This is a genomic window from Endozoicomonas sp. ALD040 (assembly GCF_049275945.1).
Taxonomy (GTDB): domain Bacteria; phylum Pseudomonadota; class Gammaproteobacteria; order Pseudomonadales; family Endozoicomonadaceae; genus Endozoicomonas_A.
Map to the genome: position 1 here is coordinate 7,004,936 of NZ_CP184829.1, position 57,671 is coordinate 7,062,606.

Genomic DNA, 57,671 nt, shown 5'->3' on the forward strand with positions numbered 1-57,671 from the left:
GCTGCCCATGGCAGAGCTGGAAACCTTGGCGCAAGCGATAACTATGTTTCCCTTGCCACCATTGAAGTAAAAAAAGTTGCAGTGAACGGGCGCACCTTCATGCGTCTTATTGCTTCGGGCGATCAGCCCCCTGAACTCCAGCGTCTGGGGCAATCGCTGTTTGTCAATGATGAGGCGCTTTTGGCAGCAGCCACTTCTGCTTATGCTCAGGTTCATATTCTGGGGGAAGATTTACAACATAAAGCTCTCAACAAACTGTTGTCGTACCATAAACCCGTCGGCTATATCGTACACGTTGAGGATGACAGGCAGGTTTACCCGGTGCCTATCGGTTATCCAAAACTGGAAGTGACTGAAGCTTCGGGGGAGAAGATTGTTTTCCGTGGTCAGAAGGAGAATCCGACCGAGATCGCCGTTGTAAGAGGACTCTATGAGCACTGGTATGAACCTGTTTTTTATGCCGACCCTCCCCCTGATGTATCAACACAGGTAAAAAAAGACAAGGTCAAAAGCTACCTGTACGTCACTCGAAACAGGCAGATGGAATTGCTCGAGGCCATGGCTGCAAATCCCGGTGCTGAATTTAACGAAATAGTGCTGGAGCTTCAACTGTGTATGCTTGCATACTATGAATCTCTCCAGCAGGCATTGATCAGTGCCAGTCCGGATAATGGCGATGAATTTGAATTAACGTTAGGACACATCAGAGTCGCTTCGTCGCTCATCACGCCATTCTGGATCTATGATCATCTCCTGAAAAACTTCGGCTTCAACCCCATACTCAGAAATATTCTGAGTAACCCGCACTTAGTTAAGAATATTCAGAAAGAGATCCCCGATATCAGCGATAACTACCGGGCGCAGGTCGCTAATCCCGGTGAAGACGAACAGTTTGCCTCAAAAGTCATCAACGACATGTCACTCAGGCAGCGGGTTGAATTTGACTGCGCACTGGCAGAAAAACAGGCAAAAGAGGCACAACTCGCCGAGCTAAACGAAAAATTAAAAATTCATGACACCCACCAGGCGGAGGCCGTAACAGAACAGTTTGACGAAGTGGCTGAAAAAGAAGTTGCAGGCAAAGCCCGATTTGCAAACATTGAGAATTTTGATAGCAATGAGGATATTGACGTTCCGCAAGAGCTTCTGCTTCTGAAATACAAGGCATTGAATGAGCAAGAAGGACAACTGATTCGCAGTCTTCAGGCAGCGAAGGCTCAGATCAATTTAGTAGATTCTCAAATCAGTGCCAGAAAAGTTGCTCTGAAAAAAGAACTGGATGACATCAGAACACCAGACTATCCCAGGATCAGGTCTGAAGTCATTGAGACACTGAGTGCCGTGCACAAAGCTCTGAAAATGCCTGATTTTGATCAAAACGACGATGTCTATCTTCATCGTCAGTACATTTCTGAAGACATCCAGAAATATATCAAAGACGCCAGACAGAGGGCAGAGGAAGAGGCCCGGGACATGCTGGATGTGGTTGAAAAAGAACTCAACATCAAAGCCAATGAAGAGGATTACAGTAAAACAAGACTCACCAGGATTGTTAAAGTACTTAACAAGGGTGATCTCTCAAACAGGATACTGGACAGAATTTTGTTTGGGATAGAAACCATTATCTTGTACCGTGAACGCAGAATGCTGGACATGAAGGATCTCAAACTCATCAAGCTTCATGCGAACCTTCACTATAAAGCCGAAAACCCCGACCCGAATAAGCCTGCCAGAAAACAACGGGCCGACCTGCTGGAAGCCGCAGAAAAAGCACTCAACCTAAAAAGCTATGAAGAGGACGGCCAGATAGCAAGACTTGCCCGGGTTCATGCAATACTTGACAGCGAAGATCTTCCTGAACACTTGCTGGATCAGATAGATCAGGCCCTGTGGCAAGAAGAAAGCACAGCCCTGAACAAGAAGGATCTCAGAATCAGGAAGCTTTGTGCAATTCTTAACTATAAAGTCGAAGATTCGTACCTTGATAAGCAAGTCAAAAAACGACAGACAGGTCTGCTTCAAGCTGTAGAGAAAAAGCTGTACATCCATCCTCGTGAAAATCTTGCTGCCTGGGAAAGAGGCAAGGCTTTCACTGCTAAACTGGCCCGAGATCTGAATGTAGCATTTGCAGAGGATGACAGCCTTGCTGAACAGAGTGAGGCACTAAGAGAAAAAATTGAGGCATTAATAGAAGAGCTATACCAGACCGGCGACGACGAAGGTGTCAGAAGAGCCAGAAACAATGACATGGCTTATCAACTCAACATTGAGGATTATGAAGAAGATGCCATTATCGACGACCAGAACAGTCTGATTGAAAAAAAACTCGGACAGCTGGATGAAGCAGTTATGAATGCAGGTCTGCCTGACGTTAACGAGCGCATTGCAGCCATTGAGAATGAGCTTGACTGGCAAATGGCTCAAATGGGTCCTAAACCCAGATACGTTCTTGATCGAGAGGTAGCCACTGCCAAACGGGAGATAGAAGACGCTATAGCTGAGCTAGAGACAGTTTATCGCAGGCTGGCTGCTCATGGTCACAATGAAGTCGATAACGCATCGGGTGAACTGCCGTTAGCCAGAAAAAAATACGTTCAGATCTCAGAATTCCTGCGTGAGCACGACAGGGAAGGTATGGATGAAACCGATGCAATACCTGGAGGGGCTGCTGCACCAGCAAATCAGGAATCAACCCGTCTGAAAGGTGAGATTGAAACCAGAAAAGCAAACATTGAGAGAATGAGGGAAGTCCTCAGGGCTGCAGAGAAAGCCGTCGAAAATGACGGCGGTTCCTTCCAGTACACGCCGGAACAGGCAGAAGTTCGGGCCGCTATGGAAGCCTTCATACAGCAGCACCCTTTCATGCAACAAGCTCTGGAAGCCGGAATAGCTCTGGCAGAGTCAGCGGCAAAAAGCGGTAAGGTAATACGCGACATTACAACTTTCGATTTTGGCGATGAATTTGCACCGATTCGCTTGCAGGCAATGGCCGGAGACAATCTGATGTTTAATCAGGCCAGTCGGATTGTGGCAATCTTCAAGAGCCTGAGGACGAAAGTCGATTGGCATCAGGGTGCCCTGATAGAAATCCAGAGACTGGTGTACAAGGCCAGAAATGAGATCGGCAAAGGCGCTCAACAATACGACGACGAAATTCGTGGTATGGGAAAAAGAGCCATTCACTTCATTGATCATGAACCGGAGGACCTCAAAAGCTTCTCTGAATACTTCGCTACCCGTTCTGCCAGTGGTAACAAAATCATGGTTTTGCTTCGTGAAGGCCTGATCAGCAAGGTTGAACTTGAAAACTATATGAAGACCGTCAGAGGTGTCGGCGGTTATCAGACAGTGGCTGAATTTGAGCACTTCCTTGGTAATAAACACGGCGTCAAGGTGCCTGAATTCAGGAAGGTTGTCCAGATGCTGTCCGATGAGAGTGCCGAGGCATTCATGCAAAGTGTCTTTGCTCCTGTGACCGTAACGGCAACAGGCCCGGCGGGTATGAAAGAGTCGATTGTCGGCATGAAGGAGTACGCAGCCGCAGTCGTCGCCAACTACGTGCTTGACGATATTGCCTTTGAAAATGGCCGCAGGACGGCAGCCTTCCTGACTAATATTCAGGACACCCTCACACCTTATGCCAGTGCTGCCGGCCTGTCTGAATCAGACCTGATCAAGGCTATCCATGACACCCTGATGCAGGCTCATGCCGCAACAGTTGAGTGGCAGCTAAAGGAATACTGGGTCAAACCTTCAGCCTTCCTGGTACAGGCTGTCACCTGGTACTTTTCCAGCTACAAACCGCTACTGGCGACTCACACTGTCTCGCAGGCTAACGCGCTGTCCCTCTCGAACATGTCGTACCTCTATCTGCTGGACCTTACCAACAGGGGGGATTATCTGCACAGAATGCTGACACCTTTCCAGCACTGGCTGGAACGCTATAGTGTTGATCTTGACCGAACCGGGCAATATGCCTACCACAGGGGTATTGAACAAATCTCTGAAGTGGGCGGACTGGCCATGCCATTGGGCAAAGCCGCGTCCTCAGTCATTCTGCTGAAAACCGGCTCTATGCTGTTTGCCAGACAGGTCAACGCCAACCCACACAGGTATCGCAGCATTGTCCGTCTGGTGCCCGAAATAGTGAAGTCCATGGGGTCCGGACAAGGGATTCAGGTAGCGCTGCTGCACAGGGCGACGCCACAAAAAGTGAAAACTCTGGCTTCTGCCACCGCCGGACTCGTGCTGGGTCCGGTAGCTACTGTTGGAGCATACGCTCATAGTCTTATATCTGGATTCACCTACGCTCAAACCTTCGGATTCGCACTGGCGTCGAGTCTCGCTTTCGACTTTTTTATGAACGACAACAAGATGCTCACTCAATGGCTGGGTGGACCTCTTGGACGTAGTCTTGACAAAATTAATCGCTGGCGGGGCGTGGGTGAAACGGACGATGAGTATTTGCAACGTACCGCTATTGCTTTGCCACAAGGCTTTAGTGAAACGGATGAAGAATACGCTAGTCGTGTTAAAGCAAACAACAGTATGTATGGCTGGACTCGACACGAAAATTATCTGCAGTTTCGTGAACGCCGTGATCGCACCATGAAACTGTTTGACAATGGTTGGGAAAAATACTTCAGGGAAAATGTACCTAAATGGTCGTTCTCCCATGCAGAAAGCGTCACTTACTCCTACACTCTGGGTGCCTTCTATGAGTGGCAAAAAGGCGATATTCAGAAAGTTCATGATCATTAAGAGAAATATTTCTACCTGCAATCGTGGCCCTCTGACGGCCACGAGCGATTAAAAGTCGCTTCTTCGCCTGCAATGGCAATCACAGCTCACCGTTATAAAAATTCTCAGCTCTGAGGTAGTAGAATGAGTAAGTTTTGTCCCAATGCATTAAGCCTTGCAGTGGCTGTTGCGATCAGTTCTTTCATCATTAGTACCCAGACACTGGCCGATCGCAGGCTGCAGACAAAAGCTGTCGATATTAAAGACAATGAACATGTGGAGTTTACCCAGAGTGAGATCATTGTTCGGCCAACGTTAGGTGATGACCAGCAGCCAATACCCGGATCTTTTACGACCACCTACTCTTATTACACTGATGTCAGTGCAGGCTATGCCATGCCGGCTAAAAGTTTTATAGGTTTTGCTTCTCATTTCTGTGGGGGTGTTTCCAGTGTTGATCTGTTTGAAACAGGCGAAAATGACGTTGCTCAGAAATACACCAAAGTCCTGAAGCTGGGTGATGAGGAAATCTTCAGGTTTACCCATAATCTTGAAGAAAAAGAACTGGTCATTGAAGTCAGAAGCGGAATGACCGATCCGGATTCAGTTGCGGCTGTCCGTTTTCAATTGACTGGCATGGAATCATTGGAACCGTTAACGAAAATCGCCAGATCCGCGCAACTGCTCTGGCTGCTGGAAGGTGCTGAGAAGAGAGCGGGAAACCTGGGCAAAAGTGATCACTATGTTACCCTGGCCAGCATTGAAGTAGACAAGGTTTTAGTGGGTGGGCGTACCTTCATGCGTCTTGTCTCAGGGGGTGATCGGCCACCTGAACTGAAGCGTCTGGGCCATTCACTCTTTGTCAATGATGATGCTCTCCTGGCAGCAGCGACTTCTGCCTATATCCAGGTTCATGTCCTGGGAGAAGCGTTACAACAGCAAGCTCTTAATGAACTGCTGGCACACAACAAACCCGTTGGCTACGTTGTACACGTCAAGGATGGCTCACGGGCTTATCCTGTGCCTGTGGGTTATCCGAAGCTGGAAGTAGCAGAAGCTCCGGGGGAGGTGATTGTTTTCCATGGTCAGAGGCTGAATCCGGATGATGTCGTTTTTGTAGAAAAGCTCTATGACCTATGGCAGGAAGCTGAGGGTCCCCTACCCTCCCCTGCAGTATTAACAAAAGTTAAAACCCATCAGGTCAGAGCCTACCAGTACGTCATTCGAAGCAGGCAGATGACAGTGCTGGAGGAGTTTGCTGCGCGGCAGAATGCTGTATTCAATCAGGATCAACCGACGACACTTTCAAACAATGATAAACGGGCGATGCGTGCGCTTGCATTCTATGAATCTCTCGATCAGGCATTGGTCAGTGCCACTCCAGATAAAAAACATAGAATAAGGGAGTTTGAAGTCACACTGGAAGACCTCAGAGTCGCTTCGTCGTTCATTACACCCATCTGGATGCACAATCAACTTGAAAAACATTTCGGCTTCAAACCCGTACTCAGAGATCTTCTGACTAATCAGAATTTTGTTCAGAAGATTGTCGATCATATACCCGTTGTCGTCAAATTAAAGACTGACGGTTTATACGACGACGAACAGTTTGTTTCCAAAGTTCTGGGTGAAAGGGCCAGACAGATGGCTGAGATGTTCAGCAAGCTGGATGAACTATATAGTGCAGAAGCCGAGCTCCTCGTGCTCAAATATAAATTAGAGATTGAATCGGATAGAGCCGATGCCAGTGATGAGAAAAAACTGGAATGGCAACAAATTTATCAGAAAGTTAAGGCTAAACATGCATGGACTCTTGCTAAGCTGCAAGATCAGAAAACTCTGGTAAAGACACTTATGCAGGAGGTCAGGCAATTCCCTCTGCTGGAACAACAAGTTTCTAATGCCAATTTAAAAGCCATAAATGCTCGCCATTCTAAAATAGCAAAAAAACTTGGCATGGATGACTGGGATGACACCCAACCAGAAGTTGAACAAGTCGAAAACCTCTTGAAGAAAATTGATGATATCTGCGATCCGGCTTCCATTAAAAGTCAGCTCGCCCCAATCAACAAAGCTGATCTGCAAGCCCGCCACCAGACCCAACACCTTCAGCAACAGAGCACCAGAAAAGAGGCTGACAGCGAAGCTGAAATAAAAGCCCGTTATGCAACCCTCGCTATTCATTTAAACATTAAGGATTTTGATAACAACGCAGACATTGACGTTCAGGAAGACCATCTGCTTCAGAGAATTGAGTCACTGACTGCTGAAATACAGCATGCTTATAGACTGAATGACGAACAAAAACACCTGCTTAACAAACTGCAGTCAACGAATGCTCAACTCAACCCCATTCAAGAAAGTTTGCTTCAGAAAATCCAGACACTGAATGATGATGGCGATATGAAAAAACCTGACGTCAAATTCATGCAAGACGGTATCGCAGCGATTTTGCGTATCGTAATGAGTAAAGACGACTCATTGGCAAAACACATTCCACAGATAGAAGCAATGCATCAGAGTCTTGCAGATTTGAAACAGGAACTGGAAGACATCAGAACACCAGGCCACCCCAGAGCCATGCCGTTAGTCCTTGAGAAACTGGCTGCCGTGGAAAAAGCCCTGGAGATGGATGACCTCAATAGCAAGGGCGATGTCTATTACCGTCGTGGCGCCATTTCCGAGGCAATTCAGACATCTATCACAAAGGCCAGGCAGGCGGCAGAGAAAGAGGCCCTGGAGATACTGGAAGAATTAGAAGAAGCAGTCAACATAAAAGCCAATGAAGGTGATGACAACACAGAAAGAGTTGACAGGATTCGTGCCAGGCTTAAGGACGATGAAATCACTGAAAAAACGCTGAAAGGTAATTCCATCTGGGAAGATGCTATGTACCAAATAAGAGGAGTAAAAGTCGAGGGAATTGATGGGACTCTCGCCTTTTTTGTCGAAGAAGTGGATGAGCGAGCCATAGAAGAACAGAAAGAGATACTTAGAGCTGTAGAGAACAAGCTGAACATCGACATCAGGGAAAACACTGCTGCTATAGAAAGAGGCAAGCATTTCGTTGCTAAACTGGCCGATGATCTGAAACTGGAATTAAAAAAAGATACCAGCCTGGATGACCAGAAGAATGCCGTGAGAGAAAAAATCCGGGCATTAAGGGACATAGTAGAAGGCTTCTGTGACAATAGAGGTTCCAGAAAAGATACAAACAATGAAATTGCTCGTCCACTCAACATCGAGGGTTATGAAGAAGATGAAGATCTCATCTACCAGCAAAGTCTGATTGGACTAAAACTCCGAGAGCTGAATGATGAAGTTTACCTTGCCGGTCAGCCTACCGTTAATGAGCGTATCGCAGCCATAGAAGATGAGCTTGACAAGCACATGGCTCACCTGGGACCTAAACACCGATTCGTTCTTGATCGTGAGCTAGCCAGAGCCAGTCGGGTAATAGAAGAAGCTGAAAGTGAGCTGGAAACTGCTCATCAAAAACTGGAGGCTATGTTACAACCGGACGGTGATGACAGTACTGGCAGCAAGACCCGGGAACAGGCCCGTCTGGAAGCTGAGATTGAAGTCAGGAAAGCAGACATTGAGAGAATGAAAGATGCCCTTGAGGCAGCCGGGAGAGCCGTCGAAAATGATGACGGCCCCTTCCAGTACACGCCGGAGCAGGCAGAAGTTCTGGACGCCATCCACACCTTCACGCAGCAGCACTCACTCAAGAAACAGGCCCTGGAAGCCGCCATGGGTCTGGCAGAATTAGCCCTGCAAAGCGGTGAGGCCATACCCGACTTTACGACTTTCGATTTTGGCGAAGAATTTGCACCGGTTCACCTGCGGGCATTGGTCGGAGACGCTCTGACCTTTGATCAGGCCAATCGGATTGTGAAAATTTTCAAGAGTCTGAAGAAGACCTTCCCGGCCCCCCTTTTTGAGCCTTTGGAAAATCAGCCTTCGAATGTCCTGAAAATAATCCAGCAGCTGGTAAACAGTGCCAGGCATGAGCTGCAAAGCGGAGCTAAACAATACGACGACGAAATTCACAACATGGCCAAAACAGCCATTCACCACGTCGACTATGAACCGGGAGACCTGAACAGCTTCCCGGACTACCTGGCTGCCCGCTATGCCAGTGCTAACAGGATCATCGCTCTGCTGCGTGAAGGTCTGATCAGCAAGGTTGAACTCGAGAACTACATGAAGGCCGTCAGAGGTGTCGATGGTTATCAGACAGTGGATGAATTTGAACATTTCCTGGGCTACAAACACTGCGTCAATTTGCCTCACTTCAATAGCATTATCCAGATGCTGTCCGACAGAGGTGCTGAGGAATTCATGCAGATGGCCTTTAACCCTGTGCCCCTCACTGCCACTGGACCGGCGGGTATGAAAGAATCTGTTGCCGACATGAAAGAGTATGCAGCTGCAGTCATCGCCAACTATGTTCTTGATGATATTGCTTTTGACAATGGCCGCAGAACGGCAGCATTTCTGGGCAATATTCAGGAAACCCTGACACCTTACGCCAATGCCGCTGGCCTGTCTGAGTCAGACCTGATCAAAGCTATCCACAACACATTAATACAGGCTCACACCACAGCAGTTGAACGGCAGCTGTCGGATTACTGGGTCAAACCGTCCGCCTTCCTGGTACAGGCTGTGACCTGGTATTACTCCAGCTACAAACCGCTACTGGCGACCCATACAACCTTGCAGGCTGCCGAGCAGTCTCTTTCAAACATGTCGTTCCTCTATCTTCTGGATCTGACCAACAGGGGTGATTACCTGCACCGGATGCTGACACCTTTCCGGCAGTGGCTAGAACACTTCAGTGTTGATCCTGACCGAACCGGGCAATATGCCTGCCACAATGGCATTGAACAAATCGCTGAAGTGGGCGGGCTGGCCATGCCATTGGGTAAAGCCGCGTCCTCAGTCATTCTATTGAAAACCGGCTCTATGTTATTTGCCCGACAGCACAATGCCAATCCTCATAGTTATCGCAGCATTTCCCGGCTGGTGCCGGAAATAGTGAAATCCATGGGTTCAGGACAGGGAGTTCAGATACCGCTGCTGCACAGGATGACTCCACAAAAAGTGAAAACCCTGGCTTCAGCCACCACCGGCCTGGTACTGGGTCCGGTCGCCACTGTCGGAGCATACGTCCACGGACTTATATCTGGGTTCACCTATGCACAAACCTTCGGATTCGCCCTGGCGTCTAGTCTCACTTTCGACTTTTTTATGAACGACAACAAAATGCTCACTCAATGGCTGGGCGGGCCTCTGGGCCGGAGTCTTGACAAGATTAATCGCTGGACAGGCCTGGGGGAGACGCAAGATAGATATTTGCAACGTACGGCTATTGCTTCACCTCAAGGCTTCAGTGAAACCGATGAAGCCTATGCAAACCGTGTAAAGACCAACAACACGATACCTGGCTGGACTCGACAGGAAAATTATCTGCAGTTCCGCGAACGCCGTGATCGCACCATGAAACTGTTTGACAATGGCTGGGAGCAATACTTCATGGAAAATGTCCCCAGATGGTCATTCTCCCATGCAGAAAGTATTCCTTACTTCTACACTCTTGGAGCTTTTTACGGTTTGCAAAAGGGCGATGATCAGAGAGTTCACGGTCATAATTAGAGAAGTGCCTCTCAATTAAGCCTTCCACCTGCAACCCTGGCAGACCAACATGACAGGTCTGGTGAACGTTTCATGCCGGAACAGGAATGAGCGATTTTAAAAATTACTTCCTCGCCTGCCAGCAATCTCTTTTCACGGTGATAAAAATACTCAGCTCTGAGGTAGAAGAATGACAACTGCTCGCCCCGATGCATTGAGCCTTGCAGCGGCCATTGCAATCAGTTCTTCGATCATTGCTACACAGGCACTGGCCGATCGCAGGCTACAGACAAAATCTGTCGATTTTCCGGACAATGGACATGTGAAGTTTATCCAGAGCGAGGTTATGGTTCGGCCAACTTTAGGTGATGACCAGCAGCCAATACCCAAGTCCTTTACAACCACTTACCCCGATCAGGATCAGGCCAGGGCTGGCTACGACGTTCCTTCCAGGGGCTTCACAGACGTTCTTTCCGGCATCGAAGGCAGCGTTTCCAGTGTTGATCAATTTGAAACAGACGAGAATAGCGTTGCTCAGAAATACACCAAAGTTCTGAAGGTCGCTAATGAGGAAGTCTTCAGGTTCACTCATTGCCTTGAAAGCAACCTACTGCTCATTGAAGTCAGAATCGGGATGATCGATCCTGACTCAGTTGCAACTGTTCGTGCTCAATCAGGTAACGACCTGCATTTAGAACCTTTGACAAAAATCGCCCGTCCCGAACACCTGGCCGGAGTGCTGAAAGGCGCCAATGAAAGAGCGGGAAACCTTGGCGCAAGTAATGACTTCGTTCATCTTGCCAGTATTGAAGTCGAGCAAGTGAAAGTGGACGGGCGCACCTTTATGCGTCTTGTCGCTGCAGGCGACCAATCTCCTGAACTGCAGCACCTGGGTCAATCGCTCTTTGTCAATGATGAGGCGCTTTTCGCAGCAGCCACCACTGCCTATACCCAGGTTCATGTTCTGGGGGAAGAATTACAGTATGAAGCTCTGAATGAACTATTGTCATACCATAAACCTGTCGGCTATGTTGTCCACGTCGAGGATGACACAAAGGCTTATCCTGTGCCTGCTGATTATCCAAAGCTGGAAGTGGAACAGGCTTCGGAGGAGATCATTATTTTCCGTGGTCAGAAACAGAATCCGACCGATATCGCTTTTGTCGAAAGCCACTATGAATTATGGGATGTATATAGTGTTCAAGAACTCACTGCAGAAGTTAAAAAAGCCAGAATCAAAAACTACCAGTACGTGATCAGAAGCAGGCAGATGGCGCTGCTGGAAGAGCTTGCTGCCGGGTTGGCCACACAGCAAGATGCCGGACTTGACCTGGATAAACTGTCGAAGCTTACCTACTACGAATCTCTTCAGCAGGCATTAACCAGTGCTACTCCAGATGAAACCGATGAATTTGAATTCGCAACAGGGCACATCAGGGAGGCTTCATCAGTCATCACGCCCACCTGGGTGCAGTTTCAACTCATAAAAAACTTCAGCTTCAAACCCGTCCTTAAAAATCTTCTGACTCACCATAATTTTATTCAGAATATTCAGAGCCTGATGCCCTATGTCACCGAAATGATAAACGCGGTTGCGCTTGGCAAAGGCACAAAATTTTCCCAAAAAGTTGTGGGCGACATTGCCACACAGATGCTTGAGACGGTAAGAACGCTGGAAAAGCTGCGGGCAAAAGAGGCCGAACTGACCGCAGAACAAGTCACTGATTCTTCAGCAGATGTCACAAAAGCTCGCCACGCTCATATAGCTGCAGCACTGGGTGTTGATGACTGGGATGATACCTGGTCATCAGAAGAACAAGCCAGACTCCTCAGCAAGAAAATTGATGAAATAAACCAGTCGGTGGCGGCAACATTTATCGGCACAGAATTGACTCCGGAGCAAGCTGCAAAAAAAACACTGGCAGCGATTGAAGGCCAGCTCGGCATTGTTTCAGACAATGAAGACGATCTGGGTGGTCGCACTGATCTCATTCTGAAGCATCTGCAACAACATCCAGACCAGACTGGTGAGTTATTCGGGGATAAACTGACGATAATCGAAGGTCAGCTCGGTCTGGCTCCAACTAAGAAAGATGACCCGGCGGCCCGTCAAAAGATCATTCGAATGCACCTTCTGCTAAGACTGGCCAAGGTGGGTCAACAGCCACATTTTCAGCGTCAATATCAACAAAAACTGGAAGCAAAGAAAAGTCATCTACAGCAACTTCAGCACCTGGTCAATCTACTTCCAACGATTGACAAAAACCTTCGTGATGCCGCAGCAAAAGCAAGAGTAGATATCAACACTCAACTGGCAGCAGAGCTGGGTACTGATCACTGGGACGATACCCGGCCACTGGAGGAACAAGAAAGAATCATCAGGGAGAAAATTCTTGAAATCAAAACATCTCCTGACGAAAGAAATGCCGCAACAGGACAGCCATGGGAAGAAGCTGTAAAAGCAAGACTGGCGCCCATTAAAAGCAGGTTAGACATTACTTTGAACAATGAAGATGATCTGGATACCTACTATCAGTCCATTCAACAACAGCTGCAACAAAAGGAAAAACTGAACAATGTGGCCATTCAGAAATCACTGACTGACTTGGAAAGTAAGCTCGGTCTGGCCTCAGACAACGAAAAGGACCCCGAAGTCCGTCGACAGATCATTAAGCAACAGCTCGGGCAACAGCAAGCATTGGTCGCTCAACACCTTCGTCAGCAGCAGGGCACCAGAACAGATGCTGAAATCAAAGCCCGTTATAGAACTATTGCCGCACATTTAAACATTCAGGATTTTGACAGCGATACAAATGTTGACGCTCAACAGGAACAACTGCTTAAAAAACTTACGACAATGAAAGCCCGGGATGAACGTCAGCGTCAACAAATTAAGACAATGTATGCTCAATATGAGCTCCTGCTTCAGAAAGTTCCGTCAACGAGTGAGCAACCAGACCCAGAGGATGTTTACAATCGGGCCAAAAAAGGTGTTCTGGCAGCGATGCCCGGTGTTGAGCTGAGTGATGACATCACACCAGAAGGTCTCAAAGCCCTGGAATTGGCAGTACATTCCAGGCTGCTCAGGCTTGCTGACCTGGAAGAAGAAATAGGTCAGCCCCCGGGCCACCCCGGAGTCAAGCCTGAAGTACTTGCTAAACTGGCTGCCCTGGAAAAAGCCCTGAAGATGGATGACCTCAATGGCGAGGACGATGTGTATAAACGTCGTAACGCCATTCCTATGGAAATGGAGTTATACATGGCAAAATTCAGGCAGAAGGCAGAGAAAGAGGCTCTGGCAATACTGGAAAAAGTAGAAGAAATATTCAAAATCGATGTCAACAAAGATGATCACACAGCAGCAAGGCTTGAGAGGATTTTTACAAAACTGGACACAGGTGATTTCTCAGAATCCATGGTGGATGAGATAGAAGATACCCTCTGGCAAGAAGACATCCCACCTGTGAGGGAAAAATGGGAAAGAAAACTCGAGAAACTTAAAGGGCGTCTTTCCTTTTATATCGAAATCCCGGATCTGGATGAACGCACCATAAGAGAAGAGAGAAAGATGCTTGAAGCCATAGAGGAAGAGCTGAACATTGACACAAGTGAAAATCCTGCTGCCAGAAGAAGAGACATGGATTTTATTGCTGAACTGGCTTCGGATCTAAAAGTGGAATTTGAAGAAGGAGCCAGCCTGAATGACCAGAAGGATGCCCTGAGAGGCAAAATTCTGGCATTAAAGGAAGAACTAAACAACCTCTTCGACAATGAGGATCTCACAAGAGAGACACACAATGAAATTGCTCGTCTTCTGTGCATCGAGGACTATAAAGATGATGCCTCTGAGGATGAACAGGCTTGCCTCATTGAAGACAGACTTCGGGAGCTGGATGAAGAAATTTGCATGATGAGTTGGCCTAATATTTATGATCGTACAGAAGCCATTGAAAATGAGCTTGACAGGCAAATAGCTCGCCTGGGACCTAAACCAAGATACGTTCTTGATCGTGAGCTTGCAGTAGCCAGACAAGCAGTACAAGACGCTGAAAGTGAGCAGGAAGCTGCTCGTCAAAAACTGGATGCTATTCGTAGCACAAATTGGGTATTCGCCCAGAGCCATACTGACCTCCAAACTGTTCCGGATGAAGGCGACACATCCCTCAATCAGGCAATGAAGGATATTCAGACTGAGTTGGGACTGGCTACAGATAATGAGCAAACCTTCAAAGAGCGAGTAGACGACATCAAATACTTCCTGAGTGGATGCAGTGCAGAAAAACGCGATGAAGTCATTGAGAAAACCACAAAAGCCATGAACCTGCGAATAAAAGGTGAGCTCGGTTTACCGGAAGAAGCTGATTACTTTAGTGCCAATACAGCCTCTGAAAAAACCTGTGGTCGTGATGAAAACCATGCAGTTGAGGGTGAACTGCCTTTGACCAGGAAAAACTACAATCGGGTCACAAAATTCCTCCATGAACACGACAGGAAAAGTGCAGAAGTGGCTCTTGCACTGCTTGAAGAAGCTGTTGCACAGGAGAATCTGGATCGAAAAAAAAAGCTGTTTAGCAACCCTGAAAACACCGCTAAGCAGGCTAAAACCGTCCATAAGAACGAAATAGCTATGCTGGATTCAGTTCTGGATCAGAAAAGTGAAGATGTATCCGTTGCGAAAAAGGCTCTGGCGAATCAGGAAGCACTTCTTGGCGCTGCTGAAAAAGCCGTGGGTCTTACACCAGATCCTGCTGACACCAATGAACAACGGATTAATGCCCTGAGAAACAAACAGATACAACTGGGTGGACATGATGGCACCGGCGGAAAAATCGAGCAACTGACCAAGGAACAGGTTCGTCTGGAAAGGGAGATTAAAAACAGACAAGCAGACCTTGAGAGAATGAAGGAAACCCTGAAGGCTGCACAGGAAGCTGTCGAAAATGATGGTGGCCCCTTCCAGTTCTCACCGGGACAGGTCAATGTTCTGGCCGCTATAAACACCTTCACGCAGCAGCAGTCTCTCCGGCAACAAGCGCTGGATGCTGCAATCGGCCTGACAGAATCAGCAGTAAACAGCGGTAAGCTGATACCAGACCTTGCAACTTTCGATTTTGACGATGAATTTGCACCGATGCGCTTGCAGGCAAAGGTCGGAGACGATCTGACGTTTAACCAGGCCAGCCGGATTGTGGAAGTCTTCAAAAACCTGAAGGCGAGCTTACCGCCCTCCCCTGTTGAGCCTTTAGAAAGTCAGCCTCAGAATCTCATTGAACAAGTCCAGACTCTGGCAGCCAGGGCCAGGAATGAGATGAAAACCGGGGCTCAACAATACGACGACGAAATACGCGGCATGGGCGAAAGAGCCATTCACTTTGTCGGGCATGAACCAGGGGATTTGAAAGGCTTCTCGGAATACTTCGCCGCCCGTTCTGCCAGTGGCAACAAGATCATGGCTCTGCTGCGTGAAGGACTGATCAGCAAGATTGAACTTGGAAACTACATAAAGGCCGTCAGAGGAATTGATGGTTATCAGACAGTGGACGAATTTGAACATTTCCTTGGCTACAAACAGGGCGTCAATGTCCCTCACTTCAAGGCTGTTGTCCGGATGCTGTCCGACAAAGGTGCTGAGGAATTCATGCACAGTGCCTTTACACCAGTGTCCGTGACTGCGATTGGCCCGGCAGCAATGAAAGAGTCGGTTGCCGGTATGAAAGAGTACGCAGCTGCCGTTATCGCCAACTATGTTCTTGACGATATTGCCTTTGATAATGGCCGCAGGACGGCAGCGTTTCTGGCCAATGTTCAGGATACCCTGACACCTTATGCCAATGCGGCCGGACTTTCTGAATCAGAACTGATCAAGGCTATCCATGGCACGTTGATACAGGCTCACGCCGCAGCGGTTGAGCAGCAGCTCAATGATGACTGGGTCAAACCTTCAGCTTTTCTGGTACAGGCTGTCACCTGGTACTTCTCCAGCTACAAACCGCTACTGGTAAGCCATACTGCCTGGCAGGCCAGAGCGCTCTCCCTCTCAAACATGTCGTTCCTGTATCTTCTGGACCTGACCAACAGGGGGGATTACCTGCACCGGATGCTGACACCTTTTCAGCACTGGTTGGAACGCTATGGTGTTGATCTTGACCGAACCAGCCAATATGCCTATCACAGTGGCATTGAACAAATCTCTGAAGTGGGCGGACTGGCCATGCCATTGGGTAAAACCGCGTCCTCAGTCATTCTGTTGAAAACCGGCTCTGCGCTGTTTACCAGACAGCACAACGCCAACCCGCAGATGTATCGCAGCATTCTCCGCCTGGCGCCCGAAATAGTGAAGTCCATGGGGTCCGGACAAGGGATTCAGGTACCGCTGCTGCACAGGGCGACGCCACAGAAAGTGAAAACTCTGGCTTCTGCCACCACTGGTCTTGTGCTGGGACCGGTAGCCACTATCGGAGCATACGCTCATAGTCTTATATCCGGATTCACCTATGCACAAACCTTCGGGTTTGCTCTGGCATCGAGTCTCACTTTCGACTTTTTTATGAACGACAACAAGATGCTTACTCAATGGCTGGGCGGACCTCTTGGACGTAGTCTTGACAAAATTAATCGCTGGTGGGGCGAAGGTGAAACGGACGATGAGTATTTGAAACGTACGGCTATTGCCTCGCCTCAGGGTTTTAGTGAGACCGATGAAGCCTATGCAAATCAGATCAAAGCAAATAGCACGATGTATGGCTGGACTCGACAGGAAAATTATCTGCAGTTCCGTGAGCGCCGTGATCGCACCATGAAACTGTTTGAGAATGGCTGGGAAAAATACTTCAGGGAAAATGTACCTAAATGGTCGTTTTCCCATGCAGAAAGTGTTCCTTACTTCTATACCCTCGGAACTTTCTACGAATGGCGACGAGGCGATGATAAAAAAGTCCACGGTCATACAACTCGTTCCCACGCTCTGCGTGGGAATGCATACCCCCAGGTGAAAAACTGATTTTACACGCGAGATAAGGTATGGGTTGCCAGCCATGGTCTATTCTAAGTTGCTTCTTTGCCTGCTGTGAAAATCACTTTTCACGGTAATCAATCTACCAGCCCTGAGGTAGTCGAATGACAAATGCTTGCCCCAATGCATTAAGCCTTGCTGTAATCGCTGTAATAAGCTCTTCCATCATTGGCACACAGGCACTGGCCGATCGGAAGCTGCAGACCAAATCTATCGATATTCTGGTCAATGGGCATAAGGAGTTTACCAATAGTGAAATCATGGTTCGGCCGACTTTAGGTCATGACAAGCAGCCAATACCCAAGTCCGTTACGACCACCTACCCTGCTGTAGACAGAATAAGCATAAACCCTGACCGTCCTTCGTTAACATTTACACAAATTCTTTCTGGTCTAAATGGCGACGCTTCCATTGTTGATCTGTTTGAAACTGACGAGAATAACGTTGCTCAGAAATACACCAAAATCCTGAAGGTAGGTAATGAGGGAGTCTTCAGGTTCACCCATAACCTTGAAGAAACGGAACTGGTCATTGAAGTCAGGGCCGGAATGACCGATCAGGATTCAGTTGATGCTGTTAGTGCATATCATTGGGTAGATGATGCTGAAGCATTAGAACCCTTGACGAAAAGCGCCGCCCCCTTAGGACTGGTTGGATTACTGGAAGCTGTCTATGAGAGAACAGGAAACCTGGGCGCAAGCAATCACTATGTTGCCCTTGCAACCATTGAGGTAGAAAAAGTTGCAGTGAACGGACGTACCTTCATGCGTCTTATCGCTTCGGGCGATCACCCCCCTGAATTACAGCGGCTGGATCAATCACTCTTTATCAACGACGATGCCCTCCTGGCAGCAGCCACCTCAGCCTATTACCAGGTTCATGTTGCGGGAAAGGATTTACAACAGCAGGCGCTTAATGAACTCTTGGCACACAGCAAACCCGTCGGCTATGTTGTACACGCCGACGATGATGCAAAGGTTTATCCCGTGCCTGCGGGTTATCCAAAGCTGGAAGTTACAGAAGCTCCGGGAGAGGTCATCGTTTTTCACGGTCAGATGCCGAAACCGGATGATATCGCTTTTGTAGAAAGCCTCTATAACCTCTGGAAAGAAGCTGAGGCTAATGACCTCGCCCTCGCCCCTGCAGTGGCAGCAAAAGTAGTAAGACATGATGTCAAAAGCTACCGGTACGTCATTCGAAGCAGGCAAATGACAATACTGGAAGAGTTTGTTGCGCGGCACGATGCTGAAGTTCACGAAGATCAACCGATGACGCTCACAAACGAAGATAAACTGGCAATGCGTGCGCTTGTTGACTACGAATATCTCCAGCAGGCATTAGCGAGTGCTGGTGCAGCTCGCTCGACGGATCTCAGTAAATTTGAATTCACAATGGAACACATCAGAGTTGCTTCGGCGGTTATCACGCCGCCCTGGATGCAAACTCAACTGGTAGAGCACTTCGGCTTCAGACCCGCATTTAGAAATCTTCTGATTAACCTGCATTTTGTTCAGAATCTTCAGAATCTTATACCCTTTTTCAAAGATATAAACTATGCGCAGACGGGTCCTCTTGAGAAGGACAAAAAGTTTGCTGCCCAAGTCATAGGAGACATGGCCAAACAGCTGTTAAAGAAACTGGACAAGCTGCAGGAAGAAGAAAATAAACTCCTCGGAATTCGAAACAACTTAAAGGACACTTTGGAGCAAGTCCATGTCAGTCGAAAGGAAAAACTGAAAGCACAATGCCAGTATCGGAAAATTGAGGATAAGCTTGCAAAGCTTCATGTCGAACTGGAAGATCTGGAAAATCTGAAGCTGAAACGTCTGCTGGAAGTTCGACAAGTCCCGAATCTGGAAACACAAGTTCATATTATCAGAACAGAGCCCACAAAAGCGATTAACGCTCAAAGGGCTGCAGAGCTTGGTATTGACAACTGGGATGATACCCTGCCACTCAACGAACAATTCACACTCATAGAAAAGAAAATTAATGAAATATACAGATCGATGGCCGCAACAGAACAGCCTGATGAAGAAACTCTAACAGCAGAACCAACGGCCATTGCTAGCTGGCGAGGCATTGCTCCGGTCAATAAAATCAATCCGCGCACCCTTCTGTTCATTCAAAAACGGCTGCAACAAAACATTATACGACCCGAGCAGGAAGTATCGGAAAGGCTGACTATCTTTGAGAATTATCTCGGTCTGGTTCCGGAAAACAAAGATGACCTTAATGCCCGACACCAAGCCATTCATCGGCACCTGAGGCAGCAGGCGACCGAAATCGTTCAACAACCCTTCCAGGATCAACAACAGGAAGCCAGACAAACTCCAGAGCTGGAACAACTCGTTCGGGATACCAGAGCAGGTGCCATAAAAGCCCGCAACGCTCAACTGGCAGCAGAGCTTGGTATTGATGACTGGGATGATGCCCTGCCACTCGAAGAACAGGCCAGACTCATCAGAAATAAAATTCAGGAAATAAAACCATCGGTTACCGAACAGTCTGATGAAGAAACTGTAAAAGCAAAAACGGCAGGCATTGGAAACAAGGATTGCTTTATTTTGGTCAATGAAGATGAGCTGGCGGCCCTGGAAGCTCAGCTGGGCATTGTCCCGGATAAAGAAGATGACCTGAAAGCTCGTCACGAGAGGCTTCTGGAAAACTTTGAGCAGCACGCAGAACTGAAAAACCGGTTACAGAAACTTCAGCAGCAAGCCGATCAGGTTCCCGACCTGGAAAGGATACTTCTTACCGTCAGGAAAATTGCCAGAAAAACTCACTACGCTTATACAGCAGCCAAGCTGGGTATTGATGACTGGGATGATACCCTGCCACTGGACGAACAATTCACACTCATACAAAAGATAATTAATGAAATTTACAGATCGATGGCCGCAACAGGGCAGCCTGATGAAGAAACTCTAGCCGCAGAACCAACGGCTATTGGTGGCTGGCGAGGCATTGCTCCGGTCAATAAAATCAATCCGCGCACCCTTCTGTTCATTCAACAACGGCTGCAACAAAACATTATACGACCCGAGCAGGAAGTATTGGAAAGGCTGACTATCTTTGAGAATTATCTCGGTCTGGTTCCGGAAAATAAAGATGACCTTAATGCCCGTCACCAAGCCATTGCGCAGCACCTGAAGCAGCAGGCGACCGAAATTGTTCAACAACCTTTCCAGGATCAACAACAGGAAGCCAGACAAACTCCAGAGCTGGAACAACTCGTTCAAGATGCCAGAGCAGATGCCATAAAAGCTCGCAACGCGCAACTGGCAGCAGAGCTTGGTATTGATGACTGGGATGATGCCCAGCCACCCGAAGAACAAGCCAGGCTGATCAGAGAAAGAATTGCTGAAGTCAACCCGTTCTTAGCCGCAACACCCGACGAAGACGCCGTAAAAGCAAAACTGGTAGCCATTGAAAGCGAACACGGTATTACCCCAAACAATGAAAACAATCCGGATGCCCGCCATCAGTTCCTTCAACAGCACCCGCAGCCAGGGAGCACCAGCAAAGAGACTGGAAAAGACGCTGAAATAAAAGCCCGCTATGCAATCATTGCCGCACATTTAAACATTGAGAATTTTGATAGCAATACAGATAAAGACGCTCAACACGAACGCCTGATTCAACGGCTTGATACAATGGAGGCTCAACTGCAACGGCAGCGTCAACAACTTTATATAATGGCCTTGGAACAGGATTCAGAGAATTCCTATACCATGGCCAGAAAAAATGCTCTGGCAGCGGTTCCTGGTGTTGATCTGACTGAAGACAAGACACTGAAAGATCGCGCCGGCCTGGAGTTAACAATACGCTCCAAACTCTTCAGGCTTAGAGATCTGGAAAAAGAACTGGATGACATCAGAACACCAGGCCACCCCAAAGCCACGCCTGTGGTGCTTGGGAAGCTGCTTGCCGTGGAAAAAGCCCTGGAGATGAATCCCCCCAGTGAAGAGCAGGATCAGTATCAACGCCGCCGGGCCATTTCTGACGACATCAAGTCACAGATCGCAGACGCCAGACAGCGGGCAGAGGAAGAGGCTCTGAGTCTACTGGCAGCCGTAGAACAGGTTTTCGACATCAATGTCAATGAAGATGATGGCAAAGCAGAAAGACTTGTCAGGGTTCATGCAAGGCTTGGCGATGACGTCTCAAAACAGATGCTGGATGAGATCGTTAACATTCTCTGGCAAGACGACACATTGGTGATGATGAAAAACTTCAAACCCGTGGTCGAGAGCCCTCACAAAAGTATTACTCTTCCTGATGAGAAAAAAGGAAGGCAAGAATGGCTTGATCTGATTGCCAGGCGTCTGACCTATAAAGTCGAAGAAGTGGATCAGCGTGCCAGGGAACAACAAAATCGTTTGCTTGCAGCCGTAGAGTACAATCTGGAGATATACCCTTCTGTATACATTGCTGCCAGAGAAAGGGGCAAGGTTTTTACTACTGAACTGGCCAGTGTTCTGCAGGTAAAGTTTGAACACGACGTCAGCCTGTCTGACCTGAAGGATGCTTTAACAGCCAGAATTCAGGCAATTCGGGATGAAGTCAACGAAGTCTATGACGATGAAGCTGTGAAAAGAATCCGGAACAATCAAATAGCTCATCAACTCAACATCTGGGACTATAAAGGGCATGAAAGAATCGACGACCAGAACGGCCTGATTAATGCAAAACTTCAATGGCTGGATGAAGAAGTTTTCAAAGCGGGTCAACCTGATGTTAATGAGCGTATCTCCGCCATTGAGGATGAGCTTGACAGGCAAATGGCCCGCCTGGGGCCCAAGCCCCGATACGTTCTTGATCGTGAAGTAGCCGGAGCCAGGCGAGCACTGAAAGCAGCCGAAAGTGAGCTGGAGACAGCTCATCGCAAACTGGATGCTATGGGTCGCAAACAATGGCTATCTGCACAGAGCCCTGCAGACCTCCAACATCCCTCGGATGAAGATGACCCGGCTGACAATCAGCCGGTAAAAAAGATTCAGATTGAGCTGGGTCTGCCTGCAGGTGACGAGCAAACCGATGCAGATCGATTACTCATGATCGAGAATTTCCTGCTGGAACAGAGTGCAGAAATACGAGATGAAGTCCTGAAGGAACTGAGAGTCAGAACCCATCTGAACATCCAGATGCATCCCAACCCCGAATCAGTGGGAGAAGGTGAATGCATTATGTCTATTGAATACAATTCAGATAGTCATGGCCGGGACACAACCGATGAAATCGATGAAGCGCGGGATGGATTGCCTTTAACCGGGAAAAAGTTCGCCCAGGTCACAGAATTCCTGCGTGAGCACGACAGGAAAAGTAAGGATTTAGCCGAGGCAATCACTGAAGAAGCTGTTGCGCGAAAGAATCTGGTTCGTAAAGAGCAGGAGATTTTTGCGCGAGCGAATACCGTTCCTAAAGAACCGGAGATGTTCGAATCTGAAAACATTAATGAGCAATCGACAAGCTCAAATAAGCTCGAGTGGGATCTGCTGAGTTCAGCCCTGGATCAGAAAAGAGAAGCTGTATCAGAAGCAGAAAAAGCTCTGGCAGATCATCATGAAGCGACTCTTGACGCCACTGAAGAAGCCCTGGGCCTTAAACCAGCCCCCTCTGGCACCCATGAACAACGGATTAATGCCCTCAGAAACACACAGAGACAACTGGGCGTTAACGACCGCAGGATCCGACAACCGATTCAGGAACTGGTCCGTCATGGTCGTCTGAAAGCTGAGATTAAAGTTAGGAAAGCAGACATAGAGAGACTGAAAAAAGTCCTGGAGGCTGCCGAAGAAGCCGTCAACAATGATGACAGGCCCTTTCAATACACGCCGGAACAGGTAAAAGTTCTGGACGCTATCCAAAGATTCACGCAAAACCCTCTCAAAAAACAAGCCCTGGAAGCTGCAATGGTTCTGGCAGAGGCAACAACCCTGAGCGGTAAACCAATGCCACTCCTTACGGCTTTCGATTTTGACGATGAATTTGCACCCATTCGTTTGCAGGCAATGGCCGGAGACGCTCTGACCTTTGATGAGACCCGCCAGATTGTGGAGGTCTTCAGGAATCTGAAAACCAGCTTTCCGCAAAGCCCTGACGAGCCTGCAGGATATCGGACCCTGAATGTCCTGGAAGAAGTCCACAGGCTTGTGCAATTGTCCAGGCAAGAGATAGAAACAGGAGCACAGGAATACGACGAAGAAATTCGTGACATGGGCTCAGCAGATAGTCACTACGTCCAACATGAATCAGGGGACCTGAAAGGCTTCTCGGAATACCTCAATACCCGTTCTGCCAGTGGCAACAAGATCATAGCCCTGCTGCAGGAAGGTCTGATCAGTAAAGTTGAACTTGAGAACTATATAAAAGCCGTCAGATTTGTCGAAGGTTATCCGACAGTGGCTGAATTTGAACACTTCCTTGGCTACAAACACGGCGTCAATGTGCCCCACTTCAAAGCCGTTGTCCAGATGCTGTCTGACAAGGGGGTTGAGAAATTCATGCAGAGTGCCATTACTCCTGTGGGCATAACAGCAACTGGTCCGGCGGGTATGAAAGAATCTGTTGCCGGCATGAAAGAATACGCCGCTGCTGTCATCGCCAATTACGTGCTTGATGATATTGCCTTTGACAACGGCCGCAGGACGGCAGCATTCCTGACCAATGTTCAGGACACCCTGACACCTTATGCCAATGCTGCTGGCCTGTCTGAATCAGACCTGATCAAGGTGGTCCATGGTACGTTGAAGCAGGCTCATGCCGCCGCAGTTGAACGGCAACTGTCGGATTTCTGGGTCAAACCTTCTGCCTCCCTGGTACAGGCTGTCACCTGGTACTACTCCAGCTACAAACCGCTGCTGACCACCACTGACAGCCGGAATGCTGCCAAACTGTCTCTCTCAGGTATGTCGTACCTCTACCTTCTGGATCTGACCAACCGGGGTGATTACCTGCACAGAATGCTCATACCTTTCCAGCGCTGGTTGCAACATTACGGCATTGATCCTGAGCGAACCGGCCAATATGCCTATCACAGTGGCATTGAACAAATCTCTGAAGTGGGCGGGCTGGCCATGCCATTGGGCAAGGCCGCTTCCTCAGTCATTCTGCTGAGAACCGGCTCTATGTTATTTGCCCGGCAGCACAGCGCTAATCCTCAAATGTATCGCAGCATTTCCCGTCTGGTGCCGGAAATAGTGAAATCCATGGGTTCAGGACAGGGAGTTCAGGTGCCGCTGCTGCACAGGGTGACACCACAAAAAGTGAAAACTCTGGCCTCTGTCACAGCCAGTCTGGTGCTGGGTCCGGTAGCCACTGTCGGAGCATACGCCCAGGGTCTGATATCCGGGTTTACCTACGCTCAGAGCTTCGGATTCGCTCTGGCGTCGAGCCTCACTTTCGACTTCTTTATGAACGACAACAAGATGCTCACTCAATGGCTGGGTGGTCCTCTGGGCCGCAGTCTTGACAAGATTAATCGCTGGACAGGCGTAGGGGAAACGACAGACGACTATGTGAAACGTACGACTATTGCCAGACCCCAACACTCCGATGAAACCGATGAAGCCTATGCAAACCTCGTTAAAGCAAATAACACCCTGTATGGCTGGACGCGACACGAGAATTACCTGCAGTTCCGCGAACGCCGGGATCGCACCATGAAACTGTTTGAGAATGGCTGGGAGAAATACTTCAGGGAAAATTTGCCCAAATGGTCATTCTCCCATGCAGAAAGTATTCCTTACATTTACACTCTCGGAACCTTCTACGACTGGCAACAGGGCAATAATAAGAAAGCACCTGCTGGTGAAAAGACAAATGCCCGTCAATCAAGCTTTCTACCTGCTGCCTCAGCAGACTCACTTAATTAAAACCCGCCGGTTGTGACAATCACTCTTCACGGTAATAAAAATACTCAGCTCTATGGTTTTAGAATGACAAATGCTCGCCCCAATGCATTAAGCCTTACAGTGGCCGTTGCAATCAGCTCTTCCATCATTAGTACACAGACACTGGCCGATCGCAGGCTGCAGACAAGATCTGTGGATATTTCGGGCAGTGAACATGTGGAGTTTATCCAGAGTGAGGTCCTGGTTCAGCCAACTCCAGGTGATGACCAGCAGCCCATTCCCAAATCCTTTACCACCACCTACCCTGATCAGACAGAAGTCAGAGCGGGCTTCGACGTACCTTCTGAAGGCTTCACAGACATTCTTTCTGGCATCGAGGGTGGCGTTACCAGCGTTGACCTGTTTGCAACCGGCGAGAATGACGTTGCTCAGAAGTACACCAAAGTTCTCAAGGTCGGCGATGAGGGTGTCTTCAGGTTCTCCCATAACCTTGCAGAGGATAAACTGGTCATTGAAGTCAGAAAAGGAATGACCGATCAGAATTCAATTGCGGCTGTTCGTGCTCAATCAGGTGACATTCAACCATTAGACCCTTTTACAAATATTGCCAATCCCGAACAACTGGCCGGAGTGCTCAAAGGTGCCAACGAAAGAGCAGGAAGTCTTGGCGAAGCTGATCACTATGTTGCCCTTGCCACCGTTGAAGTAAAAAAGGTTGCAGTAAACGGGCGCACCTTCATGCGTCTTATTGCTGCAGGCGATCAGCCTCCTGAACTTAAACGCCTGGGACAATCGCTCTTTGTCAATGATGAGGCGCTTTTTGCAGCAGCCACCTCTGCCTATACCCAGGTTCATGTTCTGGGGGGAGATATACAACAGCAGGTCCTGCAGGATCTGTTGTTTGATCATAAACCCGTCGGCTATGTTGTATACGTTGAGGATGACACTCAGGCATATCATGTACCTGAACTTTATCCAACACTGGAAGTGGCTGAGATTTCGGAAAAGATGATTGTTTTCCGTGGTCAGAAACAGAATCCAGCCGACATAGCTCTTGCGGAAACTCTCTTTTACACCTGGGAGAAATATCTCGGCGATGACCCCGATCCTGCGATAACAACACTGGTTAAAAAAGACAAGCTCAGAAGCTACCAGTACTCCATTCGAAGTAGGCAGATGCAAATGCTGGAGGAATTAGCTGCATATCAGGATATTAAATTTGATGCATATCAACCGGAGATGCTTGCGTACTATGAATCTCTTCTGCAGGCATTGATCATTGCTACTCCAGACAAGGCAGATGAATTTGAATTGACATTAGGACATATCAGAGTCGCTGCCTCGGTCACCACGCCAAGCTGGCTGCAAATTCAACTCGCAAAACACTTCCGCTTCAAACCCAGACTCAGAAATCTTCTGAATAATCCGCACTTTGTTGAGAAAATTCAGGAGATCACAACCTTTCTCGCCGATATCAATCGAACAAGGATTCCCGAGGAATACGAAGAGTTTACTTCCGAAGTCATGAACAACAAGGACAGACAGCTGCTTGAAATTTACAACAAACTGGAGGAGCTTAGGGCAAAACAACCCGAAATACGTAAGCCAAACAAAAAATTGCTTCGCGCAATGGCAGCAGAGCCTGGTATTGATGACTGGAACGATATCCAACCCCCCGAAGAAAAAGCCAGGCTCATCAGAAAGAAAATGCGACCGGTTCCTGCAACAGGAAAGTCTCGGAAAAAAGCTATAAAAGAAATACTGACGGATCTTGAGAACACACTCGAAATCACTCCTGACAATGAAAACGATCTGGATTTACGCTATCAGGGTATCCAACAATACCTGCATCAAAATGAAGGACTAATCCATGGGCCAGTCCAGCATAAACTGGCTATCTTTTTTGAAGGTCAGCTTGGTCTGGTCCCTGATAACAAAATGGACACGCAAGTGAGCAGCATTACAGAGTCTGAAAATGACGCTGACATCAAAGCCCTCTGTGCAACCGTTGCCAGGTATTTAAACATTCAGGATTTTGATAGCGATGCAGATGTTGAAGTTCAACAAGAACGCCTGATTCAAAAACTTAAGACAATGAATGTTCAGGGAGAAACTCTGCGTCAGCAACTTAAGGCAATGAGTGCTCAGGAAGAAAGTCTGCGCGAACAACTTAGCGCAATGGGAAACCTACTCCATAGGGAAGCTTTTTACACCAGGGCCAGAAAAGACGCTCTGGCAGAGGTTCTTGGGATCAATCCGGGTGAAGATCCCCTCCTGGAGGACCGTGCCAGCCTGGAATCAAAGGTAAATGACATGCTCTTCGAGCTTTCAGAGCTGGAAACAGAACTGGAAGACATCAAAACACCAGGCCATCCCGAAGTCATGCCTGAAGTATTGGAGACACTTCTTGCGACGTTAACAGGTCTGGAGGGAAAGAATTATTTCCATTTCAGAGAAAAGGAGAATGTCTATGACCTTCGTCAGTCCCTTTCTGAAAAAATGCATCTACACATCAGAGAAGCCAGAAAGCGGTCAGAGGAAGAGGCCCTGAACGCACTGCACGGCCTGGAAATATTACTCAACATCAAAGTCAATGTAAGTGATTACAAAGCAGCAAGACTGGAAAGGCTTCTTGCAAGACTTGATGCCCGTCATGTTTCAAATTTTGAGCTGGATGAAATGCGAAGGATACTCTGGGAAGCTGGCGGGCCAGGCTGGAGAGATCTGGAGGGGAATCCAGAAGAGATAAAAATCAAGCTCAACAGCATTCGTCATCGCCTCAGGTATGTTGTTGAAGAACCGGATCAGCGGGCCAGAATACGACAGGCAGGTCATCTTATCGTTCTGGAGGACCAGTTAAATATCGCCCCTTATGAAAACCCTGCTGCCAGAGGGAGAGGCAAAAGTTTAACAGACAAACTGGCCAGTGATCTGAATATAGGATTTGAAGACGATGCACAACTGACTGACCGGCAGTATGCTCTGGGAGGCAGAATTCAGGAATTACGGGATGAACTGCTTGAAGTCCATGAAGATGAAGATGCCAGGAGAGCCTGGAACAATAACATTGCACATCAACTCAAGGTTATAGATTATGAGGATGATGCCAGCATCGACGACCAGAACCGTTTAATTAGAGCAAAGCTCCAACAGCTGGATGAAGAAGTTTTCAAAGCCGGTCAGCCTGACGTTAATGAGCGTCTGGCAGCCATTGATGAAGAGCTTGACAGGCAAGTGGCTCGTCTGGGACCTAAACCCCGATACATTCTTGACAGTGATGCAGGCAGAGCCAGACGAATGATAGCAAAAGCCGAAAGCGAGCTGGCAGATGTTCATTGCAGACTAAACAGGCTTAGTAACAATAAAGACGACAATGACAGTATACGAAGCATTAAGGCACTTCAGAGCGAGTTGAATCTGTCTGGTAAAGTGCAAACCCTCCCAGAGCGGGAACAGGCCCGTCTGGAGGACGAGATTGAAACCAGGAAAGCAGATATTGAGAGAATGAAACGAGTCCTGATGGCAACAGAGAAAGCCATCGAAAGTGACGGCGGTCCCTTCCAGTTCACGCTGGAACAGGCAAAAGTTCTGAAGGACATTCACAAACTCACACAGCAGCACCCTCTCATAAAACAGGCTCTGGAAGCCGCTATTGGCCTGAGAAAAGCAGCAAAAGAAAGCGGTAAGGCATTACCTGGCCTTGTCACTTTCGATTTTGACGATGAGTTTGCACCGATTCGCTTGCAGGCAGGGGTCGGAGACAAACTGACGTTTAAACAGGCCAGCCGGATTGTAGAAGTTTTCAAGAGACTGAAGACGACAACCTTCCCGGAAACCACTCCCGAGCAACCCCGGAATGCCATCAAAGAAGTCAACTCTCTGGCGCACCGGGCATGGGATGAGACAGGAAATGGGGCACAAGAATACGACAACGAAATTCACGGTATAGGCTTAGCAGGTATTCACAGCGAAGATCCTGAACCGGAGGATCTGAAAAGCTTCCCGGAATACTTCGCTAGCCATTCTGCCAGTGGCAACAAGATAATCACTTTGCTACATGAAGGTCTGCTCAGCAAGGCTGAACTTGAGAACTACATAAAGGTCGTCAGAGATGTCGATGGTTATCAGACAGTGGACGAATTTGAACATTTCCTTGGCTACAGACACGGCGTCAATGTGCCTCACTTCAAAGCCGCTGTCCGGATGCTGTCCGACCAGGGTGCTGAGAAATTCATGCTGAGTGCCTTTACACCAGCGTCCGTGACTGCAACTGGCCCGGCCGCTATGAAAGAGTCGGTTGTCGGCATGAAAGAGTATGCCGCTGCTGTCATCACCAACTACGTGCTTGATGATATTGCCTTTGAAAACAGCCGCAGGACGGCAGCATTTCTGGCCAATGTTCAGGATACCCTGACACCTTACGCCCATGCTGCCGGAATATCTGAATCAGAACTGATCAAAGCCATTCATGGCACATTGTTACAGGCTCATGCCACAGCGGTCGAGCAACAGCTCAATGATTACTGGCTCAAACCTTCAGCCTTTCTGGTACAGGCTGTGACCTGGTACTACTCCAGCCACAAGCCACTATTGGTGACCCATGACGTATGGCAGGCTGCCGAGCTGTCCTTCTCAAACATGTTGTTACTCTATCTTCTGGATCTGACCAACAGGGGTGATTACGCCCACAGAATGCTCACACCTTTTCAGCACTGGTTGGAACTTTACGGTGTTGATCCTGATCGAACCGGGCAATATGCCTACCACAGCGGAATTGAAAAATTCTCTGAAGCGGCCGGGCGGCTGGCCATGCCATTGGGCAAGGCGGCTTCCTCAGTCATTCTGCTGAAAACCGGCTCCATGCTGTTTGCCAGACAATACAACGCCAGCCCGCACAGGTATCGCAGCATTTCCCGTCTGGTACCGGAAATAATGAAATCCATGGGTTCCGGACAAGGGGTTCAGGTACCGCTGCTGCACAGTCTGACACCACAAAAAGTGAAAACTCTGGCCTCGGCTACTGCCGGTCTGGTGCTGGGTCCGGTAGCCACTGTCGGAGCATACGCTCATGGTCTTGTCTCCTGGTTCACCTATGCTCAGGCATTCGGGTTTGCTCTGGCGTCGAGTCTCACTTTCGACTTCTTCATGAACGACAACAGGATGCTTACTCAATGGCTGGGTGGACCTCTGGGCCGAGGTCTCGACAAGATTAACCGCTGGCGGGGCGTGGGTGAAACGGACGCTGAATATTTGAAACGTACGGCTATTGCCTCACCTCAAGGTTTCAGTGAAAACGATGAAGAGTACGCAAACCGTGTTAAAGAAAATGACATGATGCATGGCTGGACTCGACACGAAAATTACCTGCAGTTCCGTGAACGTCGTGATCGTACCATGAAACTGTTTGAGAATGGCTGGGAGAATTACTTCAAGAAAAATGTGCCTAAATGGTCGTTTTCCCATGCAGAAAGTATTCCTTACTCCTACACTCTGGGTGCCTTCTACAATTTGCAACAGGGCGATGAACAGAAAATAAGCGATTGACAGCCATAAGGGATTAGCAGCCGCTTCCCCACCTGTTGTGCCAGTCACTTTTCACAGTGCTAAAAATACTTAGCTCTGAGGTAGTAGAATGACAAGTGCTCGCCTCAATGTATTAAGCCTGGCTGTGGCCGTTGCAATCAGCTCTTCCATCATTGCCAGCCAGGCACTGGGTGATCGCAGGCTGCTAATAAAGTCTGTCGATATTCTGGACAGTGTACACGTAGAGTATACCCAGAGCGAGGTCATGGTTCAGCCAACCTTAGGTGATGACCGACAACCCATACCCAAATCCTTCACAACCACCTACACTTATCTGACTCAAACCAGAGCAGGCTACGAGGTTCCTTCTCAAGGCTTCACGGACGTCCTTTCTGGCATCGAGGGAGGTGTTTCCAGTGTTGATCTGTTTGAAACAGACGAGAATGACGTTGCCCGCAAATACACCAAAGTCCTCAAGGTAGGTAATGAGGGGGTCTTCAGGTTTACCCATAACCTTGCCAAAAAGGAACTGGTCATTGAAGTCAGAAACGAAATGACCGATCAGAATTTAATTGAAGCTATTTTAACTCAATCAGGCGACACCCAACCATTAGAACCCTTAACAAAAGTTGCCAGCCCCGAACTACTAACCGCAGTACTGAAAGGCGTCAGTGGAAGTATAGGAAACCTTGGCGAAGTTGATAATTACGTTGCCCTTGCCACTATTGAAGTAGACGAAGTTAAAGTTGACGGGCGTACCTTCATGCGTCTTATCGCAACCGACGATCAGCCCCCGGATCTGCAACGCCTGGGTCAATCGCTCTTTGTCAATGATGAAGCTCTTTTCGCAGCCGCCACATCTGCCTATACCCAGGTTCATCTTCTGGGGAAGGATTTACAACAGGAAGCCCTGAATGATCTGTTGTCCTACCATAAACCCATCGGCTACGTTGTATACATTGAGGATGACTCACAGGCTTATCCTGTGCCCGCTGGTTATCCAAAGCTGGAAGTGAAACAGGCTCCGGGGGAAGCTATTGTTTTCCATAGTCAGAAGCAGAATCCGACTGACATCGCTTTTGTGGAAAGCCTCTATAACCTCCTTCAAAAAGACATCACTGACAACAGCATTCCTCCGGCAACAGCTCAGGTAGAAAAAGATAAGGTCAAAAGTTACCAGTACGTCATTCGAAGCAGGCAAATGGCATTGCTGGAGGAGATAGCTGTTCAGCTCAATAGTGAGCCTGGCAGAGCAAAACTGATTACGCTTGCATACTATGAATCTCTCCAGCAGGCATTAAGCAGTGCTACTCCGGAAAAAACAGATAACTTTGAATTCGCATCAGGACACATCAGATTGGCTTCGTCAATGGTCACGCCAACCTGGATGCACAGTCAACTCGTAAAACACTTCGGTTTCAAACCCGCCATTAAAAATTTTCTGACCAGTCAGCTCTTTATTCAGAATATTCAGGAAGTAACAACCATTATAAGCCGTATCAACGAAGTGCAGGCCGATGTCTTTGAAGACAACAGAAAGTTTGCTTCCAAAGTCACAGACGACATGGCCAGACAGCTGAATAAGATAGAAAGCGAGCTGGAAGAGCAGCAGCAGGTAAAAGAAGTCAGACTCATCCAGCTTGAAAAGGAGTTAATGCTCATAAGGAACAGAGTCTCTGATGATGTAAAGAGTAAAGTCAGACTTCTTCAACGCAGGAAACAAGTTGAGGATGAGTTTTTAGAGGTTCGTAACCTGATGAGAGGACTGCAAAACCAGTCACAGAAACTTCAGCAGGAAGTCAGAGGAATTCCAAAGCTGGAACAACGCGTACGTGATACCAGAGCAGATATCGCAGCTGTCAGAGCAAATGCCAAAAAAGCATTCAACGCTGAACTGGCAGACGATCTTGGTATTGATGACTGGGATACTAGCAAGCCACTCAAAGAACAAGTCAGACTGATCAGAAAAAAAATTGATGAAGTCTTCAGGCTGACGGCCTCAATGGATCCGCCTGTGGGAGATTCTCCCAAAGAAATACTGGCGGCCCTGGAATTACGGCTTGGTATTTTTCTGGTCACTGAAAAGGATCCGGCTGCCCACTTTGAGTTCATTCAAAGACAATTTCATAAATACGCAGAACAGAACCATGAGGTGCTCCTTGAGAAAATGGGTATCGTTGAAAGAGTGCTGGGTCTGGCTCCGAAAAACAATGATGACCTGATAGGCCGTCAATATGCCATTTATCAGGCCATTGAGCAGTGCCTCAAGCAGTCGACAGTTCCGCTCGACCAGGAACATTCTTTTCCGCAACAGGGCGCCAGAACAGATGCTAAAAAAGAAGCTGAAATCAAAGCCTTCAATGCAGCCACTGCCAGACATTTAAACATTAAGGATTTTGATAGCAATGCAGACATTGACTCTCAACAAAAGCGGCTGTTTCACAGATTTAAGTCACTGAATGCTGCATTAAAGCGTCTTGATGAAATGAATGTTGAACAAGATCAACTGTTTAACAGATTTCAATCAATGAATGCTGCAATCGACGAATATCTGGAAAAGCTGCTTTGGAGTATTCGGAAACCCGATACCAAATACAGTTCGCAAGAAGATGACGTCAAAGTCAAGCAAGATGCTGTGGCAAAAGATTTACCCGTTCCAATGGATGAAGAAAGCACAATAGAACAACGCGACACGCTGATAGAAGGAATACATGGCCGTTCCTACAGTCCTACAAATTCTAAAGAACAACTGGACGACACCAGGAGACCGCCCCCTTCCAAAGCCAGGCCTGAAGTCATCAGAGAGCTGGGAGCTTTAAAAATGGCTTTGCAGAAGCGCCTCGGTGAAGAAAAAGATTTGTATTTCCATAGCATGGTCATTTCTGAAGACATCAAGAAATACATCAGAGAAGCCAGAAAGCATTCAGAGGAAGAAGCCCTGATCGTACTGGAAAACCTGGAAAGTTTATTCAACATCAAAATCAATGAAGGGGATGACAAAGCAGTAAGACTTCAAAGGCTTCGTACAAGGCTTGATGATGGTGGTGATATCACGCCCTATGAGCTGGACGAGATGGACAAGATCCTGTTTTGGGAAGCTGACAGCACTGCTCAGGAGGATCCGGCAGAGAGGGATATCAGACTCGGCAGGTTTCGTGAGCGTCTTACCTTTAAAGTCGAAGAATCGCAGCAACGAGCCAGAGAAAAACAGGCAGAATATCTTGCCACTGTGGAGGATGAGCTAAATATCGATCCTTATGAAAACCCTGCCGCTAAAGAAAGAGGCAGAACTTTGACAACTAAACTGGCCAGTATTCTAGAGGTAAAGTTTGCTGCAGGTGCCAGCCTGTCTGACCATCAGTATGATCTGAGACGCAGAATTAAGGTAGTACGGAATAAAGTAAACACAGCCGTTAAAGATAAAAATGATGAATCTATCAAGAGAGTCTATAACCATAGAATTGCTCATCGACTTAACATTGAAGACTATCAGGATGATGCCACTATAGCCGACCAAAACAGTCTGATTGATGCAAAACTCCAACAGCTGGACAAAGACGTCATTGTAGCGGGCCAGCCTGATATTGGTGAACGTATCGCCGCCATTGAAGATGAGCTTGACAGGCGAATGGCTCCTCAGGGATCCAAGCCCCGATTCGTGCTTGATCGTTGTCTGGCTAAAGCCAGACGAGGACTGGAAGAAGCTGAAAGTGAACTGGCAGATGTTAATCGCAAACTGAATGCTATTGGTCACAAACAAGTCGTTTTTGTGAGTCGTGATGACGTTGAACCCATCTCGGATGAAGACGACAGAGCTTTCAATCAGGCCATGAAACAAATTCAGACCGAACTGGGTCTGCCTGTGGGTGATGAGCAAACCCCTGAAGAACGAGTAGACGACATCAGACATTTCATGGGGGAGCAAGGTGCAGATAGACGAGATGAAATCGTTGAGCAACTGGGAGCTGTCGCAAAAGCTCTGAACATCCGGATAAAAGGCGGCCCGGGATCACCGCTAAAAGCTGACTACATTATTGCCATTTCCGCCTCTGCAGAGGCTCATGATTGGGACGAAATCAATGCAGCCGATGAAGCATTGGGTGAACTGTCTTTAACCAGGAAAAAATATTCTCAGGCCAAAGAATTCCTCCATGAGCATGACAGAAAAGCTAAGGACGCAGCATTTGCATTGTTGCAAAAAATTAGTGCACAAGAGAATCTGGATCTTAAAAAGGAGGGGATTAACCGTTTCGGAGACGCAGATCAAAAGGCTAAAACCGGACTTGAAAACAAAATGGCACTGCCGAAGACAGCCCCGGAACAAAAAAGTGACACTGAACCAGAAACATTGAAAACCCCGGAGGCTCATGAGGCAGAGATTAAAGCCACTGAAGATGCCCAGGGTCCTGAACCAGACTTTACTGAGAACAGAAAACGGGTTAATGCCCTGAGAAACAAACCTCAGGTCAGGGAATTCCTGGATAAGCATGACCGAGAAAGTATGGACGCGGCATTAGCAGAATTTCAAAAGAGTATTGCGTTGAAGAATCCGGATCATAGTAGAGAGGAGACTGAGAACGAAATTGAACCGCTGAATGCAGTCCTGAAGAAGAAAAGTGACGCTGCAGCAAAAGCTTTGGAAGTTCTGGAGGCTCATGAAGCGGATATTAAAACCACTGAAGAAGCCGTGGGTCTCAAACCAGGCACCAGTGACATCAGAAAAAGGGTTAATGCCCTTAGAATCAAAAGGGTAGAACTGGGTGGTAATGATGGTCATGGCTGCAAGATTCAGCAACTGATTCAGGAAAAGGCCCGTCTGACATTTGAGAGAGAAGCCTGGAAAGCAGACATTAAGAAAATGACGGAAAACCTGAAGACTGCTCAGGAAGCCGTCGATAATTATCGCGCTCCCTTCCAACACACGCCGAGACAAGTAAAAGTTTTGGACGCTATCCTCGAATTCATGCAGCAGCACCCTCTCAAAAAACAAGCCCTGGAGGCTGCATTTGGCCTGACAGAAGCAGCAATAGAGTACGGAACACCTTTCCTTACAACTTTCCATTTTGACGATGAATTTGCACCCATTCGCTTACAGGCATTGGTCGGAGACAGACTGACGTTTGAGCAGGCCAGTCAGATTGTGGAAGTCTTCAGGATTTTGCAGAGGGACTTCCCGGTAAGCCTTTACAAGCCTCTGGAAAATCAGCCTGTGGATGCGCTGGAAGAACTCGAGTATCTGGTTTTCAGAGCCAGGAATGAGATGGAAACAGGGGCTCAACATTACGACGATGTCATTAAACGCATAGGCTCAACAGGCATTCAACACTTCGGGTACGAAACAGAGAATTTGAAAGGCTTCTCGGAATACTTCGCCAGCCATTCGGTCAGTGGTAACAAGATCATAGCTCTGCTACGGGAGGGTCTGATCAGCAAGGTTGAACTTGAGAACTATATGAAGATCAGCAGAAGTATTGATGGTTATCTGACAGGGAACGAATTTGAACACTTCATTGGCTGTAGACAAGGCGTCCATGTGCATCAGTTTAAAATGGTTGTCCGGATGCTGTCCGACAAGGGTGTTGAGGAATTTATGAAAAGTGCCTTTACACCTGTGCCCACGATCGCAACTGGTCCGGTAGCGATGAAAGAGTCTGTTGCCGGCATGAAAGAGTATGCCACCGCTGTCGTCGCCAACTACATACTTGATGATATTGCCTTTGAAAATGGCCGCAGGACGGCAGCCTATCTGGCCAATATTCAGGATACCCTGACACCTTACGTCAATGCTGCTGACCTGTTTGAGTCAGACCTGATAAAGATTATCCATAGCGTATTGATGCAGGCTCACGCCGCTGCGGTTGAGTACCAGCTAATGGATTACTGGGTCAAACCTTCAGCCTCTCTGGTACAAGCTGTCACCTGGTACTACACCAGCTACAAACCACTACTGGCAGTGACTGGGGCCTGGAAAGCTGCCAAAGCGTCCTTGTTAAGCACGGTGGATCTCTACATTCTGGATCTCACTAACAGGGGTGATTACACGCACAGAATGATCATACCTTTTCAGCACTGGTTGGAACACTACGGTATTGATCTTGACCGAACCGGCCAATATGCCTACCACGGCGGAGTTGAAAAAGTCTCTGAAGTGCTCGGCGGGCTGTACATGCCGTATGGCAGGACTGCTTCTTCAGTCATACTGTTGACAATCGGCTCCAGGTTGTTCACCAGACAGTGCCATGCCAACCCGCATATGTATCGCAGTATTTCCCGTCTGGTGCCCGAAATAGTGAAATCCATAGGTTCCGGACAGGGGGTTCAGGTACCCCTGCTGCACAGGGTAACACCACAAACAGTGAAAACGCTGGCCTCCGCCACAGCCGGTCTGGTTCTGGGCCCGGTTTCCACTGTTGGAGCATACGCTCATGGTCTTATATTCGGAATTACCTACGTTCAAGCGTTAGGAATTGCACTGGCGTCGAGTCTCACTTTCGACTTCTTTATGAACGACAACAAGATGCTCACTCAATGGCTGGGTGGACCCTTGGGCCGAGGTCTCGACAAGATTAATCGCTGGCGGGGCGTGGGTGAAACGCACGATGAATATTTGCAACGTACGGCTGTTGCCTCTCCTCAACGCTTCACTGAAACCGATGAAGAATACGCAAACCGTGTTAAAGCAAACAACACGATGTTCGGCTGGACTCGACATGAAAATTATCTGCAGTTTCGTGAACGCCGTGATCGCACCATGAAACTGTTTGAGAATGGCTGGGAGAAATACTTCAGGGAAAATGTGCCTAAATGGTCGTTTTCCCATGCAGAAAGTATTCCTTACTCCTACACTCTGGGCACCTTCTACAATTGGCAACAGGGCGATGACAAGAAGGCGCCTGTTCATGGTAAGAGAAACGCATCTCAATAAAGCTTTATATCGACCACCTCAGGCGAGCTCGAAACTGATGACAAGTGGGGCAAGCAGGAAAAGTCGCATAAGCGGAAAAGTCCTGTTGAATTAATCAGGCAACAGGCAACGACCTGCAATGACCGCTAAGACGCTAACGTCAAGTGTCACCTTTCCTTCTGAGCCCGACTTCTGAGCCAGCAAAGTCTGAAGCCAATCAAACAAGCGATTAAAAGCCGCTTCCTCATTGGTTGTGGCAATTTGTGGCAATCGATTTTCACAGTACTGAAAATACTTAGCTCTGAGGTGGTAGAATGACAAATGCTCGCCCCAATGCGCTGAGCCTTGCAGTGGCCGTTGCAATCAGCTCTTTCATTATTGCTACCCAGGCACTGGCCGATCGCAGGCTGCAGACAAAATCTGTCGATATTTCCGACAATAAACATGTAGAGTTTACCCACAGCGAGGTCAGGATTCAGCCAACTTTAGGTGATGACCAGCAACCCATACCCAAATCCTTCACAACTACCTACCCTGATCAGACTCAGGCCAGAGCAGGCTATAACGTTCCTTCTGAAGGTTTCACGGACGTTCTTTCTGGCATCGAGGGTGGTGTTTCCAGTGTTGATCAGTTTGAAACAGGTGACAATGACGTTGCTCAGAAATACACCAAAGTTCTGAAGGTTGGTAATGAGGGGATCTTCAGGTTTACCCATAACCTTGCAGAAAAGGAACTGATCATTGAAGTCAGAGACAGGATGACATCCCGGAATTCAATCAGGGCTGTTCGCGCTCAATTGGCCGACACCGAACGTTTAGAACCTCTGACAAAAATTGCCGACCCCGAACAACTGGCCGGAGTATTGAAAGCCGCCAGTGAAAGAGCAGGAAGCCTTGGCGCAGCGGATAAGTACACTGTTCTTGCCTCCATTAAAGTAGACGACGTTGAAGTGAACCGGCGCACCTTCATGCGTCTCGTCGCTTCAGGCGATCAGCCTCCTGAACTGCAGCGGCTGGATAAATCGCTCTATATCAATGATGAGGTTCTTTTAGCCGCAGCCACCTCAGCCTATACCCAGGTTTATGTTCTGGGAGAGATTTTACAACAGGAAGCTCTGAATGAACTTTTGGCATACCAGAAACCTGTCGGATATGTTGTACACGCTGAGGATGAAACAGAGGCTTATTATGTGCCTGATGGTCATCCAAGACTGGAAGTGACACAGACTCCGGGGGAGATTATTGTTTTCCGGGGTCAGAAGCAGAATCCGACCGATATTGCTTTTGTACAAGGCCTCTTAAACCTGAGAGAGGAAGATATCGCTGATACCCCCGCTCCAGCAGTCAGGGTAAAGGTTAAAAAAGACAGGCTCAAAAGCTATCAGTACATCATCCGAAGCAGGCAGATGGCAATGCTTGAGGAGTTTGCTACGGATCTGGCTGCCTATTTCGGTGTTGAATTTAAAGAAAATAAACTGTTGATGCTTGCACGCTATGAAGCGCTTCAGCAGGCATTGACCAGTGCTAATCCCGATAATGCAGATGAATTTGAATTCACACCAGCACATATCAAAGTCGCTTCCTCGGTCATGACGCCAATCTGGATACAGGTGCAACTCGAAAAGCACTTCAACTTCAAACCGTTACTGAGAGATCTTCTGACCAGCGAGCAATTTGTTCAACAAGTTCAGAAAGTTATACCCGTTGCAACGGAATTGTCTGCCGATACTTTTGGAGACGACGCCAGGTTTGCTACCCGAGTCTTTGGCGACATGACCAGACAGCTGCTTGAGATGGAAGACAAGCTGGAGGGGCTGAGTTTAAAAGCAGGCAAACTCGGCGAGCTTAAAAACTTCTTACAGTATTTAAGTGAAATAGCCAATATCAGCGTAGCGAAAAAGCAGAGAGCACAAGAACTCAAGAGGCTAATTGACGAGCAGCTGGAATGGCTTTTTCAAGATTGGAAACACGTGAAAAAATGGGTCGATAAACTTCGCCAGGAAGCCGATCAAATCCCGGAGCTGGAACAACAAGTTCGTGTCGCCAGAGCGAAAGCCACAAAATTTCGCAACTCTCAACTGGCAGCAGAACTTGGCATTGATGACTGGGATGATACCCAGCCCGACAATGAGCAAGAGAGACTCATCATAGAGAGGATTGATGAAATCATCAGAGCAGTTGCCTCAACAGCTGCCGTAACAGAAAAGTCTAAGGAAAAGACAGTTAAAACAAAACTCGCGGCTATTGAGGATCTGCTGGGTCTGGATCCGGATAACCAGGATGATCTGGAAGCTCGTCATCAGGCCATTAATCAGCAACTTGAGCAACGGGTAGCTCAGGCAGGTCATCAAGTTTTTCAGCATCAACAACTGGAAAACCGATTATGGTTAAAGGATCTTCAGGAAGAAGTCAGTCGAATTCCAGCGCTGCAAAAAGAATTTCGTGACTCAATACTGACAGAAAGAGAAGATTACAACACTCAAATGGCAAAAGAGCTTGGTATTGAGAACTGGGATAATACTGAACCACCAGAAGAGCAAGCCAGACTCATCAGACAGAAAATTAATGAAATCAGCCGACCTGTTGCGACAACAGATGCCCCGACAGAACAGCCTCGGGGAGACGCTGTAAAAGCAAAACTGGCAGCCATTGAAAACGAGCTTGAGATTAATCCAGCCAGTGAAAACGATCTGGATGCCCGCTACCATTTTATTCAAGAGCACCTGCAAGAAAAGTTAGAACTCACTGATAAGGCAATCGACAACAGACTGGCTACCATTGAAGATCAGCTCGGACTGATCCCGAATAACGACAATGAGCCGGAAGTCCGTTGCCAGACCATTCAAAAACAATTGAAGCAGAAGCTGAAGCTGGCTCAGGTCGATAAGGAACTTCTTCAGAGCACCGGAACATATACTGAAGAACTGACTGCAGTCAAAGCCCGCTATTTAACCATTGCTGCGCAACTAAACATTGAGGATTTTGACGGCAATGCCGAAATTTTTGCGCAGCAGGATCGTCTGCTTATGAAACTACAGACCATCAATGTTCATCAAAAACACAGGCTTAAGAAACTTGAGGCAATCAATGTTCAGGACGGGATGAAAGAAGCTTCCCTCAAGGTCAGGGAAAATGCTCTGGCGAACATTCTCGGTGTAGAGATGAATGAAGAGCGCACATTAGAGGATCGAAGCGCCCTGATAGATGCAGCCTATAGCAAGGTTATCGAGTTTGCAGATTTGCAAGAAAAACTGAAAGACATCAGAACTCCGGGGCACCCCAGAGCCAAACCGGAAGTCCTCCGGAAACTGGGTGCTGTAGAAAAAGCTCTGAAGATGAAAGACCTCAATGAAGAGGACGATGTCTACCACCGTCGTCAGGCTATTGCTGATGACATGCAGACATACATCAAAGAAGCTGCCCAGCGGGCAGAGGAAGAGGCTCTGGAAATACTGGAAACAATGGAGGAAATACTCAACATCAAAGTCAATGAAGATGATGACAAAGCAGCAAGGCTTTGCAACGTGCGCTTAAAACTTGACGGCGAAGATGTTTCAGAAGACCTGCTGGATCAGATACATAATGCCCTCGGAGTAGAAGTCAGAACACTACTGGATGAGAAGGCTATGAAACTCGATTGGCTTCGAGTGCGTCTTGACTATAAAGTCGAGAGTTGGGAGGAGCGAGCCAGAGATCAACAGACAAAATGGCTTAAAGCAATAGAGGAAAAGTTGAACATCAAACCGGATGAAAACGCTTTTGCCAAAGAAAGAGACGAGGTATTGGTTTTTAGACTGGCCAGGGATCTGGAGGTGGAATTAGAAAAAGATACCAACCTGTCTGACCAGAAGGATGTTCTGAAAGCCAGAATTTACGCATTATTGGATGAAGTAAACGAAGTCTATGAAGATGAAAGTGTCAGAAGAGACAGAAATAATGCAATGGCTCGTCAACTCAACGTTGAAGACTATAAGGACGATGCCAGCATCGACGAACAGAACAGTCTGATTGAGCAAAAACTGTACCAGCTGGATGTCGAAGTTAAAAAAACGGCTGAGCCTGATGTCGATGAGCGTATCGCCGCCATTGATGATGAGCTTGACAGGCTAATGGCAGGCCTGGGACCTAAACCCCGATACGTTCTTGATCGTGAACTGGCCACCGTCAGGCGAGCAATAAATGAAGCTGAAAGTGAACTGACAGATGATCATCGTAAACTGGCGACTCTGACTCCTCATCGCAAACCATGGTTGTCTGAGATTCACGACGATGTCCAGCCTGTCTCGAATGAGGACGGCAGGGCTCTCAATCAGGTAACGAAACGAACTCAGAGCAAATTGGTTCTGTATACAGATAATAAGAAAAACCTCGAAGAACGTTTAGACTACCTAACACGTTTAATTGAGATGATCGATGCCAAATTACAAGATCAGGCCATTGATACACTGGAAGCTGCCGCAAAAGATCTGAACATCCAGATAAAAGATGACTTCGGATCACTGAAAGCATCTGGTTATCTCATTAAAGTCTCCACAAGTTCTCATACGCCTGACGAAATCAATACCGTCGATGAGGCATTGGGGGAACTGCCTTTAACCAGGAAAAAGTACTCTCTGATCACGCAATTCCTGCGTGATTACGACAGGAAAATTATCGGTCTGGCCTCTGAACTGATTGGAGTGAATTCTGCACAAGAGAATCCGGATCCTGAAAAGCAGAAGACTACCGATTTTGGAAGCATTGATGAGAAGGCTGAAACCAGAAATAAGAACGAAATAGAGCAGCTGATTCCCACCCCGAGGAAGAAAAGTGAATTTTTTTCAAGAGCGAAAAAAATTCTGTCGGAGAATGAAGAGGCTCTTGAGGTCACTGAAAAAGCCCTGGGCCTCAAGCCAGGTGCTTCTGACACCAGAGCACAACGGCTTATTGCCCTGATGAACAAACAGATAGAACTGGGCGGGATTGATGGTACTGGTGGCAAGATCCAGCAACTGATTCAGGAACAGGCTCGTCTGGAAGCCAAGATTGAAGCCGGGAAAGTAAACATTGAAAGAATGAAGGAAACTCTTAAGACTGCAGAAAACGCCGTCCAGAATGAGGGTGGCCCCTCTCAGTTTACACTGAAGCAGGAAAAAGCCCGCAAAGCTATGCTCCTGTTCATGCAGCAGCACTCTCTCAAGAAGCAGGCTCTGGAAGCCGCAATGGGTTTGGCAGAGTCTGCAGAAAGGAATGGTAAGTTAGTACCCTACCTTGCGACTTTTAATTTTGACGGTGAATTTGCACCGATTCGCTTGCGGGCTATGGTCGGAGACGACCTGACGTTTGATCAGGCCGGACGGATTGTGGAAATCTTCAGGAGTCTGAAGACTCAATCCCCGGCAACCCCACTGGAAGATCAGCCTCTAAGTGCCCTGGAAGAAGTCCAGCGTCTGATGGACAGTGCCAGAATGGAGTTGAAAAAAGGCACACAGCTATACGACGATGAAATCTTTGGCATGGGCTCAGCAGCCATTCATTACGTAGCGCATGAACCAGGGGACCAGAAAAGCTTCCCGGAATACTTCGCCAGCCATTCTGCCAGTGGTAACAAGCTCATCACTTTGCTCCGTGAAGGTTTGATCAGCAAGGTTGAACTTGAGAACTTTATGAAGGCCGTCAGAGGTGTCGATGGTTATGAGGTAGAGGGTGAATTTGGACACTTTATTGCCTGCAGACACGGTGCCGACATTCTTCACTTCTGCAAGGTTGTCAGGATGCTGTCCGACAAGGGTGCTGAGGAGTTTATGCAGAGTGCCTTTATTCCTGTGACCGTGACTGCCCCTAGCCCGGCAGGTATGAAGGAGTCTGTTGCCGGTATGAAAGATTATGCAGCGGCTGTCATCGCCAACTACGTGCTTGACGATATTGCCTTTGAAAATGGCCGCAGGACAGCAGCATTTCTGGCCAATACTCAGGATACCCTGACACCTTACGCCAATGCTGCCGGACTATCGGAATCAGAACTGATCAAGGCTATTCATGACACATTGATGCAGGCTCATGCTGCAGCGGTTGAGCGCCAGCTAAAGGATTACTGGGTTAAGCCTTCAGCCTTTCTGGTACAGGCTGTCACCTGGTACTACTCCAGCTACAAACCTCTACTGGTGTTGGCTGACGCCTGGCAGGCTGCAGTACTATCGCTCACAAACATGTCTTTCCTCTATCTCCTGGACCTGACCAACAGGGGTGATTACACGCACAGGATGCTGACACCTTTCCAGCACTGGATGGAGCGCTACCGTGTTGATCTTGACCGAACTGGCCAATATTTCCGGCACACTGAACTTGAAAAACTCTCTGAACTGGGCGGGCTTGCAATGCCGCTGGGTAAGGCTGCTTCTTCAGTCATTCTGCTCAGAACCGGCTCCATGTTGTTTGCCAGACAGCACCATGCCAACCCCCGGATGTATCGCAGCATTTCCCGTCTGGTACCCGAAATAGTGAAATCCATGGGTTCCGGACAGGGGGTTCAGGTACCGCTGCTGCACAGGGTGACCCCACAAAAAGTGAAAACGCTTGCCTCTGCCGCAGCCGGTGTCGTATTAGGTCCGGTAGCCACAGTCGGATCATACGCCCACGGACTTCTATCTGGGTTCACCTATGCTCAAACCTTTGGATTCGCTCTGGCGTCAAGTCTCGCTTTTGATTTCTTCATGAACGACAACAAGATGCTCACTCATTGGCTGGGTGGACCTCTGGGGCGAAGTCTTGACAGGATTGATCGCTGGTGGGGCCTGGGTGAAACAGACGATGAGTATTTGCAACGCACCGCTGTTGCTTCGCCTCAGGGCTTCAGTGAGACCGATGAAGAATATGCAAGCCGTGTTAAAGCCAACAACACGATGTATGGCTGGACTCGACACGAAAATTACCTGCAGTTCCGTGAACGCCGTGATCGCACCATGAGACTATTTGAGAATGGCTGGGAGAAATACTTCCGGGAAAATGTACCTAAATGGTCGTTTTCCCATGCAGAAAGTATCCCTTACTCCTATACTCTTGGCGCCTTTTACCAATCGCAAAAGGGCGATGATCAGAAGTTTCACAATCATGATAAGAGAAATGCCCCTCAATCAGGCTTTTTACCTGCAACCTCGGCAGCATACAGTCTTGATTAAAAGCTGCTTGTCCGTCCAATCATTTTTCACAGCAATATTTTTCACAGCAATAAAAGCACCCTACTCTGAGGCAGCAGAATGACAAATGTCGGCCCCAATGCATTAAGCCTTGCAGTGGCCATTGCAATCAGTTCTTCTGTTATTGGAACAGAGGCACTCGCTGATCGCAGGCTACAGATAAAATCTGTCGATATTCAGGGCAATAAACATGTGGAGTTTATCCAGAGTGAGGTCATGGTTAAGCCAACTTTGGATCATGACCAGCAGCCAATAGCCAAATCCTTTACCACCACTTACCCTGATCAGACTCAAGTCAGAGCAGGCTATGACGTTCCTTCCGAAGGCTTCACAGACGTTCTTTCTGACATCCAGGGTGGCGTTTCAACTGTTGATCAGTTTGAAACAGACGACAATGACGTTGCTCAGAAGTACACCAAAATCCTGAAGGTGGGTAATGAGGGGATATTCAGGTTCACCCATAACCTTGAAGACAGCAAACTGGTCATTGAAGTCAGAGACGGAATGACCCGTCAGGATTCAATTGAGGCTGTTCGCACTCAACCAGGTGGTATCCGACCATTGGAACCGTTAACAAAAGTCGCCAGTCCCGAGCAACTGGCCGGGGTGCTGAAAGGCGCGCATGAAAGAGCGGGAAATCTTGGCGAAGCTGATCACTATGTCACCCTTGCCGCCCTTACAGTAGGTGAGATTGAATTGAACGGGCGCACTTTTATGCGTCTTATCGCTGCAGGCGATCAGCCTCCTGAACCGGAGCGTTTGGGTGAATCGCTCTTTGTCAATGATGAGGCGCTTTTCGCAGCAGCCACCTCTGCCTATACCCAGGTTTATCTTCTCGGAGAAGATTTACAACAGCGAGCTCTGGATAAGCTCTTCTACTACAATCAGCCTCTTGGCTATGTTGTCACTGTCGAGGATGACACTCAGGCTTATCCTGTGCCTTGGGGTTATCCAAAACTGGAACTGACTGAGGCTACGGGAAAGGTTATTGTTTTCCGTGGTCAGAAGCAGAATCCGACCGATCTCACTTTTGTGGAAAGCCTCTATGCCCCCTTGGATGGATTCGACCTTAATGATAATGACCACATTGCACAGTTTAAAAAAGGTAAGGTCAAAAGCTACCAATACGTCATTCGAAGCAGGCAGATGGAGCTGCTGGAGAAGTTTGCTGCTGATTTAGCTATACAGCACGATGCTGAACTTGAAGAGGATAAAATGGTATTGCTTGCGTACTATGAATCTGTTCAGCAGGTATTAACCATTGCTACTTCATACGGAACCGATGAATTTGAACTCAAAGTAGGACATGTCGGTGCTGCGTCATCGGCTATTGCGCCGGGCTGGATGTTGTTTCAACTCGAAAAACGCTTCAGTTTCAAACCCGCATTCAAGGATCTTCTGACGAGTCGACATTTTCTTCACAACGTTCAAAAAGGTACAGACTTTGTCAACAAACTGATGCAGCAATTTGCTATTGGAGAAGATACAACATTTGTTAAAAAAGTGATGGGTAATATGGCCCGTCAGCATCTTGAGTTAGAAAACACGCCGGAAGAGCGGCGGGCAAAAGAGGCCCAACTCGCCGAGCTGGACACGCTGAAAGAGCAGCTGGCAAAAACGGCCGAACTCAACGAGCAAAACAAAAAATCACTTCACGCAATGTCGGAAGCCGTTGAAAGAAGGGCTATTGCCATTGAACATAATGAGATAAAGCTCAGAGTAGAGGAGCTCGAACAGAGACTTGAGGATAATATTGAACTGCATTGTACCAAACTGAAAGATCTGAAAAATCAGAATCAGATGCTTCAGCAGGAAGTCGATCGAATTCCATACCTGAAACAAGAGGTGCTTGACGTTGCAGCAAAAACCATAAGGGCTCGCAACACAGAACTGGCAATAGAGCTTGGCATGGCTGACTGGGATGATACTCAGCCACCCGAAGAACAAACCAGACTCATCAAAAATAAAATCCATGAAAACAATCAGGCCAAAGCCGCGACATTTACTGCAAGTGGACAGCCTGATAAAGAAACTGTAAAAGCAAAACTGGCAGCCATTGAAAGCGAGCTCAGTATCACCCCGGTCGATGAAAACAATCTGGATGCCCGCTTTCAGTCTATTCAACAGCATATGCAACATCAGGCAACACTGGCCAATGAGAGAACCCGGCGCAGACTGGCTACCATTGAAGGTCAGCTCGGTCTGAGCCCGGATAACGACGCTGACCTTGAAGCCCGTCACTGGGCCATTCAGCAGCGCATTCGGCAGCAGGGATCGGAGGTGTTTCAACATCTTCAGCAACATTGCACCAGAACAGATACTGCAAAAGCAGCTGAAATCAAAACCCGCTTCGCAACCATTGCCGCACGTTTAGACATTCAGGATTTTGATAGCGATGCAGATATTGAGACTCAACAAGAATGCCTGCTCGAAAAAATCAAGACAATGAATGTCCAACCAGAACGCCTGCATCACAGTACTCAAACAATCAATAAACAACAGGACTCAGAGAATTCTTACACCAGGCCCGAAAAATCTGCTCTGGCAGCGCCCCCTGGCCAAGACCAGAGTGAGCTGAATGAAGTCATCACGACAGAAGAACTCAATGCTCTGAGGTCAACAATGCATTCCACGCTTCTCAGGAATGCAGCACTGGAAGAGCAACTGAAAGACATCATCACACCAGGCCAGTCCAGAGCCACGCCTGAAGTTCTTGAGACACTTCGTGCCGCAGAAAGAATTCTGCAGCAGAGTCACATCAATGAAAGGGAAGATATATATTACAATCGTCAGATCATTTCTGAAGACATACGTCGATACATCACTGAGGCCAGACAGCGGGAAGAGTCAGGGGCCTGGATCATATTGCAACTCCTGGAAGACAAACTCGGCATCGGTCACAGAGTCAGTGAAAGTGATAGCACAGAAGCAAAACTGGCAAGGGTTCGTACAAAACTTGATGGCGGTGATGTCTCAAATGACCAATTGGCTGACATAGACCAGCTTATCCGGATGGCAACTGACAGGCCAGATCTGGAGGGTGATCCGGTGCCAGTGGATGCCTTACTCTCCGATATTCGTGACTGTCTCAACTTATTGATCAACGAATCGGATCAGCGAGCCAGAAAACGACAGGCAAATCAGCTTATCGCTTTGGAAGACGCGCTAAATATCTCACCTCAACATCGGGATAAAGAAGTGTTCAAAGCGGGTCAGCCTGAGGTTAATGAGCGTATCGCAGCCATCGAGAATGAGCTTGACAGACAAATGGCTCGCCTGGGACCCAAGCCCCGATTCGTCCTTGATCGTGATGTCGCCTTGGCCAAACGAGAAATTAAAGGAGCTGAAAATGATCTGGCAGCTTTTCATCACAAACTGAATAAGCTTCGTGGCAAAAACCTGGTATTTGCGGGGAACCTTGCTGATCTCCAACATATCCCGGATACAGAAAACCTGGCTCTCAACCAGAGAATGAAAGCAGTTCAGATCGAGTTGGGTCTGGCTGCAAGTGACGAGCAAACCACTAAAGAGCGACTAAAAGACATCAGGCATTTCCTGCAGGAATGCAGTGCAGAAAAACGAGATGAAATCCTTGGGGAACTGAGAATCAAATCAGGTCTGGACATCCAGACAACAGGTGACCCCGGTTTAGAGGAAGCATCTGATTATTTGATTGCCACCGCATCCTGTGCAGATTCTCATGGTCAGAACGAAGACGATGAAGCCTTGGGTCAACTGCTTTATAACAGGAAAAGGTACACTCAGCTCACAGACTTCCTGCGTGAACACGACAGGAAAAGTGTGAAAGTGGCCGATGCAAAGAATGCACAAGAGTATCTGGAGCGTAAAAAATGCGAGGTTATCGATCCAGGAGACTTCGATGAGCAGGCTAAAGCCGAACGGGAAAACGAAATGGCCTGGCTGAATTTAGCCCTTGAGCAATCCAGTGATGCGGTATCAAAAGCAGAAACCGCTCTGACGGATTTTCATAAAGCGGTTCTTGAAACCACTGAAAAAGACGTGGGTCTTGAACCAGCCCCTGCTGACACCCTTGAACAAAGGCTTAATGCCCTGAGAAACAGAAAGGTAGAGTATGGAGGAAATGATGGTTATGGTGGCACTGTCCGACACCTGATTCAGGAACAGGCTGATCTGCAAGGCAAGATTGAATTAAGGAAAGCAGACATTGAGAGAATAAAAGGAGTCCTTAAGGCTGCAGAGCAAGCTGTCGACAGTGACTCTGGTCCCTTCCAGTACACGCCGAAACAGGTAAAAGTTTTGGACACTATCCGTAAATTCACGCAGCAGCACCCTCTCAAAAAACAGGCTCTGGAAGCCGCAATTGGCCTGGAAGAAGCGGCAAGAGAAAGCGGTAAGTTGACAGTGATGCTTTCGACTTTCAATTTTGACGATGATTTTGCAGCGATTCGCATGCAGGGAATGGTCGGAGACAAAATTACGTTTGCACAAGCCGGTCGGATTGTGCAAGCTTTAAAGAGCCTGAAGACCTTCCCGAAATCAACTCTCAAGCCTATTTCATTTCGACCTCAGAGTGCCATCGAACATGTCGAATCTCTGTCGTCTTGGGCCATCCATCAGAAAAAAACAGGGGCCCAACAATACGACGATGTCATTAGCGACATGGGCAAAGCGGCCATTCACTTCGTAGAGCATGAACCGGGGGACCTGAAAAGCTTCCCGGAATACTTCGCCAGCCATTCTGCCAGTGGTAACAAGATTATGACTTTGCTCCGTGAAGGTCTGATTAGCAAGGTTGAACTTGAGAGCTACATAAAGATCATCCGAATTGTAAAGATCGTCAAAGGAGGTGCCCCCGGTTATCCGGCACAGGGCGAACTTGATTATTATATGGGCCGCAAACACGGCGTCGACATGCACCACTTCTTTAGGGCCGTCAGGATGCTATCCGACAAAGGCGCTGAAGAGTTTATGCAAAGCGCCTTTATTCCCGTGACCGTGACTGCAACCGGCCCGGCAGGTATGAGAGAGTCTGTTGCCGGTATGAAGGAGTACGCAACAGCTGTTATCGCCAACTACGTGCTGGATGATATTGCCTTTGAAAATGGCCGCAGGACAGCAGCATTTCTGGCCAATATTCAGGATACCCTGACACCTTACGCCAATGCTGCCGGAATATTGGAATCAGAACTGATCAAGGTTACCCATGACACATTGATGAAAGCTCAGGCCACCGCAGTTGAGCTTCAGCTAAAGGATTACTGGGTCAAACCTTCAGCCTCTCTGGTACAGGCTGTCACCTGGTACTACATCAGCTACAAACCACTGCTGGCATCGACTAAGGCCTGGAATGCTGTCGAAGTGTCTTTGTCAGACACGCTGAGCCTCTACATTCTGGATCTCACCAACAGGGGGGATTACATGCACAGAATGATCATACCTTTTCAGCACTGGTTGGAATACTATGGTATTGATCTTGACCGAACCGGCCAATATGTCTACCACGGCGGAGTTGAACAAGTCTCTGAAATGCTCGGGCTGGCCATGCCCTTTGGCAGGACCGAATCTTCAGTCATACTGCTGGCAACCGGCGTTATGCTGTTTACCAGACAAAACCATGCTAACCCGCATATGTATCGCAGTATTACCCGTCTGGTGCCCGAAATAGTAAAATCCATGGGTTCCAGGCAAGGGGTTCAGGTACCTCTGCTGCACCGGGTGACACCTCAAAAAATAAAGACTCTGGCCTCGGCCACAGCTGGTCTGGTGCTGGGTCCGGTAGCCACTTTCGGAGCATACGTTCATAGCTTTTTATTCGGAATCACCTATGCACAAATCTTCGGATTCGTACTGGCGTCAAGCCTCACTTTCGACTTTTTTATGAACGACAACAAGATGCTCACTCAATGGCTGGGTGGACCTCTTGGACGTAGTCTTGACAAAATTAATCGCTGGTGCGGCCTGGGTGAAACGTACAATGAGTATTTGCAGCGTACCGCTATTGCCTCACCACAGGGCTTCAGTGAAACCGATGAAGAATATGCACGCCGTGTTAAAGGCAACAACACCATGTATGGCTGGATGCGGCACGAAAATTATCTGCAGTTCCGTGAACGCCGTGATCGCACCATGAAACTGTTTGAAAATGGCTGGGAGAAATACTTCCGGGAAAATGTACCTAAATGGTCGTTTTCTCATGCAGAAAGTATTCCTTACTTCTACACTCTCGGAGCCTTTTTCGAATCGCAAAAGAGCGATGATCAAAAATTTCACAATCATGATAAGAGAAACGCCCCTCAATCAGGCTTTCCACCAGCAGCCATGGACAATTGAAGCCATGGACAATTGACAGCCATGGGCACAAGTAACAGAACAGTGGCTTCCTCGCCTGATATGCACTTTTCACAGTAAAAAAAAAATACTCACTCAATGGCTGGCTGGACCCGGCACGAAAATTATCTGAAGTTCCCTAACTATAAAACTGTTTGCCAACGGCTGAGAGAAATACTTCAGGGAAAATGTGCCTGAATGGTCGTTCATCCATGCAGAAAGTATTCCTTGCTTCTACACTCTTGGAGCCTTCTGCGAATGGCGACAGGGTAATGAGAGAAACGCCCCCTCAATCAAACTTTCTACCCAGCGCTGAGGTATCCGGATGACAAATGCCCGCCCCCGTGCATTAACCCTTGCAGTGGCCATTGCCATCGGCTCTTCCATCATGGCAACACAGGCACTGGCGACACGCAGACTTCAGACAAAGTTTGTCGGTATTCAGGACAATGGACAAGTGCAGCTCTACCGGAGTAATGTCATAGTTAAACCAACTCTTGATGATAACCAGCAGCCAATACCTAAATCCTTTACCACCACCTACCCTGATATGTCTCATTTCAGTGACGACTATATCTTTCCTACTTTTATAGGCGTTCTTCCTGGCATCAACGAGGGCGTTTCCATTGTTGATCTGTTTGAAACAGATAAGAATAGCGTTGCTCAGAAATACACCAGAACCCTGAAGGTGGGTGATGAGGGCGTCTTCAGGTTCACCCATAACCTTGAAGAAGAAGAACTGGTCATTGAAGTCAGGGCCGGAATGACCGATCGGGATTCAGTTGCCGCTGTGCTTGAGCAAATGGAAGGCTTCGAATCACTGGAACCCTTAACAAAAACTGCCTCACCCTACATACTGGACGAAGTGCTCGTAGCTGCCGGAAACAGGGCAGGAAAACTCGGCACAAGTGATCATTATGTTGCCCTTGCCACCATTGAAGTAGACAAGGTTGCAGTGAATGGGCGCACCTTCATGCGTCTTGTCGCTGCAGGCGATTCCCCTCCTGATCTGCAGCGTCTGGGTCAGTCACTCTTTGTCAATGATGATGTTTTGCTGGCAGCCGCCACCTCTGCCTATTTTCAGGTTCATGTACTGGAACGGGATATACAACAGCAGGCTCTTAATGAACTGTTAGCACACAGCAAACCGGTCGGATATGTTGTGCACGTCGAAGATGACACGCGGGCTTACCCTGTACCTGTCGGCTATCCAAAGCTGGAAGTAACAGAAGCGCCGGGGGAGGTTATTGTGTTCAAGAGTTATTCACAGTATCCGACCAATGTCGCTTTTATAGAAACCCTCCTTAAATTCTGGCGAGAAGCTGATGGTAAAAACCTGCCTGATGCAATAAAAGCACAGGTTAAAAGCTATGAAACCAGATACTACCAGTACATCATTCGGAGCAGGCAGATGGCAGTGCTGGAGGAGATGGCTGCAAAATACGAACATCACGATGGTGAATTTAGCCGGTATCCAATGGCGATGCTTGCATACTATGAATATCTCCAGCAGGCATTAACCAGTGCTACTCCCGATAGTGCCTCTCAATTTGAATTCGCATTAGAACAGATCACAGCCGCTTCGTCTGTCATCACGTCATCCTGGTTGCATTTTCAACTCGAAAAACACTTCGGCTTCAAGCCCGTACTTAAAAATCTTCTGGCTGATCATCTCTCTTTTTGGACGTTAATACCTGTTGTCAATGTGATTAACAAAGAGCAGCTTGATATTCCAGGTGACGACCCGTTTGCTACCAAAGTCATTAGCGACATGGCCAGACAGCTGCCTGAAATGTACAACTTAATGGAGGAGCTACATATAAAAGAAGCCAAAATCCTGGAGATCAACAATGAGTTGCAGCATGCAGTGGATACGCAGGTTGCTGGAGTAAAGGAAAAATTCGAAGCACTGGAAATCAAGGTACGAATCAATGATGAGCTTGAAAAGCTCCGTTTCAAACTGGCATCCCTGAAAGACCAGGAACAGAAACTTCGGCAGGAAAGTAAACGACTTCCAGCTCTGGAACAACAATTTCATAATGCCAGAAATGTTTACAATTCTGAAAAAGCAGCAAAGCTTGGCATAGGTGACTGGGATGATTCCCTGCCACTAGAAGAGCAAACCAGACGCATCATAGAAAGAATTAATGACATCTTCGCAGCAGTTGTCGCAACAGAACCGCGTCAGCAAGAAACTGTAGAACCCAGTCTGGCGGCTGAAGCCGAAAAAATAGCGGCAACCAAAGCTCGCTTTGCAACCCTTGCCGAACATTTAAACATTCAGGATTTTGATGGCAATGCAGATATTGACGTTCAGCTGGAATGCCTGCTTGATAAAATCGAGACAATGGCTGCGCAACAAAAAAGCCTGCTGCAAATAGTTGAGACATTGAATGATCAATTGGATATAGAGAATTCTTACACCAGGGCCAGAAAAGCTGCTCTGGTAGCCGTTTCTGGTATTGAGCTGAGTGAAGACAGCACGCCAGAAGACCGGAAGACACTGGAATCAAGGGTAAACTTCGAGCTCCACAGGCTTGCAGAACTGGAAGCAGAACTGCAAGACATCATAACCCCTGGCCACCCCAGAGCCAGGCCTGAAGTACTCGAGACACTGAGATCCGTAGAAAATGTCCTTGAGATAAATGACGTTGATGAAAACGATGGTGAGTACCTCCGTCGTGATGCCATTTCTGAGAAAATTCAGACATACATTGCAGAAACCAGCCAGAGGGCAGAGCAACAAGCGCTGGTTGCTCTGAAAACCGCAGAAGAAATACTCAAGATCAATGTCAACGAAGCTGATGACAAAGCAATCCGACTTGAAAGGGTTTGTACAAAACTTGACAACAATGGTGTTTCGCAAGCCACTCTGGATACCATAGAGCAAACCCTCTGCAAAGAAGACATCACACCTGCCGACCAAAGGGATCTGCAACGCGAGAAGCTTCATCGGCGTCTTACTTTTCATGTCCAGGAGCCGGACAGGCAAGCCAGAAGACAACAGAAAAAGCTGCTTATAGCAATAGAAGAGAAACTGCAGGTCGACTCCGTTGTAAAAAATGAGGCTATAGAAAAGGGTAAAGCCTTCCTTGCCAGGCTGGCCAATGATCTGGGGGTGAAATATGAAAACGATGCTCACATGACTTACAACAAGTATCAAATTAGCGAAAAAATTATGGCATTAATGGACGAAGTTGACGAAGCCTATGTCCATGGGGATGTCAGAAGAAACAGAAACAATGAAATTGCTCATCAACTCAACATTGACGACTATAAAGATGACGCCACCATAGAAGACCAAAACGTTCTAATCAGTAAAAAACTGCAACAGCTGGATCAAAAAGTATACCAGGCAGGTTTTGCTGAGGTTAATGAGCATATCACGGCCATTGAGAATGAGCTTGACAGGCAAATGGCCCGGCTGGGACCAAAACCCCGACACGTTCTTGATCGTGCGGTAGCCAGAGCCGAGCAAGCAGTAGAAAAAGCTAAAAGTGAGCTGGGGTCTGCTTATCAAAAACGGGATGCTATTGATGTCACACAGCTTTTGCTTAGCTTGAACCCTGTTGTCCGCCAAGGAATCTTGGATGAAGAAAAAGAAGCTCTCAATCAGGCAATAAAACAACTTCAGGTCGAGTGGGGTCAGACTACAAGTGATGAGCAAACCCTTGAAGAGCGAGCAAAGGACTTCAAGCACTTCCTGTTAGAGCGAAAAAAAACCGTAAAACATTTCCTGCGGAGTTTCAAAGGAAGTCGAGATGAAATCGCTCAGAAAGTGAAAGCCAGAATAGATCATGAAACTCAGACAACAGATGACACCATTTTACTGAAACAAGCTTATTCCTCCATTCATTCTGACAGCAATTATAGAGACAGGATTATTCACAAAGCAATCGATGAAATCGATGAGGTATTTGATGAACAGAGTTTAATCAGGAAAAAGTACGATGATGTCACAGTATTCCTGAATGAGCACGACAGGAAAAGTATGGAATTGACCAATGCCCGGCTTGAAGAGGGGAATGCGCAGGAGGGTCTGGTTGCTAAAAGACAGGAGATTATCCATTCTGGAGACATGGATCCAGGTTCAGCCCTGAAGCAGAAAAGTGAAGCTGTATCAAAAGCAGAAGTCGCTCTAACGGATTATCATAAAACAGCTCTTGAAACCGTCGAAGAAGCCGTGGGTCTTAAACCAGACGCTACTGCACCCCTGGAACAACGGATTGATGCCCTGAGAAACAGACAGTTACAACTGGGCAGTGAAAACGTTATCAGCGGCAAGGTCTGGCAACTGATTCAGAAAAGGGCCTCCCTGAATGATGAAATTGCAACCAGGAAAGCAGACATTGAAAGAGCGAAGGCTTCCCTGGAGGCTGCCCGGAAAGCCGTCAAAAATCAAGGCGGTCCCTTCCAGTACACGCCGAAGCAGGCAAAAGTTCTGGACGCTATCCAGACATTCACGTGGCAACAACCTCTCAAACGACAAGCTCTGCAAGCCGCAATGGGTCTGGCAGTAATAAACGGTAAGACAATACCCCATCTTCCGGATTTCAATTTTGACGATGAATTGGCGCCCATTCACTTGCAGACACTGGTCGGAGACTTAACGTTTAAACAAGCCAGTCGGATTGTGGAAGTCTTCAAGGCCCTGAAGAGGGATTACCTGCCCTCCCCTTCCCAGCCTGCAGAAGATCAGCCTATGAATATTCTGGAAGAAGTCCAGAATCTGGTACACAGGGCCAAGCATGAGATGGAAACAGGAGCACCAGAATACGATGACGATATTTACGCCATCGGCTTAGCAAGCATTCACTTCGTCGAGCGTGAACCAGAAGACCTGAAAAGCAGCTTCTCGGAATACTTCGCTACCCATTCTGCCACCGGCAACAAGATCATAGCTCTGCTGCGTGAAGGTCTGATCAGTCAGGTTGAACTTGAGAACTACTTCAAGGCCATCAGGGGCGCCTATGGTTATCAGACAGTGGCAGAATTTGAGCACTTCCTTGGCTACAAGCACGGCGTCAATGTGCCTCACTTCAAAGATGCCGTCCAGATGCTGTCCGACACGGCTGCCAGGGAATTCATGCGGGATGCCTTTACGCCTGTGACAGCAACTGGCCCGGTGGCTATGAAAGCGTCGGTTGCCGACATGACAGAGTACGCTGCTGCAGTCATCGCCAACTATGTTCTTGACGATATTGCTTTTGACAATGGCAGCAGGACGGCAGCTTTCCTGACCAATGTTAAGGACACCCTGACACCTTACGCCAATGCTGCCGGAATATCTGAATCAGAACTGATCCGGGTTATTCATGGCACCTTGAAGCAGGCTCATGCTGCAGCGGTTGAACAGCAACTCAATGATTACTGGGTCAAACCTTCAGCCGCTCTGGTACAGGCTTTTACCTGGTACTTCTCGAGCTACAAACCACTACTGGTAGCCCATAACGCCTGGCAGGCTAACTTACTCTCCCTCTCAAACATGTCGTTACTCTATCTTCTGGATCTGACCAACAGGGGGGATTACCTGCACAGGATGCTGACACCTTTCCAGCACTGGTTGCAACACTACGGTATTGATCTTGACCGAACCTTCCAATATTCCGAACACAATGACATTGAACAAGTCTCTGAAGTCGCAGGGCTGACAATGCCATTGGGCAAGGCCGCTTCCTCAGTCATTCTGCTGAGAACCGGCTCTATGCTGTTTGCCAGACAGTACAACGCCAACCCCCTCATGTATCGCAGCCTTTCCCGTCTGGTACCCGAAATAGTGAAATCCATGGGCTCCGGACAAGGGTTTCAGGTGCCGCTGCTGAACAGGGTGACACCACAAAAAGTGAAAACTCTGGCCTCTGCCACAGCCGGTCTGGTGCTGGGTCCGGTAGCCACTGTCGGAGCATACGTTCACGGTCTGGTATCCGGGTTTACCTACGCTCAAACCTTCGGCTTCGCTCTGGCATCGAGTCTCACTTACGACTTTTTTATGAACGACAACAAGATGCTCACTCAATGGCTGGGTGGACCTCTGGGTCGTAGCCTTGACAGGATTAATCGCTGGCGAGGCGTCGGTGAAACGCAGGACGATTATGTGAAACGTACGGCCATTGCCACACCTCAGCGCTATGTTGAAACCGATGAAGAGTACGCAAGCCGAGTCAAGGCAAATAACACCATGCATGGCTGGACTCTGCACGAAAATTATCTGCAGTTCCGTGAACGCCGTGATCGCACCATGAAACTGTTTGAGAATGGCTGGGAGAAATACTTCAGGGAAAAAGTGCCTAAATGGTCATTTTCTCATGCAGAAAGTATTCCTTACTCCTACACTCTGGGTGCCTTCTATGAGCAGCAACAGGGCGATGATCAGAAAGTTCAGGGTCATGACAAGAGAAATGCTCCTCAATCAAGCTTTCCACTTGCCGCCCCGGCAGACCACCCTGATTGAAAGCTGCTTTCACTCCGGTTGTGGCAATCACTTTTCACGGTAATAAGAGTACCCAGCTCTGAGG

The 57,671-nt window shown here is 47.9% G+C and carries 9 protein-coding genes (1 of these 9 cut by a window edge); all 9 read left to right on the forward strand.

Annotated features, from left to right (window positions below; translation table 11 throughout):
• Positions 1-4,761, forward strand: partial view of a hypothetical protein gene (locus ACOJUN_RS25450; RefSeq protein ID WP_422134629.1) — the 3' portion only. It extends 555 nt beyond the left edge of the window; the window shows 4,761 of its 5,316 coding nt (coding positions 556-5,316); its start codon lies off the left edge, out of view; the stop codon is at positions 4,759-4,761.
• A 123-nt stretch (positions 4,762-4,884) separates the two neighbouring features.
• The gene (locus tag ACOJUN_RS25455; RefSeq protein WP_422134630.1) at positions 4,885-10,398 is read left to right on the forward strand and encodes a hypothetical protein; all 5,514 of its coding nucleotides are present in this window, start codon (positions 4,885-4,887) and stop codon (positions 10,396-10,398) included.
• 169 nt (positions 10,399-10,567) lie between these two features.
• Positions 10,568-17,377: a hypothetical protein gene (locus ACOJUN_RS25460; protein WP_422134631.1), complete on the forward strand. Its 6,810-nt coding sequence runs from the start codon at positions 10,568-10,570 to the stop codon at positions 17,375-17,377.
• Between the two features lie 116 nt (positions 17,378-17,493).
• Positions 17,494-25,266, forward strand: a complete 7,773-nt coding sequence (locus ACOJUN_RS25465) for a hypothetical protein (RefSeq protein ID WP_422134632.1) — start codon at positions 17,494-17,496, stop codon at positions 25,264-25,266.
• Between the two features lie 63 nt (positions 25,267-25,329).
• Positions 25,330-30,789 (forward strand): hypothetical protein, encoded by a 5,460-nt coding sequence (locus tag ACOJUN_RS25470; RefSeq protein ID WP_422134633.1) that lies wholly within the window; start codon positions 25,330-25,332, stop codon positions 30,787-30,789.
• A gap of 88 nt (positions 30,790-30,877) precedes the next feature.
• Positions 30,878-37,693 (forward strand): hypothetical protein, encoded by a 6,816-nt coding sequence (locus ACOJUN_RS25475; protein WP_422134634.1) that lies wholly within the window; start codon positions 30,878-30,880, stop codon positions 37,691-37,693.
• A 293-nt stretch (positions 37,694-37,986) separates the two neighbouring features.
• The gene (locus ACOJUN_RS25480; RefSeq protein WP_422134635.1) at positions 37,987-44,829 is read left to right on the forward strand and encodes a hypothetical protein; all 6,843 of its coding nucleotides are present in this window, start codon (positions 37,987-37,989) and stop codon (positions 44,827-44,829) included.
• A gap of 78 nt (positions 44,830-44,907) precedes the next feature.
• On the forward strand, positions 44,908-51,159 hold the full coding sequence (locus ACOJUN_RS25485) for a hypothetical protein (protein ID WP_422134636.1): 6,252 nt from the start codon (positions 44,908-44,910) through the stop codon (positions 51,157-51,159).
• Positions 51,160-51,481: 322 nt separating this feature from the next.
• Positions 51,482-57,607: a hypothetical protein gene (locus tag ACOJUN_RS25490; protein WP_422134637.1), complete on the forward strand. Its 6,126-nt coding sequence runs from the start codon at positions 51,482-51,484 to the stop codon at positions 57,605-57,607.
• The last annotated feature ends 64 nt before the right edge of the window (positions 57,608-57,671 follow it).

Coding starts and splice junctions, on each gene's coding strand:
- ACOJUN_RS25490 (WP_422134637.1), top strand. CDS start 51,482: ATGACAAATGCCCGCCCCCGTGCATTAACCCTTGCAGTGGCCATTGCC.
- ACOJUN_RS25460 (WP_422134631.1), top strand. CDS start 10,568: ATGACAACTGCTCGCCCCGATGCATTGAGCCTTGCAGCGGCCATTGCA.
- ACOJUN_RS25470 (WP_422134633.1), top strand. CDS start 25,330: ATGACAAATGCTCGCCCCAATGCATTAAGCCTTACAGTGGCCGTTGCA.
- ACOJUN_RS25475 (WP_422134634.1), top strand. CDS start 30,878: ATGACAAGTGCTCGCCTCAATGTATTAAGCCTGGCTGTGGCCGTTGCA.
- ACOJUN_RS25485 (WP_422134636.1), top strand. CDS start 44,908: ATGACAAATGTCGGCCCCAATGCATTAAGCCTTGCAGTGGCCATTGCA.
- ACOJUN_RS25455 (WP_422134630.1), top strand. CDS start 4,885: ATGAGTAAGTTTTGTCCCAATGCATTAAGCCTTGCAGTGGCTGTTGCG.
- ACOJUN_RS25465 (WP_422134632.1), top strand. CDS start 17,494: ATGACAAATGCTTGCCCCAATGCATTAAGCCTTGCTGTAATCGCTGTA.
- ACOJUN_RS25480 (WP_422134635.1), top strand. CDS start 37,987: ATGACAAATGCTCGCCCCAATGCGCTGAGCCTTGCAGTGGCCGTTGCA.